This is a genomic window from Delftia sp. ASV31 (genome assembly GCF_016428765.1).
GTDB lineage: Bacteria > Pseudomonadota > Gammaproteobacteria > Burkholderiales > Burkholderiaceae_C > Comamonas > Comamonas acidovorans.
The window spans coordinates 1-54,689 of sequence record NZ_JAELTK010000023.1 but is presented as its reverse complement, the minus strand read 5'-3'; the positions used below and the strand labels follow the sequence as shown (position 1 = coordinate 54,689).

The following is a 54,689-nucleotide window of genomic DNA, read 5'->3' as shown; positions in this document are numbered from 1 at the left end:
TGCAACGCCACGCGACATACCGAAGCCGAATCCCTGGCCAGCGCTGAAATTTGTGGGGATGGTGAGCGTGATGCCTGCAGTGGCCAGCACGTAATACACCCCCGGCACGGCTGCAGCGGATGCAGTCAGAACCTGCGTGGTCATGGAGTCAGCAGCGCCCGGCGCAGCAACACCGATCACCCAGTCCGCCTTTGCCGAACTTCCGGCGTACATATCCACGCCGATTACCAGGGCGCCCGTGCTCAGGTTGTAGCTCTGCACGTAGCCGCTCATCGATGTGGCCGGGTCACTGGTGGACGTGGCCACGACATACATGCCAGTCACAAACGAGCGGCTCGCTTCAATCGTGAAGCTCTTTGCCCCGGCGCCTGGCGTCACGCTCGTCGTGCTGCTGCCCTTGATCTGCTGGGTCGCAAACACTGCCGCCTGGTCACGGAAGCCTTGCGCCGCGTCGCGCGCAGCCTCCGCCCCGGTCTTCGCGGTATTCGCTGCCGTGGCAAACCCCGCAGCCCCCGTGGCACTGCCAGCCGCTGCCGTCGCAGAGCCAGAAGCTGACGTTGCCGAGCCTGCAGCATTGCCTTCCGACGTGGATGCAGCAGTTGCAGAGCCGGCCGAAGCCGCAGCGCTAGCGGCTGCTTCGCCGGCCTTTGCCACGGAGGTGCCCGCAGCGGCTTGGGCTTGGTCGCGAAGATCTGTCGATGCCATTGCCCACTCGTACGAGGCAGTCGCGTTAATCTCGCTGGACCTGCCGATCTCCCAAATGCGCAGCGACACAGAGGGCATTGCAGTGCCATATGCGTAAGCTTCCTGGTTGAAAGCAGCGCTACCCAGCGCTGGATATATCGGCACTGTCGGAGCCGCTGGGGTTGGAACAATAGACGTCATACGTTTCCTTTGATTTGCAGATCGACCTGCGCCGAAGTCCAATCTGTCGAGCGCACAGCGCCCGTTACCTTGCCAACGGTGGCCAGGTGCCCATAGCGAGGCAGCTGATCAACCTCGATAGCGACTGCTTTGCCCAGGATCTGGTCCAGCAGCGTCTTGGCCGCCGGCGCCTGGTCCGCGTCGATGACGCAGCTCAAATTGATGTTGGTGGCCTTGCGCCCTTCGACCTCGGTGTAGGTGCCGTCCTTGCGCTCATCGAGGTAGGAGTAATCGCGAGTGCTGGCCTCGACGCCAAACTGCGTGCCCCCCATGTCTGTACGGCCCGGGAACAGCAGGCGCTTCCAATTGCCGACGCTGATGTAGCCCACGGCGGCAATGGCCTGCGCACTGCTGCGCGAGACAGTGATGCTGATCTCCAGATCTGGATGAATGGGCAGATCCTTGAGCGTGAAATACGTGCCCCGCTGCAGATCGCCGAAGAGGTATTCCCACTCACCGAAGGCCTGCTGCCACAGCTCCACATGGACTGGCTCGATCAGGTCCTCACCCGCTGCCCGCACAGTGATGTCGAGCGTGTCAGCCTCCAGCCCATAGATCGCAAGGCCGTTGATGAAACCGGGCTTGAGAACGAATGTGAAAGAACCAGGCCGGCGGGTTTTCGTGAAGAGGTATTTATCGAAAGGCGCCATGCGATTACTCGGCGCGCCCTCGTCGCGCTCCCAAAGCCCGGCGGCATTGGTTGTGTCTGGTTCATAGGTGTTTGCCGGCGCACCAGACACAGCCCCCACACACTCATAGGTTGAGCCTTTCCACACACGCCGAGCACCCACAACGGCATCGACGCCGCTGACCCAGGCCTGCTCGCCCATGACGGCATCGACTTCGGGCACGGTGGTGCCGGGGCCGAACATCTCGGCCACGATGGTCTTTGGCAGAAGGATGTTCATGTCGTCACCTTCCCTGCAGCAGGTGCGCTCACGCGCAGGCGCTGGCCGCCCCCACTTACCTGGTCGAACTGCTCGACCAGTTGCGGCGCACCCGCCGTGTTCCGCGCCGTCTGGGCAGATGACTGCCGCAGGTCCGACAGCTCAGCACGCATGGCCCTGATCTCTGCCAGCAGCGCCTGTGTCAGCTCATCGCTGCCTGAGCCGGTGGCGGCATACACACCAAGCCTGCCGCCGACATTGGCCAAAGGCAGGATGCCTTCCGGCCCAGCCTCACCCATCAGGCCCATGTCAAAGACGGTGGGCCGCGATACCACGCCGCTGGAAAATGCTGCCCCTGTGGCAAACACCGGCCCCTTCCAGTCATCCCCGCGAATCAGCTTGTGCCAATACACCTCGTCCGGCGTCAAGTGCGCCACGCTGCCGTCCGGATAGGTCAGCGTGCCCGCATCAGGATCGAAGACTGGAGTGCCTACGGTGCTGGGGCCACCACCGCCCAATTGAGCGCCACCGCTGCCACCACCGCCAGCAGCCGGCTGATCGGGCTTGGCCGGATTCAAGAAAGCCATGAGCTTGTTGAAATGCTCGTCCACCGTGCCAGTGAGCGCCGCAGTGCCGTTGACCAGGTCATCAGCTCGCTTGGCCAGCGTATCCAGGGATTCGAGCTGGGACTGCAGCGCCTTGAGCGAGCGCTCCTCCACGCTCAACTGGATCTCGCCCAGGTCACCCAGCTCGGAGAACTTGCCAGCCCACACCAGCGCATCGCGGCGGCGCTCGAAGTCCGTGGCATACACGCCCGACGCCAGGCCAGCACGGGTGGCTTGCACGGCCCCGCCGATGTCGGTGTATTCGGAGAGCTTGCGCCCCGCCCTCACCCCATCCAGAGCCTGCTCGATGTAGACCATCCCGCGGACTGCCGCGAGCTGGGCCGTTGAATCGACGGTGCCATACAGCTCCTGAGCAGCGCCCTTGAGAACGTCCACCGACGAGGCGATGGCGTTGATGGTCTCCTGGACCACGGATACGCGCTGCTGCAGTTCCTCCCGGTCGCGGTCCACCGCACGCCGGAACATGTCATAGGCAGCAGCCTGCGCGGCCTTCTCGTCCTCGATGGCCCAGATGCGCTCCTGCAGCGCCCGATTGCTGGGGTCCAGCGCAGCCAGCTCGCGCTTGCGCAGCTCAGCAGTGTTGCCCTGTAGTTCCAGCAGTCTGCGCTCCAGATCCGTGCGCTGGTCCAGGCGCGCGATCTCCTCGCGCAGGGCCTGGTTGTAGTCCCATGCAGCCTTCTCCGCTTCGCTCATGCCTTCGGTGGCCAGCTTGCGCAGTGCCTCGCGGTACTTGTCGGTTTGGCCCGTGGCGCGCAGGTATTCGGCTTCCAACTGCCGGCGCTCATTCTTGAGCGTGTCCAGCACCTGGCCAGCGGCATCGGCCACGGCGCCAAATTCCTTGGCCAGCGGGATGAGTTTGGCCAGCAGCTCCACGTCGCCGGCCGCCATGGCGTCCTCGATGAGCTTGCGAAACTTGGCCTTGGCGTCCTGGCCCATGCGGGGATCGATGTCGATCTTGAGATCCTTCAGCGCCTTGTCCACGGCCTTGGCCGCGTTCTCGATGCGCTCCCGCTCACTGTAGAAGCTGGTGTAGAACGCATCCATGCCCGCGATCAGGTCCTGGATGCCGCCCGCGCTCTTGATGAGCTTGGCAATGGCTTCGTCACCCAGCTTGCCGAAATTGGTGATGTTGCGGGTCCAGCCCTCAATGGCCGCGCCCGTCAGCTCCACGGTCTGCATAGCAGCGTTGAAGCTCTCCAGCGTGATGTCTTCGCCCATGTCATCGAAGACATTGCGCATCCAGCTGGGGATATCAGCCTTTTTCAACTGCTCGATCAGGGCACCGCCCATGTCCGCAATGAACTGGGCATAGGCCTTGGTGGGGTCCGTGCCAAGCGCGCCATCGCGCTTGGTATAGCTGTTCAGGACCTCGCCGGTCACCTTGTCGATCAGCTTGAAATAGCCGTAGGAATCCTCGTCGTCGTACTTGGGATTCGACGCAAAGCCCGCGACGATATCAATCTGCTTGGCGCTGTCACCGGCATATCGCGCGAGACGCTTATAGACGTCGGACAGCGAATCCACGGTCTTGCCAAGTTGCTTCTCAAGATCAGCGTTATGGCGCTTGGTCAGGTCGTCATACCAGTCACCGCCCGCACGATCGAACAGCATCTCGGCAGCCTTGTCATTGCCCGCACCCGTTGTGCTGTAGGCCGCGCCAACGTGGTTGGCACCGCGCGAACCAAACAATCCGCCCTTGAGCAGCGAGAAAATGGCGATGGCACCCGCAATCCAGGGCATCGCAGCGCCAATGCCAGACATCAGCGAGCCGAAGCTGCTGCCGACACCGGCCCAGCTGCCATTGCCTGCGATCAAGGCACCGAGGGCATCACCGCCAACCATGCCAACGGCATTGGCACCAGCAAGGCTGGCAGCCGAGGCGCCCGGCAGGAAGCCCCACATTGCCTGGGCACCTGCACCCAGCGCGCCGAGGTTGTTGAGCATGCCCATGCCTGCACCACCACTCTGGCCAGCAGCAGCGGGGGCGCCAAACAAACTGCCCAGGGCACCGCCAGCGATCTGGACCGTGGCCTGGATCAACGGCTTGAACACCAGCGTGCGCGCCAGATTCTTCAGGTATTGACCGAATGATTGACCGCCCTGCATCAACTGGTCAGCCAGGCTCTGCCCGATCTGGTCCACACCCTTCTGCCACTCCGAGGTGCTGGCCTTTGCCGCGTCGGCTGAGGCTTCGCGCGAAGCCTTCACCGAGGTCAGACCCAGGCGCTCGCGCAGCAGCTCGATTTCCTGCTGGAGCAGCGCGTGCTCCATGGTCATGGTGCCGGTGAGCGCAGCCGAGCGCTCCATCTCGGCCAGCTGCTGCTCCTTGCTCAGGATGATGGCCATCTGCCGCTGCTCGATGACCACGCGCTGCTGCTCGGCGCTCAGGCCGATCAGCTCGATCTCGTCGCGCAGCGCCTGGTTGCTGGCCGTCAGCTCCTCGACTGTCTTGCCCTGTGTGGTCATCCACTCCTGGCGGTACTTGCGTTCCTCCTCGGCCAGCTTCAGGGCCTTCTGCCGGGCCTCGTTTTCCTTCTCCAGCGTCTTGAGGGTCTTGAGCTTGGCTTCGATGTTGGCGCGCTCTCCAGCATTGAGCCCCTTGAGCGAGCCCAGCAGATCCTGCGAATACTTGATGCGCAGCTTGTCGGCTTCGCCCAGCTTCTCCCCGCCGGATATCTCCAGGCGCTGGGAGGCAATCTTTTCCTCGATGGAATCGACCAGGTTGCCATAGGCCGTGTGCAGCTGCTTGGCCGAGCTGGCACGGGCCTTGGCCGATTCGTCTTCCTTGTAATTTTCCTTGGCCAGCTTGCTGACCAGCTCGACATAGGCAGTCTCTGTGATGCGGCCGGCCTGGCGCAGCTCGTTGAGTTTTTGCAGTTGAGGCAGGTAGTCCTTGTTGACGCCGTAGAGCTTCTGGCGGATCTCCAGCAGAGCCTGCTCCGCGTCCGCATCCTCCTGGGCCTTCTTCGCGGCAGCCTCTGCAGCGGTGGGCGGATTGACGGAGCCACGCCCGCCGCCAGCGCCCTTGCTGCTGGCGTTGAGCATGTCCAGCTCGGCCCGGAGCTTGGCAATCTGGTCCTTGCGTGCCTCGATGGTTTTGGCGATGTTGTCCGCGCCAGCCGTGCGGCCACCCGCCACGGCGCGCGCCATGGCAGCCTCGGAACGCTCGTTCTCGACGCGCAAGGTGGCAATCGCGTCCTCGATACCCGCAGCCGTCTTGGCGTACATGCTGACCGCCGCCACGCCGGCACCAGCCACCACGCCAACACCCAGCAGCGCAAGCGTCACAGGATTCGCGGCCAGCACAGCCGCCAGCGTGACGATGGCCCCCTTGACCACGCCGATGGCCCCGCCCACGGCTACCAGGCCCGCCGCTGCGGCCGCGCCGCCAGCAGCCCCCAGGAAGGTCATCACCACACCCTGGTGGTTCTCGACCATCTTGCCGAGCCCATCGATGGCGTCCGTGACCAGGCGCACGCCGCCGGCAGCCTTCTCCGAAAAACCCGTGCTCTCGTTGATGGTACGGAACAGCTCGTCCCAGGAGTCACCCAAGGCAGCAATGGCGCCGTCCAGAGTCTTGGCACGCTGCTCCATGGCACCACCGAACGCGGTGTTGCCGATGTTCTCAAGATAGTCGGTGATGTCCTTGGCCGAATTCTTCACGCGGGTGGTGACGCCCTGGAACGTGAACGCCACCATGTCGCCCTGCTTGGACGCCTTGATGCCGAATTCCTTCAGGCGCTCGAATTCGCCCGTGGCCGCATCCGCCACGGCCTCGATCATCTGCATGAGGCTCTTGCCCATGCCAGCGGCCGTATTGCCGAAGCTGGTGAGCTTGGCCTGGGTGGGATCAAGGCCCAAGGCCTTCATCTTCACGAAAGCCTCGGTGGCCTGGGCCAGCCCATAGGGCGTGTCCTTGGCAAAGGTCTTGATCCAGGCCATCTCCCGGCCAGCCGCCTGGGCACTGCCCGTGACCGTGACCAGCGAGCTGTTGAGCACGTCGAATTCGCGCTGCACCGATACCAGCTTGCCGACGAACGCCGTGACGGACACGCCGGCAAAAACGCCACCGAGCAGCGTGCCCAGGCGCCCGAGCGAGCCGGCCATGCCATCGACCATGCCCGTGACGGTGCGCTTGGACTTCTCGACCTCGGCCTGCAGCTGCGAGCTGTCGCCCGTAATCAGGAACCGCAGGTAGTTGATGTTGCCGGAGCCGATCATGCAGCCCCCTGCAGGTCACTTCGGCGCGCGCCGGAACGAGCGCAGCATGTCGCCCAGGCCGCTGGAGACACGCTTGCGCCGCTCCTCGGCTTGCTCAGGCGATTCATCGACGCTGCCCGGCCGAGGGGCAGCGGGGTCCTTGGCTGCGTCCTTGGCAACCAGCCATGCGATGGACAGGTCGCAAAGCGTTTTGCCCTCCCAGGGCGTGAGCTGCACGCCATGAATGGACTGCCATGCCACCAGCTGCTCGTAGCCGATAGGCGTTTCGCCCATGGGCGACTGCAGCGATGGCCCCAGGTCGAAGAACACTTCGAGGAGATAGCCGGCCGGGCCAGGGTCGGGCATGTCGGGCTCACGGCCTTCTGCCCTGAATTCCTCGATGCGTGTGATCCCGGGTTCATCATCTTGCTGCTGGGTCTTTTTTCCGTTCTTGGGCTTGAGCGGGGCGTTGAGCCACGCCCATGTGCGCACGTAGAGGCTCAGTCCTTCGGCGCACTCTTGGAAAAATTTGCCCAGTCCGCCGCAAAGGCGTTGACCTGGTCAGCCACCCAGCCGGCTGCAGGGTCCGCGTACAGGGCCTGCATCCCCTCGCGCACGGGGCGGCCTTCCAGGTCCAGGCCTTCGACGGAATGCGTGATGTCGGCCAGCAGCGCTGCCGTGTCGGCAGTGCGCTCCTCGGGCGTGCGCTCTTCCAGCGCGCGGCGGTTTTTCTTGACCAGCGCCATGACGCGGCGCTGGGCGCCCAGCTGGGCCTTGCGGTAGGGCTCCGAACCGGGGCCGTACACATGGATCAGCACGGGCTGCTCCACCGCCCCAGCGTCTTTGGTGGGGTCCTTGAAGTACAGGAGTTCGCCGGTGGCATCCTTCAGGTGCAGGGCAGCGGTGTCGGCAACGCGGAGTTGGGAAAGCTTGAGCATGGTGGTGGCGATGAAAGAGAGACTGAGGGGCATGCCACCCGGCCGCAGCCGGGCATGGCAGCGGCGAATTACTCGGGGATGAAGCTGGCCTGCACCGCCAGATTGGCGAGCACGTTGGCATCGGAGCGCGGGTTCTCCGTGCTGTCGTCGCTCCACTTCTCGAAGTCGAAGCCGGCGGCGGCCTGCGCGAACACAGGCTTGCCCGTGGCGCCCTGCAGCACGGTCTGGCTTGCGACGCCCACGATGGAGCCATTGGCGCCGGCCGTGTAGGCCAGGGTGAACGAGATGGCGGGGACTTCGATGATGTCGTTGTCGATTTCCAGCTGTGCCGTATGCGCCGTGATGGAATCGACGCCGCCCACGTTGAGCTTGAAGCTCATGCACTGCGCCGTGAAATAGTGGCTCGAACCGTCCTGCAGCCGGATGCAGTAGCTGTAGCTGTCGTCGGACATGGAGGCGGCCTTCAGCAGAACCTGGCCCTCGTCGTTCATGTCGCGTGCCATGGGCACGGACAGGCTGCCATCGTTGAAGCTGCCTTTGCGCTTCACGATGCGGCGGGTTGCCAGCGGCGAATGCGTGGCTTGGTTGTATTCCCGGCCCAGTTCGGCCAAGTCGGTGATCTCCGCAATCTCTTTGAAGGCCAGGGCCTGGAAGCCGGCCGCATCGTAGGTTGCAGGGCGGGCGGCGCAGATCAGCAGCTTGCTGCCGGCCGAGGTACGAACGTTTTGGACTGCCATGGTCGTTTCCTTTCAGGGATGGGAAGCCGGGCCGCGCGGAGCGCCCTCGGCGGTGAGGTATCGGCACAGCCACATGCCGCGCACGATGTAGATGGGCTGGGTAGCGGCGTCGTCCCACTGCCCACGGATGCCGCGCAGGCGCGGTGGCGCGATCAGCAGGCCGGCCAGCACGCCGCCAGCAGCGGGCCCCATGCGCTCCTCGATCTGCGCATGCAGCTCCATGGCCTGCTCGCGTGCCTGGTCTCCCGTGGCGATGCTGGTGACATCGACCAGGAATTCCCGGTGCAGCGTGGCCAGGCCACCGCGCCCACCCGAGAGGGGTTCGATGCCCTCGTCTGCCGCGCTGATATCAATGGCTGGCAGGGCACTTACCGGGTATGCGTTGCGACCTTCGACGCGGACCTTGTCGCCAGCCAGGGTGGCCGCGAGCGCAAGATCTACGCGCCAGGCGGCCAGGATCTGCTGCTGCATGTGCTGCGCCATGTCAGGCCTCCTCCAGCTGCAGCAGCAGCCAGCCGGACTCGTCGGGCTGGGGCGGCTCGGCGATCCGGTAGGTGACCTGGTCGATCTCGATGGGCTCGCCCTGTGCGATGCCCGGCACCATGTCTGCGGGCAGCCGGCAGGCCAGGACGTAGGCACCCACCATCCCCAAGGCCTCGCGCGGGCCGCGCCGCAGGATGACGCCGAAGGGCTCGCCGCCCTGCCAGACAGCCACCGCATTGGCGTGGTGCCGCTGCTGGGCCGAGCGCACGCGCCCTGCCCGCTCGGCGCCGGGGATGAGGAGGAAAGTCATGCCCTGCCCTGCTCCGCTCAGGCCGCGACCGTGCCGATGACGCCGGGCAGGCAGACGGCGCCCTGCGTGGCCGCGCTGTCAGCCGCCTCGAAGGCGAACGCCGCCCCCGTCACGTCGCCGGCCGTGGCCGCGCCGCCAACTGCGAATGCGCCGGTTTCGACATCCCAGCGCAGGGGCTGGCCCTGCGTCCACGCGGTGCCTGCCGCCTTGGGCAGGACAAAGACGCCCACGCGCTCGGCGTTGTAGGGCTCGCCGACCTGGGCCGGGCTATTGGCCACGGCAAGGATGGCACCGATGGCCACAGCCTGGCCTGCTGCCACTGCGGCGGCAGCTGCCGGGACCTCGATGACGTGGCCGCGCTGTTGGTAGTTTTTCATGGGTTGCACTCCTGAAAGCGTGTGAGTGGATGGCGGCGCGTTCAGGCGCCGTTGCTCTTGGCCAGGCCGTGCCAGTCCAGGCACTTGGCGGCAAAGTCCAGGCTGGCGCGCAGCTTCACGCCGTCCACGTCTTCGCTGGAGAAGGTCTCGGTGCGCAGACCCTCGTAGCCGTCCACGTAGGCGTACTCGACGGTGTCGATCTGGCCAGCGCGGGCCGCCAGGTAGAACGCAGTGGTAGACACGTCATCCAGCAGCGGCTCCACGATGGGCTCCAGCGCCGTGCGGCCGCCCGTACGGAACTCGTTGATGTCGCCAGCCTTGGTGGGCTGGTAGTTGGGGCTGGTGTACTGGTAGGCCAGGGTTTCCAGGTCGGAGGGGACCAGCAGGTAGGCTGGAGCGATGTTCAGCGCCTCCTCGTCCCGGCCCTTTTGCTTGCGCATCAGCGTGCGCAGGCTGGACAGTGCTTCCAGCGAGAACTTGGACCCTGCGCCGGTCAGCAGGTTTTTGTGCTCGGCATCGAACAGCGGCTCGCCATCGGACATGTCCGGGTTATTGAGGATCTGGCCATAGACCAGACGGTTTTCCAGGCTCCGCGCTGCGGCGGCAAACTTGGTCCCTGTACGTGTCAGGGAGTCCAGATCGTCATTGACGATCATCTGGCGGGTGATCGCCAGCGAGCGGCCGAACGTGAAGGCGCGATAACCCATGACATCCTCGGAAAGGCTGCCGTAGGTGTACTCGCCGTGCTCGTTGAGCTTCTTGAGCTCGACATCACCGCCCACGCCGATGGCCTGGCGGATACGGAAGTCCGGCAGGTTGGAGGCGCGGCGCGCCCACAGTTGGTAGGTGCTGGGCGCCTCGTCATAGGCCGCACGCAGCACGCGCTGGCCCACGCCACCGAGCAGCGCAGGAAAGTCGCCCGTGCCCAACATGCCGGAGCGCACGCGCAGCGCCACGTTGACGATCTCGGCACGGCTCATGCCACGTGTCCTGTGGCCCAAGCCCTCGACCACCTCGCGCGCCATCTCCACCATGGTCATGGCGCGGTACTGGCGGCCGTTGTCATCCAGCTGGGCGCCGGGGTTCAGGCGATGCATGAGCGCGTTTTCAATGCCGCGCATGCGGTTCTCGTGCTCATCGCCCACGGTGCGAATCGATGTTGTGGGGCCGGTGGCTTGCTCCTGGCTGCGCTGGTCCAGCGCGGTCAGCACAGCGGCGCGGGCCTGGTCCATGGTGGAATGGTTGCGCAGCAGGTCGGCCTGCAGATCGGCCAGGTTGTGGCGCTGGCACAGCGCAACGATGTCGGCGGCGCGCTGGCCATCGAACGCACCAGCAGGCGCGGGCTGCGGGGCACCCTCGCCCTGGCGGTTCTGCGGGACCTGAGAGACGTTGGTGGGCGCGGCGCCCGGGGTGGTGTTGGCGGTCTGGCCGCCTTCACCGGCTTGGTTTGCTTGGGGCATACGTTGGTGCTCCTGGGTGGTAGGTTGGGCGGCTGCCCGTTGAAAGAACTCGCACGGCATACCGCCCTGGGGCGCTGCACCTGACGGGGCCTGAGAAGTGGGTGCGCTGCGCGTGCCGGCGTTGGGGTCGGCAGGCACAGTGACGAAAGAGATTTCCTGCGGTGTCCAGGCCACAGCGCGGTAGAGATCGACGTTGATGCCGTCCGTGCGGTCCTGGGCGCGGGTGATTTCGTAGCGCTGGACGCTGTAGCCGAAGCTGATGGCGCGGATGATCCCGGCGCGGATGTCGGCCACGATGCCGGCCAGCTCGGGACGCTGGCTCAGCCGGATCACGGCCCGGCCTTCACCACCTTCGATCCAGCCGCGCTCGGCAATTCCGAGGATGGCAGCCACGCCACCATAGGCGCGGTGACCGTCCAGCACCTGGACAGTGCCGGCGTCAAAACGGGCCATGTCCACGGCCTCGGGAGTGATCTGCAGGTCCTCGTCGTAGGGACGATCGTTCCACCAGTCGTAGCGGCGCACCATGGCTCCCGTGGTCCAGACCACCTCGACCGTACCGTCGGCCTCGTTGTAGGTGTCGGGGACCAGGCTTGCGGCGCGCGTCTGCACCGGCAAATCGTGGACCTGGGGCGCGGAAGATTGGGCGTTGGCTTGTGGCATGGCGCTCAGTTTTCCGGTTTGACTGTCTCAAATCCCGGAAAACTGAGACGATTTCACTTCTGCCCCGGCCCCTCCATCTGGGCCACCAGATCGATGGGGTTCTGCGCACCCCACAGCGCGGCCAGCAGCGGCAGGATGCCGCGATCACGCAGCTGCACCAGGTCGTCCTCCAGCTCGCTGAAAACGGCCTCAGGGTCATAGCCCCGGCGCCGGATGACTTCGCTGATGCTCTGCATGCCGCCCTTGACGGCGCTCAGGTCGCTGGCCACGTCCTGCACGGGGTTCGGGCTGGCCCAGCGGGGCGTGCTCCAGTCCGGCGCCTGCACATTGGCCGGCACCGTGGCCACCAGATCCACCGCCGCCACGAACCACCGCGCAATGGGCGCGCACAGGCGCGGCACGGTGACGCGCCACTGCTCGGATTCGACCTCGGCCCGGAACTGGTTCATGGACATGCGTGAGGTTGAGAAATTGACCTCGGTCAGGTCGCCGGTCATGAGCTCGTAGGGGCACCGGTAGCCTGCAGCCACTTCCTTCCAGCCCCCTTTCATGTAGTCGCCAAAGCCCGGCACAGCCTTGGGCTCGATGAAGGTGGGATTGCTCATGCCCGGCGGCAGGCCCACGATGCCGCCGCCAGCGAGGTCGCCCAGGTCCATCAGGCCGGGCTTTTGCCCTGCGGCCTCCTCGGGCAGCGGCGGCGGCATGCCTCCGGCCCCTTCCATCTCGGCCAGCACCCCCATGCGAGATTCAAGCTGCTTGCGCTGCAGCTCGGAGTCACCGTAGGTATGCAGGTCGCGCACCTTGGCGATGATGGGCGCCAGGCGCGAGATGCCGTCCTGCTGGCCGGGGCGCTCGGAGTCGAAGAAGTGGATGATTTCATCGGCCGGCACACGCTGGCTGGTGCCGCTGCGGCCCAGGGTCCACATGCCGGCATCACCGGGGTGGCGGTCGAACAGGTAGTAGGCCAGGCGCTGGCCGCGCTTGTCGTACTCGATGCCCCGAATGATCTCGCGCCCGCCGGCCAGCACGCCATTGCGCTCCACGTCCAGAAAATCGATCTCCAGCAGCTGCAGTTTGAGCGGCACTGTGGAGCCCATGCGCTGGATGTGCTTGCGGATGAGCACCGCGCCGTCCACGTCGCGCGTGCGCTCGGCCTTGTACTGCAGGCCATAGAAGTCCAGCAGACCGTCGTAGTCGGCATGGGGCACCCATTCGCGCCAGCGCTTGGCCAGGCCATCGTCGGCCCACACAGGCACGATGCCCTGGCCCACGCGCATGGCGAGCACGGCATTGACGGCGCGCACGATGTTCGGCACGTTCTGCGCGAGTGAGCGCGCACGCATGCGCAGCTCGCGCGCATCGGCGGCGTGGTCTGCCGTAGGGCTGGCCCCCGAGCGCTTGACGCGCCATCCATCGGCGCGGCTGGCGCCCTCGTAGGCGCGCACCAGCATTTCCCGGGCAACCTGGCGGCGCACGCCCTGCGCGGGCGAGAAATAGCCGACAACACGGTCAACCAGCGTGGGGGAGGCCCTGCGGGGCACGGTACGGCGCTGCATGATCAGCGGTCCCGCAGGCCGGCGAATCGAAACCGTGCCACCAGGGCGCGCGGCTGGCCGGTGCCGGCCACGGCCGAAATCTGCGTGTGCAGATCGCGGCGCGCGCCCATCATCTCGTCCAGGCTGCGATAGGTGACCGAGGCGCCATCCTCGGTCGAAATGGTGCGCTCACCACTGTGGATGGCAGCATTGAGGCGCGCGAGGCGCATCTGAAGGTCTTGGAGCGTGCTCATATGCCGCACGCTACCGGGGCAACTGTCTCATTTCCCGGAAACCTGAGACGGATTCAGCCGACTCGCTTCTAGGTACCGGTACACCGTGGCCCGACTGATGCCCAGCGTGCGCGCCACAGCCTTTGCGTTGCGCCCGTTCCACAGCCGCAGCACCTGCCGGCGTTCCTCTGCCTTGCCCACGGAAGACCGGGCGGGAATGTAGGCATCCTGGCCGGCGAACTCGCTGCGCAGTTGCTGCTGGACACGCTCAACAATGGCGGGGCTGCCACGCAGCTCGGGCAACAGTTCGACCAGATAGTCGAACATGCGGTCCACGAGGTCTGGTGCGAAATCCGCTTCTGGCGTGGCGGGCGACTTGGCCGCGTCCGGTTGCATGAGGGGCAGAGTGGTGTTGGTTTTGGAGGTCATGAGGGCTACCAGGAACGGGAGAAGCCGCCGTTTCGGCGAATGGGAGCTGCACGGCGCGGCGCTGGGTCCGGAGCACGGGCAGGGGATGAGGTAGGAGCAGGCGACGGTGCTGAAGCGGTGGCAGTCGCAGCGGCCGGAAGTGCGCCAGCGGGTGGCAGTTCAGGCGGGCTGAAGAGGTCGCGGGCTGGCTGCACCATCTGCTCGACCTGCGACCAGCGCGCATCGGTGTACTTGTGCAGGCCCTGGGCCATGGCCGCGTGGATGGCGTAGTTGCGGCAGTCCAGGTCCTCATTGCGCTGGCGGCGCTTGACCCAGCGGTAGGCCTCGCGGCCCTGGACCTTGGCCAGGATGCGCTGCTCGGCGGTCAGCTGCTCGAAGAACTCGCGCGGCAGGTCCTCACTGAAGTGCACGCACCCCGGGCCTGCGTCGGTGATGGCCAACTGGCCCAGCAGCAGATCCTTGGCGTTGTCCACGCCAACCAGCCAGAGCTTGATGCCCTGCTTGATCTTCTGGCCGCGCCAGTCCAGGTCCTGCATGCTGGCCGGCCCCACGATGGGCCGGTTGTCGTTGTTGTCGCCCTTGATGGCGCGCAGGTTGGGCAGCATGTGCTGGTGCGTGCGGACATAGTTGTAGACGGCCTGCGTCTGGTCGGACGAATCGATGCTGATGGCGCTCAGGCCCAGGCTGCCGCCGTGCCAGGCCTGGCGGTAGCGGCGCTGCAGGTAGGCCGTCACGGGCGCCCAGTCGCCTTCGCTGGAAGGATTCCCCTCGATGATGTGGCGGTCCACGATCCAGCTTTCCATGCCACGGCCCCAGGCCCAGACGTTGATCTGCCACCAGGTGCGCTGCACGTCCACGCCAGCCGTCAGCACCAGGCCGCCCACGGGCACCGTGCCGATGGCATAGGGTTCGGCACGGGCCTGCAGCACATGGTCGTCAGTGCCCTCCCCCTTCAGTTCCCAGGCCTGGCCCAGCGTCTCGTTCGTGAACGAGGTCATGGGGCCTGCATCGCCCTCCTGCAGCGCGCGGTGGGCCTTCTCGAACTCGTCCACGATGGACGCCCAGGTGCGCTGCGGGCTGTACGCGGCCCAGATGTGCACGCCCAGCGTGCGCGGGGGCCTGCATGGCGTGCCATCGGCAGCGCGCCAAATCCGGTCTGCACCGAAGCGGCGGCCAGACGTCCGGCACACCCAGGCGCCCGTCAGCGGCCAGCCGCCGGGCAGGTACTCGGCCTGGCTGATCGACTCCCGGCAGTGGGGGCAGATGTGGCGCACGGTCTGGGGCTTGCCGGCCTCCCATTTGAAGCCGTGCATGGCTTCCTTGCCGCCCCAGGTGAGCGGGTGCTCTGCTTCGCAGCGCGGGCACTCGATCAGGTAATCGACCTCGTCCTCGGAATCCTCGCAGGCTCGGCTGACGTGGCACAGGCCCTTGATGCCGGGCGTGCTGCCGCCGATGAACTTGGGGTATGGAGCGCCTTCCAGCCGGCCTTTGGCCAGGGTGCCGGGCGAGCCCGCGGACTTGTCCTTGCTGCCCCCGATGGTCTGGTCGAATGCCGTCCATTCGTCCAGGATGGCCACGGCCACCGTGATCCGGCGATAGGCCCGCGCAGCCTTGCCGCCCAGCAGGTGCAGCACGCTGTCGCGGAAAGGCTTGTACTTGATGGTCTCTTCGACCCGGCTGCCCTGCTTGCGGGCAGCAATCACCGAAGGCACGCCGTCCTTGCTGTCCAGCAGCGGCTCGATCTCGGTCTTGACGAAGCTGTCACGGTCGTCGTCCGTGGGCTGCCACAGCGCCTGCTTGCGGCGGCGGTGCGCGATGTTGTAGCAGACGAAGGCGGTGATCATCTTCGAGTAGCCGACGCGCTTGGACTTCTTGACGGCCAGTTCCTCGATCCGGTCGTCGCTCATGAAGTCCAGAATGCCCACCTGGAACGGCCAGGCCACCCAACCGCCCTTCTGGTGGCTGGATTCGCCGGCCAGCAGGAAGTGGTCGGCTGCCCATTCGGACAGTGTTTGCGGCGCGTCGGCCCGCAGGCTGGACAGGCCCAGCTGCGCGGCGGCCTGGATGGCGGAAATCGCCTCTCTCGACAGGGGTGCGCTCAAAATGCGGCCTCCTCGTCCAGCTCATCCTCGTCCGGCGCCTCGGCCATGGCCGCCACGCGCTCGCCGATCAGCTTGGACGTGACCCGAATCCACTCATTGCGGGCATCGGCCAGCACGCGCAGCACCGTGACGCGGGCATCCTCGGGCAGATCCGGGCAGGCCTTGCGCAGCTGGCCCTCGATCTGGTCCATGCGGTCCACCACGGCCGAGCTGGCCAGGCCCAGCACGTCCGCCAGGGCGCCGATGGGTGCGAATTCGCCACGGGCGACGGCGTTTTTCAGGTCCTGGGCCTCGCGCTGCGAGCGTGCCAGCGCCGCACGTTCCTGGACCAGGTCCAGCCCGCCCAAACCGGCCGATGCGCGGCCCGCAGCCTGGTCGCGCAGGCGCTCGCAGTAGCCCAGCAGCCATTCGTGGCCCGTATCGCCACGGACGATCACGCCTTCGCTCACCAGCTGGCTCACGCGGGCCTCGCTGACACCGACCAAAGCCGCAAATTCTGCTTGCGAAATAGGAGCATCAAAGTAAGGCAGGACCTTCACTTAACCCCCTTAGGAAGGTTGCGCAACAGTCCGAGAGCGCGGCTCGAATTACCCGCTTCCAAGGGGGCCAAAAAGGACCCGCGATCCTGCCTATTTTTTGAGCACATCGAGAGGGGCGCCGCCGCGCCGATGAGGGCGCGCACCGTCATGCCGACACCCCCTGACGCTCGGCCAGCAGCGCATGCACTGCCGCCTCGTAGTCCGCGAACGCTCGCCGCAGGCCCTGCCCGGCTCGCGCATCGCACCAGTCGTCGTAGCCCGGCATGCCCAGGCTGGCCGCCATGCCCTCGACGCCGCTGCGCGTGTCCGCCCAGTTGTCGGGCTGCTGCCCCTCGCCCGCCGAAGATGCCAGCATCACCACGTCCTTCCAGCGCTGCTCACGCACCCAGCGCAGCAGACTCGGGCAGGCCTTGCCATCCTTCGCCGCCAGCAGTCCACGCTGCTGCTCAGCGGCAGCCAGCAGCTCCTCGGCCGTCACGTCGCCACGGGCGATGGCATCGGCCACGGCGTCGGCCACGTCCACCAACCGGGTGCGCCGATGCTCCGGGAAGCTGCCTGCAAGCGCTGTGGCGATAGCCAATCCACCGTTCGCCCCCCCTGCAGGGGGGTTGGGGGGTATGTATTGGTTTTGGTTCTGGTTCTGGTTACCCGTGTCATCGCCGTGACGAGGCGTGACACCACCCGTGACATCACCGTGACGTGGCGTGACATTGCCCGTATCACCACCAAGCCAGTCCGTGCCATTCAACGTGACACTGGTATCTGTCACGACGATTCCATGCTGACGACACAGAGCCATCAGATCTGCAGCCTTCGCCTTGGCAGCAGGCACGACACCCAGGGCACGCAACGCAGAAAAGATAGCACTACGCCTAGCCCTGCTGCGCTTCTGCCGCAGGTGCTCATTGCTCTTGACCTCGTTGCGCCCCTCCTGCTGCTGGCGGAACTGGGCCACGATCTGCTCACATTCGTCGTTCTGATATCGGCCATCGGGCAGCTGCGTAAAGAACTCGGCCAGCACGAACTGCAGGGCATCGATCTCTTCCGGCGACCGGCACAGCAGGCGCCGCGCCAGAAGATCGAAGCAGGAACCGTCCAGCGCTGCCTCGGTGTCACAGTACATGTCACGCATGTCACGGTAGATGGCACGCTCCAGCCGTGACAAGTGCCGTGTCGCGGTGTTGAAGTCGCCGATGTGGTGGGGGTAGTGATTCATGCCTGCTCAACCTTCGATATCAATTCAGTCCGTCAACGTGGCCTGCTGCAGGCGGCAGCGCACAGGCTTGACCAGGCGATGCGGCGGCAGGGAGCAGGCCCGCGCCGCCACCTCCTCCACGCGCTTGGCCGCAACCAGCGCATTGACCGTGCTGGCCACGCTGGAGATCTCCAGCCATTCGCCCGTGCACTCGTTGTGAAAGTCCCGCAGCTCGCGCCGGCTCAGGGCGGGCTGCCCCCGGCGGTGGGCCTCGGCCAGGCTGCTGTACAGCCGCTCGTTGAGGCGCACCCGTGTGGCATTGCCAATGGCGGAGAACGAATCCGCCTTGGTGTCATGCGAGGTCACCTGATGGGTGGTGTGTTGCATGTCTATCTCTCCTGATATCAGCCGGGCCGTCAGCCCTGACTGGCTTTCTTGAATGCGTCGTAGACGCGGCCACGGACCCAGCGGGGAATCAGCTCATCGATGCCCGAGCGCTTGCGCACCCCGTCCAGGCTGATGCGGGGCTTGTAGTTGCCACCGCGCACGAACATCAGCACCGGCCGCACATCCGCGCCGCCGGTGCCGGTCACCGCCCAGATGCCGGGCGGTAGGTTGGATGCGCGCTTGTCGTACTCGCCACGCGCTGTAGCCCGGGCACCGCCGCGCAGACGGCCATAGGCCACGATGTAGCGAATGCCTTTCACCGGCCCCATGAAGCGCGCGCCCTTGCCACCGCGCTGGTGCAAGGCCTGCATGCGCCCCTTGGTCATGTTGGCCCGGTAGCCCTGCTCGCCAAAGGCCTGGAAGTAGGCAATCAGCTGTACCAGGGTCGAGCCCTTGAGATTCCCGCGCCCGTCATCGCTTCCCGGGTAGGGAGTGGCGGGGATCGCGGTCTGGTAGCCAACGGGCAGGATGCCTGCCGTGCGCAGGGCCTTCTCACTGCGCTTGTCGCGGCGCCTGCCGCCATCCTCCTGCGCCGCCAGGATCTGCTGCGGGTCCACACCCTTGCCGCCCATGTAGGTAGGCGCCACCAGCGCATTGAGATCGCCGGCCGTGGCCTTCTTGACCACCTGCACGGACTGCAGCACGTAGCCTGTGGGTCTGTCAAAAACGCTCTGCATTTCAGAGCGCATGGAATTCTTGACGCGGCCCGCACCCATGTTGATGGCCTCGGCCGTGGCCTGAGCAATCTGCCCGCCATCCAGGCCGGCCAGGGCACGCTTGTACCGATCACCGCCCTCAGGCTTGATATCAATACGCATTGCCACCTCCAGGGGTGGCAGCCAGGCGCTGCTGTGCCGAGCGGGCCAGGTACTGCGCCATGACCGTGAGTTCCTGCACCTGGCGATCCAGGCGCCGCACAGCATTGCGCGACGGCTGCCGGTGCGCATCAGCTGCGGCGCGCGTGACCTCGGCCACGGCGGACTGGAAATGCATGAAGGCCTCCACCGGATCGCCCTCGGCCTGGTCTGGCAGGGTGCGCCGGCACTCGAAACCGAGTTCGCTGGCCATTGCATGCAGCACCGCTGCATTGCCCGTCACCACCTGCAGCCGCACGGATTCGCGCAGCGTCAGGTGGTGGGTGTCGTTGTTGGTGTTGAGCTTGTGCTGCAGCGTGCCGGCGTTGATGCCCATGCGCACCGCCAGGGCCTTGATGCCGCCCTGGCTGGTCTGCGCGATCAGATAAGCCGCGTCCAGCACGTCCATGCCGGCGGCAATGTCGGCTTGAGGCTCACTTTCGACATAGCCAGGGGCGATGCCAACTGAGAAAGTTGCACTCATCAGCACAACCCCTTTCGAGCCAACGACATGACCCACAGCACAGCACCCGCAACGCCCACAGCAGACAACATCGGCAGCCTCCAATGGGCGCAGGCCCTGGAGCTGTTCCTGGGCCAGATGATCGAAGTCTTGGAAGGCGAAGGCCGAGCCGGTTTCGGCGCGGCCGCGCTGGCCCGCTGGAGCGAGCTGTGCTGCCAGCGCATGCAGGAGACCCGGACAGCACATCCTGCAGTTATTTCCCATTTGCAGGCCATTGCTGCGAGGCTTGTGGCATGAGAGCGCAAAAGGGTGCCCGCCCCTGCCTTGGTTACGATGGAAGCTCTCACACAACCAATTACGCCAAGGAGGGCGGACATGAGCCAGCAGCAATACACCGAAAAAGATCGCTTCGACATACTCAAGAAGTGGCACGAATCGAATGGAAACTTGAACTACCTGCTGGAAGTTTTTGGTTTCCACCTTGCGGAGAAACATGGCTGGAAGACGATCGATGGCATGGAGGCAGTGCACTACCACCTGATTCGCAAATATCACTGGCTGCCTCGGGATGTCCGCTCAATGAGTCCAGAGGACATTCGCCTTGCGTTGCACGAAGAAATGCAAGACTGGACTCCGCCTGCAGCCGCGCGCTGAGAGGCGGATCAGACACCGCCAGCGAGCGCAGCCACAGCGCTCGCGCCTGGCATCGGAACAGTTGTCGGCGCAGTTCTTCAAGCATGGGCACCTCCTTGCAGCAGCAAACCCAGAGCCCAGCCAGCCATCGCCAAATCAAAAATCAGGTCCACTACGGCTTGGCCAGCCGTGCGCCGAGGGAACTCTCCGCGTGCCAGCCAAATAGCCCGACCGCATACACAAAGAGCGCAGATCACCAAAGAAAACCAAAGGTAGGCACGCATCAAAGCCTCTCCATCAAATCGGGGTTGCGGCAGGAGTGGCCCGACATCTGGGAAGCCAGCAGGCCAAAGAAGCCGACAAGAAAATCCACTGACGAGGAAACCGAAATTCATGACCAGTCTTTCCCATCAGAAAATTCACAAACTGTGTGACGAAATAGAGGCACTGCTTGCAGACGCCATGCCCAAGGCAGATGCAATGCGCTATCAGCGAATCGCATTTGTGGCGAATGAACTCAAAGGCCTTGATCCCTACATCACGAGGAATGCGGATCGACTGGTCAGCCGAGCGGGGATCTACCTGAGTGCCCGCAAACACCAAAGTGAGCAGGGAGGTGCCGAAGCTGTCATGCGGGAAATGCGCTACAGCCTGCTGCGAGCCATCCGCACCCAGGCAAACGTGCTCCAGACGGGTATGGAATGAGGGGTCAGCCATGCTGCTTCATGCCGTAACCGTAACGGCCGATCTCGCGCAGAACTGCCTGTTTAGCAATCTCTGGCGCGCGTTCTTGATCAAAGTCCGCCAGCGCCGTAGCCAGCATGAACATCAGCAACTGGGCCTCTTCTGGCGTGAACGACCGCCGAACGGAGCGATGACCCTTGCGCAGCTCCATGCGCACACCGCCATTGGCACGGGAGAGCACCATGAACGCGGGACGGTAGGGGGGTTCAGCCATGGGCGACTTCCTGGTTGCTGAACGTTGGCAACCCTTCACTTACCGACTTTGAGATCCGCGCGGCAGCGCCCATCACACGATCGGCGGTCGCCTGTGGCAGTTCGTCGGGCCACAAGTAGATGGTTTGAACTGCGCGATAGCCCATCGCTTCAGCGGCCTTCCTGGCCGTACCGCCCAGCAGCGCTATAGCGTGATCTTTTTTCATACCTCATTGTAAACATGTTTACAAGAGTTGAGGCAACCAAATTTACATATTAGGGATTAAGGTGCGCCATGCTCTATGGGGAACGCCTACTACAAGCCATGCAGAAGCGATCAGAGGCGCTTGGGCGTGAGATCGAGCGCAAGGACGTTGCTGCCGCAGCAGGCACGTCCGTTCAGAACATTGGCATGATCCTGACGAACGCCAAGGGGCGGGACCAAAAGCTGCGCACCGAGGCGCATGAAAAAGTTGCCGCGTATCTCAAGGTGAATTCGAGATGGCTACTGACCGGTGAAGGCCAGATGGACCAGCCGCCAGCGATCAACGCACCCACAGAACTATCCCCGGCTGCCGTAGAGTTGGCGGTGCTCTTCGACATGATCTCGCAGTCCGACAAGCTGAGTCGCGCAAAAGCTTTCAACGCTGCCAGCACTGCCATCATGCAAGTGCTGCAAGACGCAGCCGCCAAGTCCTAAGCAGTTCCTCGTTGGGAAAAATTAGGGCCTTCACACCCTGGCGCGTCAGCTCGCTCAAACACACTTCGACCCCCACTTCGGCCTCGTTCGCGCCGCGTACTCTGACGAGCGTTTGCTCTTCAGCCTCGCTCGAGAGTACTGTGTTTCCATACATATCTGAATCATAGCCGCACCCCAACACGCTTCACAAGGGAATTTTTTTGGATGGGGAAAATTCAAATTTGTAAATTCATCTACAAATCATTTGCGCCGTTTATGTAAACGTGTTTACAATCATCCGGCGCCGCCCCAACCGGCTGCGCCGGGCACCACGGCATCGACCGGGCAAGCCCCGGTCTTTCAAAAGTTGCACGCCGATGATGTCTGCCCGACCTGCGGGGCAGACCGGCAAAAGCACCAGCGGGCATGGGCCGCTGCTCTGCGCGGGTAGTCCTGCCCGGCCCAGTCCTGCCTAAGCGCGGTAGACGGGCAACCAGGTGAGGCAAACAGGGTTGCCAAGAACAGAAAACCCCAGCCAGCGATGGCTGACGGCCCGGAAAGAACGGGCAACAAAAAGGCCCGGCACTTAAGGTGCTGGGCCTGTCAATGACGCTGTGAAATACGAAAAGATCACAAAGGACTGAGGACTATTAACTGCGCGTAGTACCGGATACCTTTTGGTCCTTACGCAGCAGCTGCACGATTTCTCCCGCAATTTCCTTGACAGCCTCGGAGCGGATGGCATCAAAGTTTATGCCGCTCTTCCTGTTACAGACGCCTTGGATGCTGGTTGGGATCAACCCAATTTCGCCTTCACCGCCAAACACATTTTTATATCGGATGTTGGAGCATTCAATTTTCTGCTCAGATTTCTTGCCAGATATGACTTTTGATCCCTTGCCAGCAGAATCGCTGACATTCATGCTCCAACTGATCTCATAGTTGGTTGTGGTGGTATCGTAAAGAACGCTGGCATTCTTCGGAATCAGCAGTCTCGTAGCAAAATCCAGATCGCTAACCGTCTGCGTTCTGACAAGAGGATTTCCAGGCCGCTCAGTAATGCGCAACCGCGCGATGGTCAGCTTTCGCTTCGCCTCGTCTTCAACAGTTATCCACTCATCAAAATCTTCAAGCGCCTTCGGAAGCTCATCTATGAACGGATCGTTGCTGTCGGAAACGATCTTCACTTGAAGCTCTCTCTCTGCCCTTGCCTTGGCGGCCAAGTCGGGAAGGACAGTCGCCACCTCTTCCTTGAGCTGCTTTTTCGAGAGGTCTGCGCGCGTGACGAACTGCAGAACATGTTGTTCAATCACTGGGTCACGCGTCGCTGTGTAGACGGCAAGAACTCCAGCAAGATCGCGCCACGCACCTGGCCCCATTGACTTGATCAGGTCAGCCATTTTTGTGCGCACAACCGGCAAAAGCGCAGCAGCCTTTGCATTGTCACTATTCTTCATGGCCGAGTAAACGGACGCATACGCCTCCAAATCCGGCAGTTCTCCATTGAGAGCTCGGCGATACTCAGACTCGTACGCTGCGCCCATGTACTTCGGCAAATCTGGATAATTCTCCTTCAGCTCAGCATTCAAAATCGTGGGTTTCAAGATCGATTGCTGCGCCAATTCCTTATAAAGAATTTTGTTGATATCTGCCGCTTGCGCCGCATCCAGCAATCCACCTCTTTGAGCATTGGCCATATACAAGACCATGTCCTTGAAGAAGGCGCGATTCTTTTCTTTATATTGAATGAATTTTTTGGTGTCTTCGTAGAACTGCAGTTGATACTGAGAACCGGCGGCATCCTTGATTCTTGCCACCAGCTTATCAACGTCGTCTCTGCCGGCCTTGGCCTCGTAGTAACTGACCGAGTACAGAGCACCAGAATAATTCTTATCCTTGATAGCCCTATCTTCATAAGTAGTAGCGCAAGCGGTGAGAAGAATGCTCAGGGCAATGGTGCTGCCAACCGTCCTCAAATTCATATCTGCTCCAAACTTTTGACACCCGAGTTTACAGGTTGTCACGCCATACAGCCATGCCCTCGCTGGAGCACCTCAGCTCTGAATGGCACATGTGGCCTTCTTTTTTCGCCTACTTCGGCGAGGCCTCTTGCAAGAACCGCAAGGGTGATAGCGCTGCAGCAAACGCAAAGACCACAACCATCCCCGCGCAAGTCAGGAACCAGATGGTTAGCAGCGAGAACTGGAGCAACGTGAAACGGGTGACAGGCGCTGCCTGCACGCTTGCATAGACCAACCATGCGACAGACAGGAGCCACATGAACGCGAAACCACCAGCACGTGATTTGAACCACTTCCATCTCTGGATCGTAGGCGTCTCCGCCGCTTGCTCTGCGGCCTTGGCGGCGCTGATCTGGGTTCGTTGCAGCTTGATTGAACTCACGCCAACCCAGGCCGTGGCAATCAACGATGCGAGCTGGATGCTTATCTCAATCCATTCCTTTGTGGTCATGACCCTTGTCGCCGTCGCGCGCGCTCAACCTCGATAGAGGCGATACCCACGACCAGCCCTCCCGCGTGTAGTTGGAACCGTAAGAAGTCCAAATGTAATGCAGCGCACGCACCAACTAGTTTTTGATCACCTCAAGCCATCTTTTCGCCGGGCCTGGGCTTCTCACTTCGCAACCACCAGCCATCTCGCCCACGCAGCCGCCACGCGGCACCGGCCTTTTTATTCGTCTCGCCCACCACTGGAGATCTGCCATGGCAAATGCCATCCCACCGCGCCGCCCACTTCGCAAACCGAAGGCCGAGCACCTGTGCATGGCCTTCCCCCGATTGCCAGGCCCGGACAATAAGAATTTCTGGCTCGCTGCCTACCTAATAGACCTTGCACACTGCGTTGCCTTGGAAGGCCTGGCAACCAAGCTGGAAGCGATCGGCGGCCTCAAGTCGGATCAGGTCACCCGATCAGCCACCTACATGGCGGCGACGCTCACACAGGAGAAGGCGCGCAAATCCGCGAAATACACGCAGGAAGACGGCATGCTGCTCTACGCCTGGCCGGGCACCACGTTTTTCGACGCGGCCACGCAGCACCAATGAGCCCGCCGTACCCCGAGACACCGCCGCCAACCCCTGCCGGGCCGTTCTGGCTGGCCACCTACTTCCGCGACCTGGCCGAAGGCGCCGTGATGGAGCGCGAGGGCGCCGGCCACACGCTGATCTGGAGCGCATGCGCGCTGCTGAGCAACGCGGGATATGCGGCGCTGGACGAGGCCAGGCACTGCGGAATGCTGCTCTACGCCTGGTGCGGCACCACCTTCTTTGACCAACCAACGGCCCGCCACTGAGCGGGCCGTATTCATTCAGGAGAGCCGCATGCAGCTTGCCCGCATCACTCGCCCCTCCACGCCGATCACCGATCAGGCCTTTGTCTACCGCCGCAGCGAACACACCAACGTGGCCCAGACCTTCGCCAGGGCGCGCGAGCAGCTGGCCAGCGCCGCGGCTGCTGCCACTCCACCCAAGCGCCGCAGCCGCAAGGCCAGCGCGGCCGATGCGCCCGGTGCAACCAAGCTCCAGCAGATCCCGCTGGAACTGCCATCCCTCTGATCACTGGAGCCACATGCGCACCTTCACCATCAAATGCGGCTGCACGCAGCAGCAATTCGTCGGCGCCTGCACGCAAGACGCATGCGCCTGGGCGCTGGAGCAATTTGGAGACCGGCCCTATGTCGTCATCTGCCACCGCTGACCGCGACCACCACTGGGCCAGCGATTGGCACTACGCGCTGCGCCACGCCCTCGCGCTGGCCGATGCCCACGCCCTGGCAGCACAGCACGCCAGCAGGCCACCCATCACCCAGCGTGCCGCGTGGGCTATCCAGTTCGACCGCTCGCGCGACCAGATCCACCGCCTTCTGCGCCTTGACGGCACCCCGTCTTAACCCCGCCACTTCACAGGAGACCACCATGGCCCGCCAGATCATCATTGCCATTTCCGCCGACGACGAGGGCCGTGTTGCCCTGACCACCAACCTGCCGCGCCCGGTGCCTGGGCGCGGCCTGCACACCGAGGACGCGGCAGCCCTGGAGCTGCTGCGCATGGCCCAGCACCTACCCAACCTCGAAACCACCACCTACGACGCCAACCACCTGGCGCCGGATGTGGCCGAGGCTTTCGACCTGATCCGCGAACTGATCAACCCTGATGGCTACGGCTACTCGGTCACAGCCGAAGTCGGCAACCACGCACGCCGCGTGCTGCAGATCAAGGGGCAGCAGGTCGGTCTCCCGCTATGAGCAAGAACACGCCATGGCGTGCCGAGGATGACGCCTACCTGCGGGCGCACTACCCAACCCAGCCCACGGCTGCCGTCGCTGCGCACCTGCAGCGCTCGGCCAGACATGTGCAGCAACGCGCGTATGACCTGGGCGTGAAGAAGGCACCCGGCGCCAAGACCGCACGCACCGGCCGCTGGACGGACCTCGATGACCTGCTGCAGCTGCTGTATGCCGACATGCTCAACGAGGACCTGGGTGAACTGCTGGGCATGCCCATGCAGGACATCGCCACAAGGGCCAGCCGCCTGGGCCTGCACAAGTCCCCTGCGGTGCTGACCCAGACCTACCGCGCTTCCATGCTGCGCCAGGGCCAGAGGCAGGGGCAGTTCACCGCAGGGTTCAAGCCGTGGAACAAGGGGAAGCACGGATACAGCGTGGAGCAGCGAAAAAGCCATTTCAAGGCCGGAAACAGGCCTCCGACCTGGGTGCCCGTGGGCACCGAGCGCTGGACCACGCCGCCACGCGCGCTGCCACATGCAGCCCGCTACCTCAAGCGCAAGGTGGCCGAGCCAAACCGCTGGGCGCTGGTGCACCGCATCGTCTGGGAGCAGCACCACGGCCCCATCCCGGAGGGACATGCCGTCATCTTCCATGACGGCGACACCTCCAATTTCGACATCAACAACCTGCGCTGCATCTCGCGCGCAGAGCTGTCCCGCAGCAACGGGGCCGCCATCCCCATCGACCTTCTGCCCGTGTGGCAACTCACACGCCAGTTGGACCAAGAGATCAAGGAAATTGAGAAAGCCGAGCATGACCACCACCACAACCGACACCCAGCCCACGCCGCCTGAAGCCAGCGGCATGGGCCAGCTGCAATCGCTGCTGCTCCAGACCATCAAGGATTTGCGCAACGGCTCCACCACGCCGCAGATCGCCCGCGCCATCACCGACATAGGCCAGACGTTGGTGGCCAGCTCCCGCGCAGAGATCGAGTTCGCGCGGATCACAAAGGCCTCGCGCGTCGGGTTTCTTGACTCGCCAGCGCTGCAGGCTGCGCTCCCAAGGCCCACAGCAGACGGGTCCGGCCACACCACCCCACTGCCGCCAGGCCAGCCCTGGCGAGGCCTGGTCCACCGTACCAGCGATGAGGAGCCCACGCGATGACTCAGCATCAGCCCAAAGGCTCCATGTGCCAGACCTGCAGCGGCGGCAGCCGCGCCTGCGCCGCGCTGCCCTTTGCCTCCATGCCCGTCATCAAGGCATATCCGGACGGCATCAAGGCAGTGAAGTGCAGCGCCCACCAGCCGGCAGTCCGAGCGACTACGCGGCGCTGCCTGAGCTGCGGGGCGGCGGTTCCTGCCGAGCTTGCCGAAGGCCAAGTCCTACCCTGCGGTCATTGAGTCGATTGCTGCAACGCCCCGCACCACTGGACCGGCCGGGGCAAGCCCCCGAAATGGATCAATGGCAAAGATCGAGAAATTTATCTCATAGGAAAATATAACCAGTAAATAGGTAACAGCGCAACTACAGCCGCTGGTCTGGCTTTACCATCTCTTTCCACTTTATGAAAGAGAGAAAAAGCATGGGCACCAATATGCTCGAATGCTTTCTGTACCAGAGCAAACTCGCTCCTGGTGTCGATGCAACCTGTGTCGCGCAGATCGTCAAAACAGCCCGAGCCTTCAACGAAAAAGCCCAGATCACAGGCATCTTGGTGTTCGACGGCGAGTTCTTCTGTCAGTACATCGAAGGGCCCAGCCATCAAGTCCAAAACTTGATCTCGTTGCTGGCCAGTGATCCCCGGCATATCGACTTCACTCCACTGCTGCATCTCAAGCGAGAGGCGTACCGAAGATTCAGCAAATGGACCATGGCCTACCACCTGGTAGACGACGCGGAGGTGCTGGAAGGGATAGGCACCCGCCCTGGAGAGCTTGCCCTGCAAAAGCTCCAGGACCTGATACCGCAACTCGACACTGACTGATCAGAACCGGCCCCAGCCGGTTTTTTTACGCCCACATCCAAGAGGCATGAGCACAGCGCATGGGCGCTGTCCTGATACCTTCCCTTAACCAATCAAACGCCAAATTGAGTGCAAGGGCCGCGCTGCATCTGGCATATAGAACCGGCTTGCAGCGCGAAAATTTTTCTCATCGATTGAATTACTCGACAAACCACTGTGCAGGGTAGTTATATGTGCCGCTTGAAACTATTGCACTATTCGACTTCTGCACTTTAGTTTGGGCATACTGCCCCAGCGTATTTATAGCGAAATGGGACGAATGAATTGGAGAAGGAGGCACGCCGAAATTGGTTCCTGCAGTTATATCCATCACAAGATCCACCGGAGCGCCAACGCAGACCACCGTTTGGGACGGATCAGGGCGCACAGCTACCTGACTACACGTCACCGACAGATTGTGTATGCCTGGAGGCATGCTCAAGACTTTGACAGAGGCACCCGCATTGACCGCCGCGCGAAGGGCTTGCAAAGAACCCGCTGTCGCAGTGCCGTTTGCGTCATGCGCATAAATCAACGTCCATGCAGAGGCGTTGCCTGTACAGAAAATTGCTGCGGCAAGAGAGGCGGCTTTCAAGAACTTCATGTCTTCGATTCAATGAGTGGTTGAAGATCGGAACGATTAACGATCCATTTGGTTTCGCAAGCTACTTCGGCCGGATAGGCAAAACATTTAGCGTCCATCGACACACGCGTCAAAAATCGATAGCAAAAGCCTGCCCAGCGCGGGCTTTTTTGCCCCCCGAAGCCGCCCGGCCCTGCCGCGAGCGGCTTTTTTTGGCCCAAATTTCAAGGAGCCGCATGCTCACCCCTCAATTTCTCCTCCCCCTCGCAGCCAAGCTGGTGATCGACCTGTTTGCCGGTGGCGGCGGCGCATCGACCGGCATTGAACAGGCCATCGGCCGGCCCGTCGATGTCGCAATCAACCACGACGCCGATGCCATCGGCATGCACGAGGTCAACCACCCGCAGACCAGGCACTACCGTTCCGACATCCGCGAAGTGGATCCACTGGCCGTGACCAAGCGCGAGTTGGTAGGCCTGCTGCATGCATCGCCCGACTGCACGCATCACAGCCAGGCCCTGGGCGGCCAGCCCCGCAACGGGGAAATCCGGTCGCTCGCGTGGATCGTCATCCGCTGGGCCGGCAAGACCCAGCCCGATGTCATCACGCTGGAGAACGTCGAACAGATGATGCAGTGGTCCCCGCTGATTGCGAAGCGCGACCCAGCCACCGGCCGCGTCGTCACGCTGGATCGCATCACGGACCCCGCCACGGGCAAAGCCACCTTCCGCGTAGCCGAACCCGGCGAGGTGGTGCCGCGAGGCAATCAGTTCCTGGTGCCGGACCCCAAGCACAAGGGCCGCAACTGGCGCCACTTCATCCAGGCGCTGCGCGACCTGGGCTACAAGGTGGAATGGCGGGTGATCTGCAACGCCACCCTGGGCTCTCGCAGCACCCGCACACGGCTGTACCTGATCGCCCGCCGCGACGGCCTGCCTATCGTGTGGCCAGCGCAGACGCACTGGAAGAATCCGAAGGCGGGCCAAAAGCCATTCCGCGAGGCAGCCGAGTGCATCGACTGGAGCATCCCCGGGCAGAGCATCTTCGGTCGCAAGAAGGAACTGGCGCCGGCCACCATGCGGCGGATCGCGCATGGCCTGGACAAGTTCGTGCTGAACAGCCCCCAGCCATTCATCGTGAACATGGCCCACGGCGGGAAGATCGAAATGCTCGACCGGCCCATGAGCACCATCGCCACGGAAAAAGGTGGCTGCCGCGCCCTGGTGTCGCCCACCCTGATCCAGATAGGCTACGGCGAAGCCAAGGGCCAGGCGCCGCGCGTGCTCGACCTGTCCCAGCCCCTGGGCACGGCCGTGGCCGGCGGCATCAAGCACGCCATCAGCTCTGCATACCTGGTGCAGGCCGGGCACGGCGAGGGCAAGGACGGCGGCAAGCGCTGGAGCCACGGGGCAAATGACATCAAGGGACCCCTGGGCACCGTGACGGCCAGCGGCGGTGGGCAGAGCCTGGCATCCGCGTTCATGGTCCAGGCCAACGGCGGGTTCAACAGCACGCCGGCCCGCGACCTGCGCGACCCTGTATCGACCGTGACCACCAGCGGCAGCCAGCAGCAGTTGATCGCCGCACACCTGTGCACGCTGCGCCGGAACAGCCTGGGCCGCGACATGCGCCAACCTGTGCCCACGGTCACCGCCGGGGCCGAGCACCACGCCCTGATCCAGTACCACCTGTCGCCCGAACAGGAAGCCGGCGCCCTGCGCTGCGCTGCCTTCCTCATGCGCTACCACGCCAGCGGCGGCCAGTGGGCGGACCTGCGCGACCCCATGACCACGATCACCACGCGCGACCGCCTGGCGCTCGTGACCGTGTGGCTCAAAGGCGAGCCCTGGGTGATCGTGGACATCACGCTGCGCATGCTGGTGCCGCGTGAGCTCTACAACGCTCAGGACTTCCCCCCTGGCTACGTCATCGACCGGACCGCCTCCGGCAAGCCCCTGACGAAAACCGCCCAGGTGCGGATGGTGGGCAACTCCGTGAGCCCCGTGCCCATGCAGCAGATCGTCTCGCTCAACTCGCCCGAGTCCACGGCCTGGCAGCTACGCCGCGCGGCATGACCAAACGTTTCCACCCACAACCCAGGCTCGCCTCCCGCGGGCCGCTTCATTTCCAGATCGCCATGACCAACCACGACTCCAAACTCCCCCCTCCCGCCTACTTCGAAGAACTGGCTGCGATGCAGCTGCTGATGCCCCGCGCCAAGGTGCTCGCGGCCCTGGCCGATGCCTACGACCAACCCGGTGCAGCCGTACCCCTGACCCAGATCGAGGAGCCGGCTGCCCTGGCCAACGTGAGCAAGGAGCAGTACGCACGCATGTTCGGTGCGGCTTGCGAGGCCCTAGCCCAAGTCAGCGACTGCCTGGGCATCAATTCAGACATCGACCCCGGCGCCGAGCCGATCATTGCCGCCATCGAGCAGCTGCGCGTCGGAAAGACTCATCCTGTGCTGGACGATCGCTGGAAGGTCCGCATGCTCGACGGCCGCGCTATCGAGCGCGACGAGATGGGCCTGGGCGATCACCCCGAACTGCCGCTGCTGGACGAAGGCATGATGCCCCGCAGCTTCTTCGCAGCACTCGGCCTGGAGCTGACCCACACGATGGCCGAGGACCAACTCGACGGCAATGCTCTCGAAGCCATGGGCGAGGCAGTCAACTGGACCGACTGGGCGCCCACGCCGCCCCAGGGCGACGGCTGGAAGCTGGTTTCTATCTTCGACACCGAAGAAGGTCCCGTCGCGTGGTGGCTGCGCGAGTTGCCCGAAGCCGAGGACAGCACAACGACCATCCGCACTCTGAAAGCCGAGAACGAGCGGCTGCAGAAGGCACTCAACGAGCTGGCCGGCATCTTCCATGACCAGATCGTCGCTCAGCAAGCCGCCTACATCGAATGGCAGCACGGCGCGGGCGCGGAGGCTGCGATGGGATGGATCGAGAACGGTCTCTGCGGCCCTGGCCACATTCCTGACGAGGACGCCCCCTATGGCAAGGAGGCGCAGGCCTGGTTCGACGCCAACAAGCATGAGCCATTCCCGGCATGCCCATGCGGACGCCCCTCAAACATTCTTTGGATGGGCAAGGGCTTCTGCTGCAACGCGCACTACGACGAGGCCTTCACAGCCCACCAAGCCACCAAGGCCGCTGAATCCGCCAGCGTGCACATGCCACCGCACAAGGAAAGCTGACATGCAAGAACCCATCGAAATCACAGTGCGCAACGAAACCGAGAGCGGCTGGTGGGTGGACCAGGATCAATGGTTCGCCCAGAAGATCTGGCCGCTCACCGGCGTCTGGCAAGCCGTGCGCCTCAAAAACGGCCACATCACCAGCGGCGTGGTTCTCGCCGGCTACAGCGGCTGGCGCGACGGCAATTACAGGCCGATCAACGTCGTGCAGTGGCTGAAGCCCGCGCGATGGTTTGCCTCACCAGAAGACATCGAAGGCAAGGTCGATGAGTACGCGGCATACCGCCACGCCGTGCTCTACGACCGCAAATCGCCGATGCGTGCTCATGCGCAGCAGAAAGGGCCTGCATAGCCATGGCCTGCCAGAAGCGACACAACTGGCACGACAAGCGCGCACCGCACCCCGACGACGAACCAATCACCTGGCCCGCACCCGCGGGCCTTTGTTTTTGAAAGGTGCCCACCATGAGCATCAGCCTAACCCTCTCTGAAGACGAAATCAGGGAGCTCACCCACTACCAATGGCCCTCCATGCAGCTCAAGGCGCTGCACAAGCGCGGATTCTTCCGTGCACGGCTCAGCGAGCGCACGGGCAAAGTGCTGCTGGAGCGCGACCACTATCTGGCCGTCTGCGCTGGGCCAGCTCCGTCCACCGCGCCGCGCGTGCGGCCGCCGCAGATGCGGAGGCCGGCATGAGCAAGCGCCGCAGCGACCTGCCAAAGCGTGTCTACGAGAAGGGCGGCGCCTATTGGCATGTCCGCGCCGAAGGGAAAAAGCGGATCTGGATGCGCCTGTCCACCATCCGCGACGGCCTGCCCGCTCTGTACCGCGCCCTGGCCGATATGGAGCAGGCAGACCAGGCCCGGGACAGCATGGCCGCACTGATCGCGGACTGGCTTGCGGAGGTCGGCAGCCGACACAGCGTGAAAACGCAGGCCAACGATGCCTACCAAACGCGCACCATCTCCGAATCGTTCCAGGAGTTTCGCGCGCAGGAGGTCACCGCGCCGGCCATCGTGGAGTTCCTGAAACACTTCAGCGACAAGCCGCGCACCTACAACGCCTACCGCTCCATGCTGCGAGAGCTGATGCGGTTCGCCGAAGAAAAAGGCTACCGGCCGCCCGGCACGAACCCTGTGGACAGCCTCAAGACCATGTCCGTGAAGGCGCGCACGCGGTACATCACGGATTCCGAGGTGCGCCGCATCAAGGTGGCCGTGATGTACGGGGACGATGGCAAGCGCACGCGCTCCGGCCACACGATCTGTGCGTTGATCGACATGGCGTACCTGACCGGGCAGCGCATTGGCGACCTGCTGACCTTGCGGTGGAGCGATGTGGGCAAGCAGGGCATTGCGTTCCAGCCGGCCAAAACCGAGGGCTCGACCGGCGCCCAGGTCCTGATCGCATGGACGCAGCGCCTGCGTGACGTTGTGGACCGCTTGCGAGCGCTCCCCAACCAAAGCCCTGATTTCGTGTTCTGCACGCTGCAGGGCCAGCCCTACACCTACTCGGGCGCGTCCACCGCCTGGAAACGGGCAGTGAAGCGGGCCGGCGTCAAGGACTGCCATTTCCACGACCTCCGCGGCAAGGCCCTTACCGATGTGGACCGTGGGCGCGGAATCATGGAGGCGCAGCGCATGGGCGCCCACTCCACCCAGTCCCAGACCGCCGACTATGTGCGTCACAAACGTGCGCTGAAGGTGGACGCGACACGCTGAATTTCTTCTAACGCGCCTCTGCGCTGCCTATGGCGGGCAGCACCATTTGCAGATGCGCGCGTTAGAAGAAAACGGTGCAAGCCGTTGATTTCAATAGTTCGACCGGCTGCTTTGGGAGCAGAGGGTCGCGAGTTCGAATCCCGCCGCTCCGACCAAATGATTCAAGCCCCTGGTTCGAAAGAGCCAGGGGCTTTTGTCTGTCCAGATCGCAATTGCCCAACCGAGCGTCGCCAGCGCAGCGCCCGCAGCACGAGCACAAACCTTTCACACCCTTGCCTCCAAGACTGGCAACCAGCCAGCAGATCGGCCCATGCGACTTTGGGAAATGGCAGCAGCTTGCGTTGAGCCTGCTCCTACAGCCCCGCAAGCCACGCCAGGCCAGACTGGGACTCCCAAATCAAGAAGGAGCCCCAATGAATTCCAACAGCCTTCAGCGCCGCACAGCCTTGGCCCTCGTGATGTCCGCAGCACTGTTGGGTGCATGCGCCCAGACCCAGCCGGCGCCCAATGCGCCCGTCACTGCGGTCATGGGAACGGTTGACCTGAGGGAGCCCGCTCCGCTTGCGCCCGACGCCGTGCTGGTCGTCGAATTGCAGGACACCTCGCGCGCCGATGCTCCCGCCCCGGTGATATCCCAGCAGTCCATGCGGCTCGAAGGCCTCAAGCCGCCCTACAGCTTCAAGCTGCCCGTCGAGCCCAGCCGCCTGAATCCTGCCTCGCAGTACACAGTCACCTCACGCATTACCCAGGGCAACCAACTCATCTTCATCAATGACACCGTCCACCCGGTGCTGACCCGTGGTGCAGGCTCGAAGGCCGACATGATGCTGGTGCGCGTCGCTCCCTGACCCCAGTCCTTCAACAACCAAAGCCCTCAGGAAACCTGGCGGGCTTTGTCACGCAGGGCGCCAGACCGCCGTCAAGGCATGCCGTTGGCGCCATGCAGGCGAAAGCCCGGCCGCTCGCAAAGCCGTTCGTAGTAGGCGCGGACTGCAGGCAATTCAGGGCGCTCCATGGGCGCCGACATCCAGCGGTGCGTGGACAGGCCCAGCACGATATCGGCCAGGCTCAATTGCGCGCCAGCAGCAAAGGCGCCGGTGCGCGACAACTGGTCCTCCAGAATGCGCATGTGGCGATGCCAGTTCGCCATGCTGCCGGCCAGTTGCACGGGGTCCTGGTGCTCGGGGCTGTTTCTCACCAACCCCATGAATGCATAGCGCCAGGCATTGTTCAGCTCGGTGGCCTGCCAATCCATCCACTGCTCGACAAGCGCGCGCTCGGCGGGTGCTGCCGGCAGCAGGTCCTGCCGGTCATGGCGGGCCGCCAAGTAGCGGCAGATGGTATTGGACTCCCACAGCACCAGCGGCCCATCAAGCAGCACCGGAACCATCGCATTCGGATTGAGCGCCAGAAATCCCGGCTCCTGCGTCGATCGATGGCCTGAACCCCATTCCTCCTGGTGGAAAGAAATTCCCAGCTCCACGCAAAGCCACAGCACCTTGCGCACATTGATGGACGATGACTTGCCCAGAATCCTGATCATTCGCTGCCTTCTTCGGTTTCGGTGATTTGCAGACCTGCATTGTCCCGCGCCATCCGACAAGAAATGCGACCGAACCTCTACCGCTGCCGCATGATGCAGGCATGCCTCTGGAAAAGCCCTCATCACGCCCAAGCGCCTGCGCCCCCTCGCCCTCAGATGCCGACCTCTGGACTGCCTACATTGATGCAAGCGCCGTACCCAACCCCGGACGCATGGCCATGGGCGCCGTCATCACCGCACCCGACGGACGCCGCCACCTTCTGTCCGAGCCCTGCCACGAGCGAGGCTGCAATAACGAAGCCGAACTGCGCGCCCTGATGGCCGCGCTGCAGGCCCTGCAAGGCCTGCAGGCGCGCCGCCTGACCATCTTCACGGACAGCAGCATCCTGGTGGAGCAGCTGACTCCATCGCTACGCCCCATCAAGCCCATCGCGCGCCTGGCAGACCTCTTTGATGAGGCCCGCACCATGCTGACCGGGTTCGAGCACGTGCAACTGCGCTGGATACCCCGCCACCGCAACACCGAGGCCGACGCCCTGGCCAGGGAAGCTCTTTTGCAGGCGTGAATCCCGCTCCGCACCAAAACACACACACCCGCACCCACACCCTTTCGCAGGGCCTCGACTCAGCCCGCCTGCTGCCTGTCCAGGCGCTTGAGGAACACACCAATCTCCTTTACGACCTGGGCATCCCCCTTCTGCTGCGCGCAGGCCAATCCCGTATTCCACGCCCGCCGCGCTCCAGCAGCGTCGCCCAGCGCCAGCAATGCCCGGCCCAGCAGCTTCCACGCCACCGAATAGCCGGGATCGAGTTCAGTGGCCCGCTCCAGGTGTGAATGAGCCACCTCAGGCGCCTCGTTTTCAAGATAGGTCTTGCCCAAGGTACAGCGCAGCAGGGCCGAGTCCTTGCCGGATGCGAGCAGGCCCTCAAGCCTTTGCGTCATTTCATTCATCTTCAAACCGCTTCTGCGGCAACACAGGCCCATGGCTCCAGCGGCAAATTCTGCCTCTGCTATAATCCCGTGGTTGTCTGCGCAGGCAATGCTGTATCTCACGCCGGCGCGTCGTGCACTACGACGAAAAAAACAACGGTGACAGCCGCAGAGACGTTCTGCCGTAAAACGATGGTCGCGTAAGAGCCATCGTCCACATTCCCAGAAAAAAGCCCGCTCCACAGCGGGCTTTTTGCATTGCACGGCGCATTTGGCTTGAGGCGGTCGCATCGGAATACAAAAAAACAGCTTTACGGCTCAGATGCATGCAACTTCGGCTGCTTTGACCCCATCAAGCACCTTGTTTCAATTTACACTTGACAACCAGGAAGGACCGGAGACGCAGACGCAAGCGCTCTCATTCAAAACCCCTAGCATGTGTCCTTCCTGGATTGATCGCATGGAACGCTCCATTCAGCGCCCCGGCCGCCTCCGCAGCCGGGGCGTTTTTTCTTGAGCGGCACCACGCCAGATACCAGCCCAGCAGGCGAAAACCGCAAAACACAAGCTTTTTCTAATTCCAGAGAAAGTTCTGGGTTTATTTGAGAATGATTCTTGTTTGCGTATATCATTCAATCCACGCTGCATCATTCATGGTGTTGCAGCAGTTCAGTTTCATCGTGGGGCGACTCGTCAGGCCAGTTCAGCCTGCAGTCGTTTTTGCCAGCCAGCGGTATGCCGGTTAGCCAGGCTCTTTTTCAAGCACGATCGTTTCTGGATCTCTCTCTCATTGCTTGCACCGAGACGGCGCCCGCAGCAGCAGACGCGCCACTTTCGCACCCAACCCGGCCATCATCAAGCATCGGCCTGCGGTTGCACACCAAGATCCTCTCCCACCCATACCTGTTGCACGCAGTCGGGCAAATGCCTGTCCGCAGTGTCCCCGGCCCCAATGCAAAAGGCCCGGCCTGCACGTGGTGCAGACCGGGCCTTTTCACGGCAGCATCAAGGTTTGCGGCGGCGCAGGCGGATGGCCAGTCCACCAATCATCAGGCTCAGTAGCGCGATCGCCCACTCGCTCAGTGACGGAATCGCCGCCGGCGTACCGCCACCTACCGCGGCAGGCAGCACCAGGGCCGAAGGGTCTTCCACACGGCCATTGGCCAGAAGATCGTCATCGCCCAGGCCGCCATCGCGCAGCACGAAGGAGACTACGCGCCCCTGCAGCGTTGCAGGTATGCGGTACCAGTGCTGCGTGGTGTTATCTGCCGTGCGGCCCCACTTCCAGTATTCAGCACCACTGGGCAAATCGTTCGGATAGGTCAGCCTGACCGTCACGAGCGCACCCGCATCACAGCCATCCGTATTGAGCTTCAACAGCCCGTGTGGCACCACCGCCCCAGGACGTGGTGTACCCGGTGCCGCCATGACCTGCGGCGGCTCGGCCAGGCGGCAGTTGGCACCACCGCCCACGACTTCGCCCGCAACCGCAATCTGGCTTGCTCCGGTGATGTTGAATCGATTGGCCGGGTCCACTGCGCCCGCTGCGGTCGCCAGCAGCGGATAGCTGGCCGTCACAGCCGCATGGACACCATCGCTCACGCTCAGTTGAAGGCTGGCCGGACCGGCCACCGAAGCCATGTACATGGCGGCGCGCAATTGCTGCGATACCTGTTCGGGGCTGCCGCGCAGTTGTATGCCGGGCTGTGCAGCATCTGCATCCTCCAGGCCCAGCACCTGTCCGCCGCTGGCGACGATGGACAGTGTGACGACGGGGCTGTCGGCATCGGCCACCACCACGTCCGCCAGATCGGCCGCCTGCCCCACCACCACGGCCTGCGCATTGGCAGGCACGCCACTGAACGAGGGCGCCTGGCCACCGAAATTCAGCCCCAGGAGGATGGGGTTGTGATCACTGGAACGATAGGCAGTGGGCGCATAGAAGCTGGCCTGCTGATCGAGCGACTTGAACTCGACGTTGTAGTCGAGCACCTCGGGCTCCTCGGCATTGATGGCCCACTTGACCGCACGCCCCACGCTGGGCTGCAGGCTGGTGCTCACCAGCACATGGTCCAGCGAACCCCACATTCCGTCGAATGCATAGGACAGCCCCTGGGAGACCTTGACATAGCCGCCGGTCTCCAACGTGGTGATGGGGTCTTCCTTCGCATAGGCGTTGAAATCACCCACCAGCACCACGTGGGGGCTGGTCGCGCCTGTGGGCCGGGTTGCCAGCCAGTTGCTCAGTTGCTGGGCCGTCTTCACGCGCGCCGCGTTGTTGGCGCCCTGGCCGTCGAGCACGTCCGCATTGCCCGCGCCACCGAGCACGCTGCCCTTGGATTTGAAATGGTTCACCACCAGCGTGAACTGCTCCGTGCTGCCGCCCACGGCAAAGGTCTGCGCAATCGGCACCCGGGCTCCGCCGATGCTTCCGTTGAAGGCATCGTAGGTAGAGACATTGGGTGCCGCTGCGCTGCCCACCGGCGTGACGCGGTCGCTGCGATAGACGATGGCCACGGTAATGGCATCCGTGCCCGCGCCTGGCACCGTGCCTGCAGCCTCAGTGAAGGGTGCCTTGACTACCGCATACACGGCGCCGGCAGGCTTGTCGGCACTCGCGTTCAGGGCGTCGGCCAGATCCTGGATGGCGCTGCCCGGACCAAAGCCATTGTTCTGCACCTCCATCAGGCCATACACATCGGCGCCCAGCCCCAGCAGATTGGCCACGATCTTGGCGCGCTGCCTGTCCAGCTCGGCAATGCTGTTGGCACCGCGAATGCCCTGCTGGTTGCCCAGCGGCGTGTTGAACATCACCTGAGAAGAGCCGCTTGTGGCACCGGTCAGGTTGAAGAAATTGAGAACGTTGGCAGACGCGATCTTGAGCGTGGCCGCTCCCACGGCCTGCTGCAATTCAGCAGCAGAAGGGCGCGCGGCTCCCGTGAACTGCGGCGTCTGCGTGGGCTGCACGCGGTAGCTGGTCAGATAGGGCTCGCTGGCGGCAGCATCAAAAAACTGGTCGAGCACGCCGATGACGCGATCCACGCCATCGCCAGCGCGCAGCGTGTTGGACGCCGACAGCGGCAGGCCGCCACGACCCGGCACGAACTCGGGATTCTGGGCCCCCGAGCGATCATCGAGAATGATCTGGCTGCGCTGCAGCGTCTGCACGTAGGCTGCATAGCCCGCCACGCTGGGAGCGTTGACTTCGGTGTACTGCGCCAACGGCGTATCGGCAGACAGCGTGACATTGCCGTAGCGGCCCAGCGTGCGGTTGTCGCTCACCACCAGCTTGCCGCCTGCGGTGGCGGACGCCACCTCCACACGCATGCCTTCCAGACGCTCCCATTGCCCCATGTCGCTGACAGGCAGTGCGATGCGCACCGGCTCCGGCAAGGCCGCCGCGCCGCGGACGACGAAGTCCGTGATGGCGCTGAGCTGGGTCTGATTGCGGAACTCGCTCACCGAGGCGGAAATCTGCACCAGCTTGCCCACCGTGCTCTCATCCACGCCAGGATTGGCGTTGCCGTAGTAGACAAAGATGCCCTCCGAGGTAGCAGCGTCCCCATCGGAGTCTGCCGCCTCTTCCTGCATGAAGAAACCGCTCAGTCCAGGCATATAGGCCGTCACCACGGCACTCACCGTCACCTTCTGCCCCACCAGCGGAGACTGATCGCCAGAGCCCTGGACCGCAGAAATCCTGGTGACCGGCGGCTCGTCTCCTGTCGTGAAGCCCAGCGTCGTGCCGGTCCACACATTGCCCGAGGTATCCAACACCGGCTCGCCCACGGAAACCAGGCTGTAGGGCGTATTGACCGCCAGCCGCACACCCGCGTTGAGCGTGATGGTCGAGCCACTGAATTTCACCTGCGCCGCATCGCCAGCCTGCAGCGTTGCCACCACCGTGGCGCCCTGGCGCAGTTCGAAGCTGCCGCTACCGGGCTTCACCGCCTCATCGAAACTCAGCTTGATTTCGGGATTCAGCGCCACCCCGGTTGCCGCCTCCGCGGGAATGCTTGCCTGCAGCGTGGGCGCCGTGGTGTCGGGCAGCGCCAGGGTGATGGAGACGTCATCAATGGCCAGGCCGTGGTCGTTGCCCACATCATTGAGTTCCACCCAACGCAGCCACAGCGTGGCACCTGGCGCCCAGCCCAGGCCGCGCAGATCCCCGCCCACATTGTTCACCCGCCCGGCCGCATTGCCGTCCACGGCGGCGGCAGTTCCGGTGGCAACAGGCGATTGCCAATTGAAGTTCGCGCCGGCAGGCAGCCATTCAGGCACGTCGGCAAAGGTGGCTCCCATGCCGTACTCCAGCACCATGGGCTGCGGTTCCGTATTGCCACCGTTGCGCCATTGCTCGCCGTTGAATCGCAAGGTGATGCCATCGACCGAGCCGCCCGTGTCATTGCGCACCGCCAGCGCAATCCAACCCGCTACAGCGCCCTGGGCCGGGCTGCCAAAGTAGGCCCCGCCTGATGCCACTCCCCCCAAGGCACGGTCCGTGCTCAGCCCCAGGCTGTAGAAGCTGCCGGTGTTGGAGGCACCATTGCCAGCCACATAAGAGGTGATGGATGCCAGGTTCTTGTTGAAGAGAAACCAGCCCGGCAAGGTGCTGTTATTGACCCAGGCCAGCCCCGCCCCGGACGCGGCCAGGGTGTCGAAATTCTGCGTGTAGGTGCCGTTGAAGGGAACCTGCGCCCATACCCCGGCAGATGCCGACAGAAGCAGGCCCGCACCATACAGGCGCCAACGATGGCGCTGCAATGGCGCACTCATCGGATTGGCCGGGTTGAAAACAAATGGAATCAGCGTGGCAGCAATGGACATGGATGCGCAATAAAAAAACAATGCGCTCCCCCCCATGGTTGCGCAACTCCCGGTTTATCGCGCATGGAGATGACCAGCCTGTGACTCGGCAGATGCTCCCCCGTCCTACGTGCAGACTCGCCTCTCACCCATCGGCCGGCCTGCGCACGGCAGGCATCATCGCCATCAGTTTCTGCACCGTTTCATTGCCGGGTCTGGGGCATTTCCTCCTCCCTCCCTCTCATTCCCCCAGGAAGCTTTCAAAAAGCACCGGCTCTTTCTTCCCAGGCCAGCGCAAGCCGCTGGCCTTTTTCTTGGGCGCACCTCATCGCCCCAACCATCCCCATCACCTGTTCTGAACGCGCCACGTCGCTGGTGACCGTTCCCGCATCCGCACCCTCTTTTTCTTACTCATAACTTACAAAATATTCATGCCCGTGATATACACGCGCATCTCCCACTGAAAATCATCATTGCCATGACATCCGACTACAAGGCCCTGCTGCAACAAAAAGCCGAGCTTGAGAAAAAAATCGACGCACTCATCCAGCACGCGAAAACCGATGCGATCGCTGAAGCAAAGGCGATGGTGCAGCAATATGGCCTGACGAAGGAAGACGTCTTCCCCTCCGCCAAGAGCAAATCCGGCAAGCCCGGCACGCGCAGCATGGGAGAGCCCAAATTCCGCAACCCTGAAACCGGCGCCACCTGGACAGGCCGCGGCAAGCCGCCCAAATGGATAGAAGGCAAGGACCGCGCAAGCCTCGCCATCTGAGGGTCGACACCGGGCGCCGGCCATGCCTCCAGTCGGCACCCCCTATTCCGCCGCGATGCCATACCATGCGATTTCCACCACAAGGAGGAAACGCACATGAGCAAACAGAGCACAGACACCCTGTTGGCAGCAGAACTGGCTGACCACTTCATAGAAGTCATCCTGTCCAACAAACCGGAGCTGCTGGTCTCGGGCATCGGCGGGGTGGCAGACCTGCACCACATACAGCATGGCGCCAAGGCCCTGGCGCATTTCCGCCTCACGCTGATCCAGGAACTGTCGCAACAGCCCATGCCCGACATGGGCAGCAACTGAATCAACCCTGGGCCAGCCTCCTTGCCGAGCCCGCTCCCGCAGCCCGTGCGAAATCCGTGCGATTCCGACGACACCGCAGAACACTTGCAGGCAAAAAAACCGCCACACGCTGAGGTCATCAGTGTGTGGCGGTGTCTTGGATGGTGGAGCTGGCGGGAATTGAACCCGCGTCCGCAAGCCTTCGCCGGGCAGATCTACATGTTTAGCGTTCTGTTTTGAGTCTCGCTTCCCAAGTCGCGCAGGCGCACGCTACCCGGGATGCCAGCTTCCTTGGATCTTGCCACGTACTAAGAAGCCCAGCACGCAGCCAGCTGATGTAAATTCCCTTGCAGCCGGGAGGTATTGCTACCCCCTTGCCCAGCCCATCAGCGTGCTGTTGCAAGGCTCACCGGATTTAAGCGGCGAGTGCGAAACGTTCGTCGTTTGCAGTTAGTTTTTTGAATGGAGATTTACGAGCGTCACTCAAGCTCGACATGCACCACACCGGTCCCGAACCCACGTCGAAACCAGGACAGCCCCAAGGCTCCTATCTTAGCCTCTTTCCAGCAGTTTCAAGAGCTCCAGTGGAGAATAGATTTGCGCATCCGCCTGCCACTGCAGCGTATCGCCCGCTGCGCCAAGGTAGCCGTAGCAGGCCGCCACGGTCTTCATGCCTGCGGCCTTGCCTGCAACGATGTCGCGCTCATCATCACCCACATAGACAAAACTCTGCGGCGGCAGGCCGATACGCGCGGCAGCTTCCAGCAACGGCGCTGGATGGGGCTTTGCGTGGGGCGTGGTATCACCGCTGACGATGGCACCAGCGCTCGCGAAAAGCGGCATCTGCTGCGTCAGCGGATCGGTGAAACGCATGGATTTATTGGTGACCACACCCCAGGGCATGGATGCCGCCTGGAGCTGTGCAATGAGCTCCGGGACACCATCGAACGCATAGGTGCGCTCGGTCATGCACTGCTCGTAGTTGCGGAAAAACTCCTCGCGCATCTCCGGAAACTCCGGCGAGTCAGGCGTGAGCCCGAAGCCCACTCCCAGCATCCCCCGTGCCCCGGCGCCCGCCATGGGCCGATACCGCTCATAGGGAAGCGACTGCAGGCCACGGTCAATGCGCATCCTGTCTGCGGCCGCACCCAGGTCGGGTGCACTGTCGATCAAGGTGCCGTCCAGGTCAAACAGAACAGCTCGGACTTCTTGCCACATGCGGCTCACCCTTCTGCCCGGCGCGTTGCCAGCATGTAGTTCACCGATGTGTCCGCGCTGAGCCAGTAGCGCCCGGTGATGGGGTTGTGCTGCAGGCCCTTGCTGGCCTGCAGGTCAAGGCCAGCCTGACGGGCAAACATCGCGAGTTCGCTGGGCTGGATCAGCTTGGCGTACTCATGCGTCCCCTTGGGAATCATCTTGAGCAGGTACTCAGCCGCCACAATGGCCAGACCAAAGGCCTTGGCACTGCGGTTGATCGTGGAGAAGAACACCCACCCCCCAGGCTTGACCAGCTCGGCGCAGGCCGCGACCACGGAAGCGGGATCGGGCACATGCTCGAGCATCTCCATGCAGGTCACCACGTCAAAGGAGCCCGGCTGCTCCTCGGCCAGACGTTCCACGCTGACTTCGTGGTAGTGGATGTTCGGAGTGCCCGTTTCCAGCGCATGCAACTGGGCCACGCGCAATGCCTTGGTGGCCAGGTCGATGCCCACCACCTCTCTCGCCCCCTTGCGGGCCATGGAATCGGCGAGGATGCCGCCACCGCAGCCGACATCAAGGACCCTGCGGCCCTTCAAGGGAGCTTGCGCATCAATCCAGTCCAGGCGCAACGGATTGATCTGATGCAAAGGTTTGAACTCACTTTCCGGGTCCCACCAGCGATGGGCCAGGCTGGAGAATTTCTCCAGCTCCGCCGGGTCGGCATTGACGTTGATTGCGTTGCTCATGGCTCGATTGTCGGTGATTGCGACGACCGTTCGGCCATAAAAAAAGCCCCGTTGCCGGGGCTTTTGCGGGAAGCAATCGAAAGATTACTGAGCGGCGCGGGTGCCGACCACTTCGATTTCCACGCGACGGTTCTTTGCGCGGCCTTCCTTGGTCTTGTTGTCGGCGATGGGCTGCTTTTCGCCCTTGCCTTCAGTGTAGACGCGGTTCTTTTCGATGCCCTTGGACACCAGGTAAGCCTTCACAGCTTCAGCGCGGCGAACCGACAGCTTCTGGTTGTAGGCGTCAGAGCCAACGGAGTCGGTGTGACCGACGGCGATGACCACTTCCAGGTTGATGCCCTTGACCTTGGAGGCCAGGTCATCCAGCTTGGCCTTGCCTTCGGGCTTCAGAACCGACTTGTCGAAGTCGAAGAAAGCGTCAGCAGAGAAGGTCACCTTGGAAGCCACGGCCGGAGCGGGAGCCGGTGCCGGAGCGGGAGCTGCCGGAGTGGGCGTTGCGGCAGGAGCCACAGCGGCTGCCACAGGCTTCAGGGCACCGTCGCAGTCAGCTGCTGCAGTGGCGGGCGTCCAGTTGGCATCGCGCCAGCACAGTTCGTTCGTGCCGTTCTTCCACACCAGTTCGCTGGTGCCGTTTTGCCAGTTGTCGATGGTCTTGCCACCGTCAGCAGCCTTCACTTGTGCGCCAGCAGCCGTTGCGAGGGCGGCAGAGGCAAACAACATCGCCACTTTGTTCAGTTTCTTCATGGTTCTCCTCTTGGGGAAAAAGCCGCAGCAGGGCTGCGAATCTGTGGACGTTATCAGTGACCATCACCAAAAACGTTGAATTGATTGTGCCATACGTCACAAGCAGACGGACCGCCAAGCGGGCGCCAACAAGTAGGACAGCGGCGGAATTCCAGGGTTATGTTGCTCGGCTGCTACACGTCATTCGACCTAAAATGGGCCTTTTCCCGCCGTCAGAGTATCGCCACACATGACCCAGTTTGCTAAAGAAACCCTGCCCATCAGCCTCGAAGAGGAGATGCGTCGCAGCTATCTCGATTACGCAATGAGCGTGATCGTGGGCCGGGCGCTGCCCGATGCGCGAGATGGTCTCAAGCCTGTGCATCGGCGCGTGCTGTTCGCCATGCACGAGCTCAACAACGACTGGAACCGGCCGTACAAGAAGTCGGCGCGTATCGTCGGCGACGTGATCGGCAAGTACCACCCGCACGGAGACAGCGCGGTGTACGACACCATCGTGCGCATGGCACAGGACTTCTCGCTGCGCCACATGCTGGTCGACGGGCAGGGCAACTTCGGTTCGGTGGACGGGGACAGCGCGGCGGCGATGCGTTACACCGAAATCCGCCTGTCCAAGATCTCCCACGAGATGCTGGGCGACATCGACAAGGAGACGGTGGACTACGGCCCGAACTACGACGGCAGCGAGCGCGAGCCGCTGGTGCTGCCCGCGCGGCTGCCCAACCTGCTGGTCAATGGTTCCTCGGGCATTGCCGTGGGCATGGCCACCAACATTCCTCCGCACAACCTCAACGAGGTGGTGGATGCCTGCCTGCACCTGCTGCAGACGCCTCAGGCCACCATCGACGAGCTGATGGAGATCATTCCCGCGCCTGACTTCCCCACGGCCGGCATCATCTATGGCATCAACGGTGTCAAGGAAGGCTATCGCACGGGTCGCGGACGCGTGGTGATGCGCGCCAAGTGCCACTTCGAGGACATCGATCGCGGCCAGCGCCAGGCCATCATCGTTGACGAGCTGCCCTACCAGGTCAACAAGAAGACGCTGCAGGAGCGCATGGCCGAGCTGGTGCACGAAAAGAAGATCGAAGGCATCAGCCACATCCAGGACGAGTCCGACAAGTCGGGCATGCGCCTGGTGATCGAGCTCAAGCGCGGCGAAGTGCCCGAGGTCGTGCTCAACAACCTGTACAAGCTGACCCAGCTGCAAGACACCTTCGGCATGAACATGGTGGCGCTGGTCGATGGCCAGCCCAAGCTGTGCAACCTGAAGGATCTGGTCGAGGTCTTCCTGCAGCACCGCCGCGAAGTGGTCACGCGCCGCACGGTGTACGAGCTGCGCAAGGCGCGCGAGCGCGGCCATGTGCTGGAAGGCCTGGCGGTCGCGCTGGCCAATATCGACGACTTCATCGCCATCATCCGCAACGCGCCGACGCCGCCTGTGGCCAAGGCCGAGCTGATGACGCGCAACTGGGACAGCAAGCTGGTGCGCGAGATGCTCACGCGCACCCGCACCGATGGCGGCGTGGTCAACGCCGACGACTACCGCCCCGACGGGCTGGAGCGCGAATTCGGCATGCAGGCCGATGGCCTGTACCGCCTGTCCGAAACCCAGGCCCAGGAAATCCTGCAGATGCGCCTGCAGCGCCTGACCGGCCTGGAGCAGGACAAGATCGTCGCCGAGTACAAGGACGTGATGTCCGTCATCGAGGACCTGCTGGACATCCTGTCCAAGCCCGAGCGCGTGTCGGCCATCATTGGCGACGAGCTCAAGCAGATCAAGGCCGAGTTCGGACAGAGCAAGGTCGGCGCCCGCCGCAGCACAGTCGAGTACAGCGCGCAGGACCTGTCCACCGAGGACCTGATCACGCCCACCGACATGGTGGTCACGCTCAGCCACACGGGCTACATCAAGAGCCAGCCGCTGTCCGAGTACCGCTCGCAAAAGCGCGGCGGACGCGGCAAGCAGGCCACGGCCACCAAGGAAGACGACTGGATCGACCAGCTGTTCATCGCCAACACGCACGACTATCTGCTGTGCTTCTCCAACCGCGGCCGCCTGTACTGGCTCAAGGTCTGGGAAGTGCCCGCAGGTTCGCGCGGCTCGCGCGGACGCCCCATCGTCAACATGTTCCCGCTGCAGGATGGCGAGAAGATCAACGTGGTGCTGCCGCTGACGGGCGAGTACCGCAGCTTCCCGGCCGACCACTATGTGTTCATGTCCACCAGCATGGGCACCGTGAAGAAGACGGCGCTGGACGAGTTCTCCAACCCGCGCAAGGCCGGCATCATCGCCGTGGGCCTGGACGAGGGCGACTTCCTGATCGGCGCTGCTCTGACCGACGGCAAGCATGACGTGATGCTGTTCAGCGACGGCGGCAAGGCCGTGCGCTTCGACGAGAACGACGTGCGCCCCATGGGCCGCAACGCGCGCGGCGTCAAGGGCATGAACCTGGAAGAAGGCCAGAGCGTGATCGCCATGCTGGTGGCCGAGGACGAGTCGCAAAGCGTGCTCACGGCCACCGAGAACGGCTACGGCAAGCGCACCTCCATCGTGGAGTACACGCGCCATGGCCGCGGCACCAAGGGCATGATTGCCATCCAGCAGTCCGAGCGCAACGGCAAGGTCGTCGCCGCCACCCTGGTGCATGCCGATGACGAAATCATGCTGATCACCGACACTGGCGTGCTGGTGCGCACCCGGGTCTCGGAAATCCGCGAACTGGGCCGCGCCACCCAGGGCGTGACGCTGATCTCCCTGGACGAAGGCGCCAAGCTCGGCGGCCTGCAGCGCATCGTTGAAAACGATGCCAACGAAGTCGAGGACGAGGCCACGGGCGAGGAGGCCACGGGCGGCGACGAAGCCGCTGCCGAAGGCACGGGCGAGCCCGCCTGATGACCCAGCCGCCGCTAGGGCTGCCTCCCGCCCCGGGAGCACAGCCCCAGCGGCGGCCCAGATTTTTGACAGTTGCAGGCACCGCCCGAACTGGCGCCTGCGCGTGACTTGACAGTGAACTCCATGAACCGCCCTTACAACTTCTCCGCCGGCCCCGCCGCCATTCCCGCCGAAGTGCTGCAGCAGGCAGCCGCCGAAATGCTCGACTGGCACGGGTCCGGCATGAGCGTGATGGAGATGAGCCACCGCGGCAAGGAGTTCATCTCCATCTATGAACAGGCCGAGGCCGACCTGCGCGAGCTGCTGGCCGTACCGCCCGAGTTCAAGATCCTGTTCATGCAGGGCGGCGGCCTGGCCGAGAACGCCATCGTTCCCCTGAACCTGTCGCGCGCCGGCACGGTGGACTTCGTGCTCAGCGGCAGCTGGAGCCAGAAGTCGGCCAAGGAAGCACGCAAGTACGTGGCCGACGCGCACATCGCGGCCAGCGGCGAGGACGGCAAGTTCACCGCCCTGCCCGCCCCCGAGAGCTGGCAACTGAGCCGCGGCGCCAGCTACGTGCACATCTGCAGCAACGAAACCATCCATGGCGTGGAGTTCCAGGAGCTGCCCGACCTGAAGGCGCTGGGCTGCGATGCTCCGCTGGTGGTTGATTTCTCCTCGCACGTGGCCTCGCGCCCCGTCGATTGGAGCCGCGTGGGCCTGGCATTCGGCGGCGCACAGAAGAACCTGGGCCCGGCCGGCCTGACCCTGGTCATCGTGCGCGAGGATCTGCTGGGCCACGCCCTGCCGGCCTGCCCTTCGGCCTTCGACTACAAGACCGTGGCCGACAACCAGTCGATGTACAACACGCCTCCGACCTGGGGCATCTACATCGCGGGCCTCACGTTCCAATGGATCAAGCGCCAGACCGAAGGCGGCCTGACCGGCGTGGCAGCCCTGGAGGCGCGCAACATCGCCAAGGCCGACCTGTTCTACCAGTACGTGGATCAGTCCTCGTTCTACGTGAACAAGGTCGCTGCCAATTGCCGCTCGCGCATGAACATCCCCTTCTTCCTGCGCGACGAATCGCGCAATGACGCCTTCCTGGCCGGAGCCCGGGAACGCGGCCTGCTGCAGCTCAAGGGCCACAAGTCCGTCGGCGGCATGCGTGCCAGCATCTACAACGCCATGCCCATCGCTGGCGTGCAGGCGCTGGTGGAGTACATGCGCGAATTCGAACAGCGCAACGCCTGACCGACCCACACTCCCGCCCATGAGCACCACACCCCAAGCCTCTCCCGATCTGGCGCATCTGCGCGTGCAGATCGACGATATCGACCAGCAACTGCTGGACCTGCTGAACCGACGCGCCCGCGTGGCAGAGCAGGTCGGCGAGGTCAAGAAGCGTGAAGGCACGCCCTTCTTCCGCCCGGACCGCGTGGCCCAGGTCATCCAGAAGATCGAGTCCGCCAACCCCGGTCCGCTCAAGAACGGCCATGTCTCGGCCATCTGGCGCGAGATCATGTCGGCCTGCCTGGCGCTGGAGTCGCCCCAGCGCGTGGCCGTGCTGGGCCCGGCGGGCACTTTCTGCGAGGAAGCCGCCATCCAGTACTTCGGCGGCGCGGCCGATCTGATGTACTGCAACAGCTTCGACGAGGTGTTCCACGCCACGGCCGCAGGCAGCGCGCAGTACGGCGTGGTGGGCGTGGAGAACTCCAACGAAGGCGTGGTCACGCGCTCGCTGGACATGTTCCTGCACACGCCCTGCCACGTGGTGGGCGAGGTCAGCCTGCTGGTGCGCCACAACCTGCTTCGCAGCAGCAACACGACCGAGGGCATCGAGGTCGTGGCAGCCCATCCCCAGGCCCTGGCACAGTGCCAGGGCTGGCTGGCCAAGCACCTGCCGCATGCCGAGCGCCGCCCGGTGTCCAGCAATGCCGAAGGCGCTCGCCTGGCAGCGCTGCACCCCAACATCGCCGGCCTGGCCAGCGAACGCGCGGCCCAGCAATTCGGCCTGCATGTGGTGGCGCATGCCATCCAGGACGATGCCTACAACCGCACGCGCTTCGCCGTCATCTGCCTGCCGCACACGCTGGCCACGCCCTCGCCCAGCGGCCAGGATTGCACCAGCATCATCATCTCCGTGCCCAACCGCCCCGGCGCCGTGCATGACCTGCTGGTGCCGCTGAAGAAGCACGGCGTGTCGATGACGCGCTTCGAGTCACGCCCCGCGCGCACCGGCCAGTGGGAGTACTACTTCTACATCGACCTCGAAGGCCACCCGGCACAGCCCAACGTGGCCAGCGCGCTGGAAGAGTTGCGCGGCCTGTGCGCCTTCTACAAGGTGCTGGGCACCTACCCGGTATCCAAGTGATGCAGCCCTTTGAACAACTGGGCCTGATCGGCTGCGGCCTCATGGGCGGCTCGTTCGCCCTGGCGCTCAAGCAGGCAGGGCTGGTCAAGCGCGTCGTGGGCTACAGCAAGTCGCCTTCGACGACCGAACGCGCTCGCCAGATGGGCGTCATCGATGTGGAGGCCCCCTCCGCCCTGCTGGCCGCCGCCGGTGCCGACCTGGTGCTGCTGGCCGTGCCCGTGGCGGCGACCGAGGCCACGCTCAAGTCCATCAAGCACCTGGTCACGCCCGAGATGATGATCATGGACGTGGGCTCCACCAAGGTCGATGTGGTGCATGCCGCCCGCTCGGCCCTGCGCGACCAGCTCGGCTCCTTCGTGCCGGCCCACCCCATTGCAGGCAAGGAAGTCTCGGGCGTCGAGCACTCCGACCCCCAGCTGTACAAGGGCGCACAGGTCATCCTGACGCCCACCGAACGCACGCTGACCGACCACCTGCAAAAGGCCCGCTCCCTGTGGGAACTGCTGGGCTGCCGCGTGCGCGCCATGTCGCCCGAAGCCCACGACAGCGCCTTTGCCACGGTCAGCCACCTGCCGCATCTGCTGGCCTTCGCCATGATGCAAAGCGTGATCACCCAGCCCGACTCCGACGACGTGCTGTCCCTGGCCGGCCCCGGCTTCCGCGACTTCACGCGCATTGCCGCAGGCGATCCCAAGATGTGGCGTGATGTGCTGCTGGCCAACAGCGAGCAGGTTCTGGCACAGTCGCGCCAGTTCCAGCAGGCGCTGCAGCAACTCGAATCCCTGATCCAGGCCGGTGACGGACAAGGTCTTGAAGACCGCCTGACCCTGGCCAGCGCCGCGCGCGCCCATTGGCGCATGGGCGCTCCGCGCCGCTGACGCGCAACGCAGGGCAAGCGCCAGACGCAAGCCCGGCGCACCCAAAGCGCTCCTGTGCATTGCGGCCGGCGCGGCCGCAATGCCTCCCGACAGCCTGTTTGCATCCGAATCGCCATGTTCAGTACCGCCTTTCTCGACATCCCCCCTCTTTCCCGCGCGCAGGGCACGGTGAGCCTGCCGGGCTCCAAGAGCATCTCGAACCGCGTGCTGCTGCTCGCGGCACTGAGCCAGGGCACGACCGTGGTCCACGACCTGCTCGACTCGGACGACACGCGCGTCATGCTCCGGGCCCTGCAGCAACTGGGCTGCACGGTGGAGCCCGCGACCATCACCCTTGGCCAGCCCGTGCGCATCACCGGCCTGGGCGGCGTCCTGCCCTCCGGCGCCAGCGCCGAACTGTTCATGGGCAACGCCGGCACGGCCATGCGGCCGCTGACGGCAGCCCTGTCCGTGCTGGGCGGCGACTTCAAGCTCAGCGGCGTGCCGCGCATGCATGAGCGCCCCATCGGCGATCTGGTCGATGCGCTGCGCCAGCTCGGCTGCCGCATCGACTATCTGGGCAACGAGGGCTTTCCTCCGCTGCATATCCGCCAGCCCGATTTCTCGCAGTTGCCGCACAGCCCCATCCAGGTGCGTGGCGATGTCTCCAGCCAGTTCCTGACCTCGCTGCTGATGGCGCTGCCGCTGCTGGCCAACACGCGCGACATCACCATCGAAGTCGTGGGCGAGCTGATCTCCAAGCCCTACATCCACATCACGCTGGAATTGCTGGCCCGCTTCGGCATTGCCGTGCACAACGAGAACTGGCAGCGCTTCACCATCCCGGCCGGCAGCCGCTACAGCTCGCCGGGCGAGATCCATGTCGAGGCAGACGCCTCGTCGGCCAGCTACTTCATCGCACTGGGCGCCATCGCCTCGGACAGCGCCGAAGGCATCCGCATCCTCGGCGTGGGACGGGACTCCATCCAGGGCGATATCCGCTTTGTCGAGGCCGCGCGCGCCATGGGCGCCGAGGTGGAAGGCGGCCCCAACTGGCTGTGCATCCGCCGTGGCGCATGGCCGCTCAAGGCCATCGACCTGGACTGCAACCACATCCCCGATGCCGCCATGACGCTGGCCGTCATGGCCCTGTATGCCGATGGCACGACCACGCTGCGCAATATCGCAAGCTGGCGCGTCAAGGAAACCGACCGCATCGCGGCCATGACCAAGGAGCTGCGCAAGCTGGGCGCCGACGTCGAGGAGGGTGCGGACTACATCCGCATCACGCCGCCCGCGTCCACCGCCGCATGGCGTGCGGCCAGCATCCACACCTATGACGACCACCGCGTGGCCATGTGCTTCTCGCTGGCGGCCTTCAACCCGGCCGCCCTGCCCGTGCGCATCGAAGACCCCAAGTGCGTCGCCAAGACCTTCCCCGACTACTTCGAGGCCCTGTTCTCGGTCTGCGAAACGGCCCGCGCGCGCATTCCCGTGATCTGCATCGATGGCCCCACGGCCTCGGGCAAGGGCACGATTGCCGCCGAGGTCGCCCAGGCTCTTGGCTACCACCTGCTGGACTCGGGCGCGCTGTACCGGCTCACGGGGCTGGCGGCATCGCGCGCCGGCCTGGTGCTGGACGAACCGCACGCCCAGCAGATCGCCGTGCTGGCGCGCGAGTTGCCCGTGCGCTTTGACGCCGAGCAGCGCATCTGGCTGGGTGACGAGGATGTCACCCTCATCCTGCGCAGCGAGGAGTCGGGCATGAACGCCTCGCGCGTCTCGGCCCTGCCTGCCGTGCGCGACGCGCTGGTGGACCTGCAGCTGTCCTTCCAGCAGCTTCCGGGGCTGGTTGCCGACGGCCGCGACATGGGCACGGTGATCTTTCCCCATGCTCCCCTCAAGGTCTATTTGTCGGCCTCCGCCGCCTGTCGCGCCGAGCGCCGGCATAAGCAGTTGATTTCCAAAGGAATTGCCGCTAACATAAGCGCCCTTCGGGCTGACCTTGAAGCACGCGATGCGCGGGACATGAACCGCAGCGTTGCGCCGCTCAAGCCCGCCCAGGATTCCATGCTGCTTGACAGCTCCGAGCTCTCCATCGAAGAGGTGGCAGAACAGGTGCTTTCGTGGTGGCAGGAACGCCAGCCGTTCGGCCGCGACTGATTGCCAGTTGCGCCGCACGTCGGCAAACCCGCCCTCCGGGCCCAGACATGGCGGCACCGCCCCATGTACGGCCCGAGGTCCATAGACTCCAACACAGTGGTTGAACCCACAACACCTCCGCAAACAGTCCTAGAAACGCCTGGCAATAGTGCCGGCGGAAACCTGTTTGCGGGCAAGGAAATACATGTCTGAATCTTTTGCCTCCCTGTTTGAAGAATCGCTGCAACGCACGGAAATGCGTCCTGGCGAGGTCATCACCGCTGAAGTCGTGCGCGTCGAGCACAACTTCGTCGTCGTGAACGCTGGCCTGAAGTCGGAAGCCTACGTGCCAATCGACGAATTCAAGAACGACCAGGGAGAAATCGAAGTCCAGGTGGGCGACTTTGTGTCGGTCGCCATCGGCTCGATCGAAAACGGCTACGGCGACACCATCCTGTCGCGCGACACCGCCAAGCGCCTGGCCTCGTGGCTGGCTCTGGAAAAGGCCCTGGAATCGGGCGAATTCGTGACCGGCACGACCTCCGGCAAGGTCAAGGGCGGCCTGACGGTGCTGGTCAACGGCATCCGCGCCTTCCTGCCCGGTTCGCTGATCGACACCCGTCCGATCAAGGACCTGACTCCGTACGAAAACAAGACGATGGAGTTCAAGGTCATCAAGCTGGACCGCAAGCGCAACAACGTGGTGCTGAGCCGCCGCGCCGTGGTCGAAGCCTCGATGGGCGAAGAGCGCGCCAAGCTGATGGAAACGCTGAAGGAAGGCGCCATCGTTCAAGGCGTGGTCAAGAACATCACCGAATACGGTGCGTTCGTGGACCTGGGCGGCATCGACGGACTGCTGCACATCACCGACATGGCATGGCGCCGCGTGCGTCATCCCTCGGAAGTCGTGCAGGCTGGCCAGGAAATCACCGCCAAGATCCTCAAGTTCGACACCGAGAAGAACCGTGTCTCGCTGGGTCTGAAGCAAATGGGCGACGACCCGTGGATGGGCGTTTCGCGCCGCTACCCCTCGAGCACCCGCCTGTTCGGCAAGGTCACGAACATTGCCGACTACGGCGCGTTCGTCGAGCTGGAACCCGGCATCGAAGGCCTGGTGCACGTCTCCGAAATGGACTGGACCAACAAGAACATTGCTCCGACCAAGCTCGTTACCCTGGGTGACGAAGTCGAAGTCATGGTGCTGGAGATCGACGAAGACAAGCGTCGCATCTCGCTGGGCATGAAGCAGTGCAAGGCCAACCCCTGGCAAGAGTTCGCCCAGAACACCAAGCGCGGCGACCGCGTCAAGGGCCCGATCAAGTCGATCACCGACTTCGGCGTCTTCGTGGGTCTGGCTGCCGGTATCGACGGCCTGGTGCACCTGTCCGACCTGTCCTGGAACGAGCCCGGCGAAGCTGCCGTGCGCAACTACAAGAAGGGCCAGGAAGTCGAAGCCATCGTGCTGGCCGTGGACGTCGAGCGCGAGCGCATCTCCCTGGGCATCAAGCAGCTGGACAGCGATCCCTTCACGACCTTCGTGACCGTGAACGACAAGGGCCAGATCGTGTCGGGCAAGGTCAAGACGGTGGACGCACGTGGTGCTGAAATCGACCTGGGCGAAGACATCATCGGTTACCTGCGTGCTTCGGAAATCGCCGTGGACCGCGTGGAAGATGCCCGCTCGGTGCTGAAGGAAGGCGACGAGATCACCGCCGTGGTGGTCAATGTGGATCGCAAGACCCGCAACATCCAGCTGTCGATCAAGGCCAAGGACCAGGTCGACCAGCAAGAAGCCATGGCTTCCCTGTCCGCTCAGTCGGCCAAGGAAAACGCCGGCACGACCAGCCTGGGCGCTCTGCTGCGCGCCAAGCTGGACAACTCCGACAAGTAATCAGCAGCCAGTCTGCTGACCGCTGAAGGTCGGATGCGACGGGCGCCTCCGGGCGCCCGTCGCCATTTCAACCCCTGATTCCTATCCCTGTCTCTTATACACATCT

The 54,689-nt window shown here is 63.8% G+C and carries 58 protein-coding genes, 1 other RNA gene and 1 pseudogene (1 of these 60 running past the window's edge); 29 read left to right on the top strand and 31 right to left on the bottom strand.

Going from position 1 to position 54,689, the window contains the following annotated elements:
- From JHD82_RS10865 to JHD82_RS10775, 19 genes are all read right to left on the bottom strand, one after another.
- On the bottom strand, window positions 1-885 hold the 5' portion of the coding sequence (locus JHD82_RS10865; RefSeq protein ID WP_199136458.1) for a hypothetical protein. The gene continues 132 nt to the left of window position 1, outside the view; 885 of the gene's 1,017 nt are visible here — the first part of the coding sequence; it begins with the start codon at window positions 883-885; its stop codon lies beyond the left edge, outside the window.
- Window positions 882-1,832, bottom strand: a complete 951-nt coding sequence (locus JHD82_RS10860) for a hypothetical protein (protein WP_199136457.1) — start codon at window positions 1,830-1,832, stop codon at window positions 882-884. Before JHD82_RS10860 ends, JHD82_RS10865 begins: the two co-directional genes overlap by 4 nt.
- Window positions 1,829-6,658, bottom strand: coding sequence for a tape measure protein (locus tag JHD82_RS10855; RefSeq protein WP_199136456.1), 4,830 nt, complete (start codon window positions 6,656-6,658; stop codon window positions 1,829-1,831). Before JHD82_RS10855 ends, JHD82_RS10860 begins: the two co-directional genes overlap by 4 nt.
- 15 nt (window positions 6,659-6,673) lie before the next feature.
- A complete protein-coding gene (locus tag JHD82_RS10850) occupies window positions 6,674-7,129 on the bottom strand; it encodes a hypothetical protein (RefSeq protein WP_307838093.1) in 456 nt (151 codons plus the stop codon).
- Between the two features lie 8 nt (window positions 7,130-7,137).
- A complete protein-coding gene (locus JHD82_RS10845) occupies window positions 7,138-7,575 on the bottom strand; it encodes a hypothetical protein (RefSeq protein ID WP_233174692.1) in 438 nt (145 codons plus the stop codon).
- A gap of 68 nt (window positions 7,576-7,643) precedes the next feature.
- Window positions 7,644-8,312 carry a hypothetical protein gene (locus JHD82_RS10840; protein WP_199136453.1) on the bottom strand — a complete coding sequence of 223 codons (669 nt, stop codon included), beginning with the start codon at window positions 8,310-8,312 and terminating at the stop codon, window positions 7,644-7,646.
- Between the two features lie 12 nt (window positions 8,313-8,324).
- Window positions 8,325-8,795: a hypothetical protein gene (locus JHD82_RS10835; protein ID WP_199136451.1), complete on the bottom strand. Its 471-nt coding sequence runs from the start codon at window positions 8,793-8,795 to the stop codon at window positions 8,325-8,327.
- Between the two features lies 1 nt (window position 8,796).
- Complete coding sequence (locus JHD82_RS10830; protein ID WP_199136449.1) at window positions 8,797-9,105, bottom strand: hypothetical protein; 309 nt, start codon at window positions 9,103-9,105, stop codon at window positions 8,797-8,799.
- 17 nt (window positions 9,106-9,122) lie between these two features.
- Window positions 9,123-9,482, bottom strand: coding sequence for a DUF2190 family protein (locus JHD82_RS10825; protein WP_199136447.1), 360 nt, complete (start codon window positions 9,480-9,482; stop codon window positions 9,123-9,125).
- A 41-nt stretch (window positions 9,483-9,523) separates the two neighbouring features.
- Complete coding sequence (locus JHD82_RS10820) at window positions 9,524-11,605, bottom strand: prohead protease/major capsid protein fusion protein (RefSeq protein WP_199136445.1); 2,082 nt, start codon at window positions 11,603-11,605, stop codon at window positions 9,524-9,526.
- Window positions 11,606-11,658: 53 nt separating this feature from the next.
- Window positions 11,659-13,161 (bottom strand): phage portal protein, encoded by a 1,503-nt coding sequence (locus JHD82_RS10815; RefSeq protein ID WP_199136442.1) that lies wholly within the window; start codon window positions 13,159-13,161, stop codon window positions 11,659-11,661.
- 2 nt (window positions 13,162-13,163) lie between these two features.
- Window positions 13,164-13,394, bottom strand: a complete 231-nt coding sequence (locus tag JHD82_RS10810) for a phage head-tail joining protein (RefSeq protein WP_199136440.1) — start codon at window positions 13,392-13,394, stop codon at window positions 13,164-13,166.
- 27 nt (window positions 13,395-13,421) lie between these two features.
- Complete coding sequence (locus JHD82_RS10805) at window positions 13,422-13,802, bottom strand: Mor transcription activator family protein (protein ID WP_012206485.1); 381 nt, start codon at window positions 13,800-13,802, stop codon at window positions 13,422-13,424.
- 5 nt (window positions 13,803-13,807) lie between these two features.
- Window positions 13,808-15,904, bottom strand: coding sequence for a phage terminase large subunit family protein (locus JHD82_RS10800; protein ID WP_199136438.1), 2,097 nt, complete (start codon window positions 15,902-15,904; stop codon window positions 13,808-13,810).
- Window positions 15,901-16,365: a hypothetical protein gene (locus JHD82_RS10795; RefSeq protein ID WP_307838092.1), complete on the bottom strand. Its 465-nt coding sequence runs from the start codon at window positions 16,363-16,365 to the stop codon at window positions 15,901-15,903. The genes JHD82_RS10800 and JHD82_RS10795 overlap by 4 nt, the downstream gene beginning before the upstream one ends.
- A 223-nt stretch (window positions 16,366-16,588) precedes the next feature.
- Window positions 16,589-17,659, bottom strand: a complete 1,071-nt coding sequence (locus JHD82_RS10790) for a YdaU family protein (RefSeq protein WP_199136434.1) — start codon at window positions 17,657-17,659, stop codon at window positions 16,589-16,591.
- Between the two features lie 24 nt (window positions 17,660-17,683).
- Complete coding sequence (locus JHD82_RS10785) at window positions 17,684-18,025, bottom strand: hypothetical protein (protein WP_034395242.1); 342 nt, start codon at window positions 18,023-18,025, stop codon at window positions 17,684-17,686.
- 29 nt (window positions 18,026-18,054) lie between these two features.
- Window positions 18,055-18,903: a hypothetical protein gene (locus tag JHD82_RS10780; protein ID WP_199136433.1), complete on the bottom strand. Its 849-nt coding sequence runs from the start codon at window positions 18,901-18,903 to the stop codon at window positions 18,055-18,057.
- The gene (locus JHD82_RS10775) at window positions 18,893-19,423 is read right to left on the bottom strand and encodes a phage regulatory CII family protein (RefSeq protein WP_199136431.1); all 531 of its coding nucleotides are present in this window, start codon (window positions 19,421-19,423) and stop codon (window positions 18,893-18,895) included. The genes JHD82_RS10780 and JHD82_RS10775 overlap by 11 nt, the downstream gene beginning before the upstream one ends.
- 27 nt (window positions 19,424-19,450) lie before the next feature.
- Here JHD82_RS10775 and JHD82_RS10770 point away from each other — a divergent pair, with 27 nt between their 5' ends.
- From JHD82_RS10770 to JHD82_RS10760, 3 genes are all read left to right on the top strand, one after another.
- The gene (locus tag JHD82_RS10770; protein ID WP_199136429.1) at window positions 19,451-19,699 is read left to right on the top strand and encodes a hypothetical protein; all 249 of its coding nucleotides are present in this window, start codon (window positions 19,451-19,453) and stop codon (window positions 19,697-19,699) included.
- 78 nt (window positions 19,700-19,777) lie between these two features.
- A complete protein-coding gene (locus JHD82_RS10765; protein WP_043782392.1) occupies window positions 19,778-20,056 on the top strand; it encodes a hypothetical protein in 279 nt (92 codons plus the stop codon).
- 372 nt (window positions 20,057-20,428) lie between these two features.
- Window positions 20,429-20,740, top strand: a complete 312-nt coding sequence (locus JHD82_RS10760; protein ID WP_199136427.1) for a hypothetical protein — start codon at window positions 20,429-20,431, stop codon at window positions 20,738-20,740.
- A gap of 4 nt (window positions 20,741-20,744) precedes the next feature.
- On the opposite strand, the gene JHD82_RS10755 is transcribed toward JHD82_RS10760, so the two are convergent.
- Window positions 20,745-20,993, bottom strand: a complete 249-nt coding sequence (locus JHD82_RS10755) for a hypothetical protein (RefSeq protein ID WP_199136425.1) — start codon at window positions 20,991-20,993, stop codon at window positions 20,745-20,747.
- Window positions 20,986-21,198, bottom strand: coding sequence for a hypothetical protein (locus JHD82_RS10750; protein WP_034395226.1), 213 nt, complete (start codon window positions 21,196-21,198; stop codon window positions 20,986-20,988). Before JHD82_RS10750 ends, JHD82_RS10755 begins: the two co-directional genes overlap by 8 nt.
- Before the next feature lie 68 nt (window positions 21,199-21,266).
- Between JHD82_RS10750 and JHD82_RS10745 the strand changes: the two genes are divergently transcribed.
- Window positions 21,267-21,671, top strand: a complete 405-nt coding sequence (locus JHD82_RS10745) for a hypothetical protein (protein WP_016452987.1) — start codon at window positions 21,267-21,269, stop codon at window positions 21,669-21,671.
- 629 nt (window positions 21,672-22,300) lie between these two features.
- On the opposite strand, the gene JHD82_RS10740 is transcribed toward JHD82_RS10745, so the two are convergent.
- The gene (locus tag JHD82_RS10740; RefSeq protein WP_199136423.1) at window positions 22,301-23,632 is read right to left on the bottom strand and encodes a hypothetical protein; all 1,332 of its coding nucleotides are present in this window, start codon (window positions 23,630-23,632) and stop codon (window positions 22,301-22,303) included.
- 109 nt (window positions 23,633-23,741) lie between these two features.
- A complete protein-coding gene (locus JHD82_RS10735; RefSeq protein ID WP_199136421.1) occupies window positions 23,742-24,122 on the bottom strand; it encodes a hypothetical protein in 381 nt (126 codons plus the stop codon).
- Between the two features lie 251 nt (window positions 24,123-24,373).
- Here JHD82_RS10735 and JHD82_RS10730 point away from each other — a divergent pair, with 251 nt between their 5' ends.
- The 10 genes and pseudogenes from JHD82_RS10730 (at window position 24,374) to JHD82_RS10695 (ending at window position 27,884) form a co-directional block, all read left to right on the top strand.
- The gene (locus tag JHD82_RS10730; RefSeq protein ID WP_199136419.1) at window positions 24,374-24,715 is read left to right on the top strand and encodes a hypothetical protein; all 342 of its coding nucleotides are present in this window, start codon (window positions 24,374-24,376) and stop codon (window positions 24,713-24,715) included.
- Window positions 24,712-24,963, top strand: a complete 252-nt coding sequence (locus JHD82_RS10725; protein ID WP_199136417.1) for a hypothetical protein — start codon at window positions 24,712-24,714, stop codon at window positions 24,961-24,963. The genes JHD82_RS10730 and JHD82_RS10725 overlap by 4 nt, the downstream gene beginning before the upstream one ends.
- A 28-nt stretch (window positions 24,964-24,991) precedes the next feature.
- On the top strand, window positions 24,992-25,225 hold the full coding sequence (locus tag JHD82_RS10720) for a hypothetical protein (RefSeq protein WP_097202171.1): 234 nt from the start codon (window positions 24,992-24,994) through the stop codon (window positions 25,223-25,225).
- Window positions 25,226-25,238: 13 nt separating this feature from the next.
- The gene (locus JHD82_RS30300) at window positions 25,239-25,367 is read left to right on the top strand and encodes a hypothetical protein (protein WP_255247323.1); all 129 of its coding nucleotides are present in this window, start codon (window positions 25,239-25,241) and stop codon (window positions 25,365-25,367) included.
- Window positions 25,345-25,560 (top strand): hypothetical protein, encoded by a 216-nt coding sequence (locus JHD82_RS10715; RefSeq protein ID WP_199136415.1) that lies wholly within the window; start codon window positions 25,345-25,347, stop codon window positions 25,558-25,560. The genes JHD82_RS30300 and JHD82_RS10715 overlap by 23 nt, the downstream gene beginning before the upstream one ends.
- Window positions 25,561-25,585: 25 nt before the next feature.
- Complete coding sequence (locus JHD82_RS10710) at window positions 25,586-25,915, top strand: hypothetical protein (protein WP_199136413.1); 330 nt, start codon at window positions 25,586-25,588, stop codon at window positions 25,913-25,915.
- Window positions 25,912-26,751 (top strand): HNH endonuclease signature motif containing protein, encoded by an 840-nt coding sequence (locus JHD82_RS10705; protein WP_199136411.1) that lies wholly within the window; start codon window positions 25,912-25,914, stop codon window positions 26,749-26,751. The genes JHD82_RS10710 and JHD82_RS10705 overlap by 4 nt, the downstream gene beginning before the upstream one ends.
- Complete coding sequence (locus tag JHD82_RS10700) at window positions 26,711-27,064, top strand: hypothetical protein (protein WP_199136409.1); 354 nt, start codon at window positions 26,711-26,713, stop codon at window positions 27,062-27,064. The genes JHD82_RS10705 and JHD82_RS10700 overlap by 41 nt, the downstream gene beginning before the upstream one ends.
- Window positions 27,065-27,330: 266 nt before the next feature.
- Window positions 27,331-27,408: pseudogene (locus JHD82_RS30460) on the top strand (H-NS family nucleoid-associated regulatory protein); the annotation flags it as partial.
- 74 nt (window positions 27,409-27,482) lie between these two features.
- Window positions 27,483-27,884, top strand: a complete 402-nt coding sequence (locus tag JHD82_RS10695; RefSeq protein ID WP_199136407.1) for a BLUF domain-containing protein — start codon at window positions 27,483-27,485, stop codon at window positions 27,882-27,884.
- A 178-nt stretch (window positions 27,885-28,062) separates the two neighbouring features.
- Here JHD82_RS10695 and JHD82_RS10690 read toward each other — a convergent pair whose 3' ends face one another.
- The gene (locus JHD82_RS10690) at window positions 28,063-28,506 is read right to left on the bottom strand and encodes a hypothetical protein (RefSeq protein ID WP_199136405.1); all 444 of its coding nucleotides are present in this window, start codon (window positions 28,504-28,506) and stop codon (window positions 28,063-28,065) included.
- Between the two features lie 215 nt (window positions 28,507-28,721).
- Here JHD82_RS10690 and JHD82_RS10685 point away from each other — a divergent pair, with 215 nt between their 5' ends.
- From JHD82_RS10685 to JHD82_RS10660, 6 genes are all read left to right on the top strand, one after another.
- Window positions 28,722-30,560, top strand: coding sequence for a DNA cytosine methyltransferase (locus tag JHD82_RS10685; protein WP_199136403.1), 1,839 nt, complete (start codon window positions 28,722-28,724; stop codon window positions 30,558-30,560).
- Window positions 30,561-30,622: 62 nt separating this feature from the next.
- Window positions 30,623-31,687: a hypothetical protein gene (locus JHD82_RS10680; RefSeq protein ID WP_199136401.1), complete on the top strand. Its 1,065-nt coding sequence runs from the start codon at window positions 30,623-30,625 to the stop codon at window positions 31,685-31,687.
- 1 nt (window position 31,688) lies between these two features.
- Entirely contained in the window at window positions 31,689-32,039 is a 351-nt protein-coding gene (locus JHD82_RS10675; RefSeq protein ID WP_199136399.1) for a hypothetical protein, read from the top strand.
- Window positions 32,040-32,152: 113 nt separating this feature from the next.
- Window positions 32,153-32,383 (top strand): DUF4224 domain-containing protein, encoded by a 231-nt coding sequence (locus JHD82_RS10670; protein WP_199136397.1) that lies wholly within the window; start codon window positions 32,153-32,155, stop codon window positions 32,381-32,383.
- Window positions 32,380-33,408, top strand: a complete 1,029-nt coding sequence (locus tag JHD82_RS10665) for a tyrosine-type recombinase/integrase (protein ID WP_199136395.1) — start codon at window positions 32,380-32,382, stop codon at window positions 33,406-33,408. Before JHD82_RS10670 ends, JHD82_RS10665 begins: the two co-directional genes overlap by 4 nt.
- A gap of 413 nt (window positions 33,409-33,821) precedes the next feature.
- The gene (locus JHD82_RS10660; protein ID WP_013801640.1) at window positions 33,822-34,256 is read left to right on the top strand and encodes a YbaY family lipoprotein; all 435 of its coding nucleotides are present in this window, start codon (window positions 33,822-33,824) and stop codon (window positions 34,254-34,256) included.
- 71 nt (window positions 34,257-34,327) lie between these two features.
- On the opposite strand, the gene JHD82_RS10655 is transcribed toward JHD82_RS10660, so the two are convergent.
- Window positions 34,328-34,951 carry a glutathione S-transferase family protein gene (locus JHD82_RS10655; RefSeq protein ID WP_199136393.1) on the bottom strand — a complete coding sequence of 208 codons (624 nt, stop codon included), beginning with the start codon at window positions 34,949-34,951 and terminating at the stop codon, window positions 34,328-34,330.
- 101 nt (window positions 34,952-35,052) lie between these two features.
- On the opposite strand from JHD82_RS10655, the gene JHD82_RS10650 reads away from it, so the two are divergent.
- Window positions 35,053-35,517: a ribonuclease HI family protein gene (locus JHD82_RS10650; RefSeq protein ID WP_199136391.1), complete on the top strand. Its 465-nt coding sequence runs from the start codon at window positions 35,053-35,055 to the stop codon at window positions 35,515-35,517.
- Window positions 35,518-35,576: 59 nt separating this feature from the next.
- Here the strand turns inward: JHD82_RS10650 and JHD82_RS10645 are convergent, their stop codons facing one another.
- Entirely contained in the window at window positions 35,577-35,903 is a 327-nt protein-coding gene (locus JHD82_RS10645; RefSeq protein WP_012206511.1) for a tetratricopeptide repeat protein, read from the bottom strand.
- 984 nt (window positions 35,904-36,887) lie between these two features.
- The gene (locus tag JHD82_RS10640) at window positions 36,888-40,655 is read right to left on the bottom strand and encodes an ExeM/NucH family extracellular endonuclease (RefSeq protein ID WP_233174691.1); all 3,768 of its coding nucleotides are present in this window, start codon (window positions 40,653-40,655) and stop codon (window positions 36,888-36,890) included.
- Window positions 40,656-41,163: 508 nt separating this feature from the next.
- On the opposite strand from JHD82_RS10640, the gene JHD82_RS10635 reads away from it, so the two are divergent.
- Window positions 41,164-41,460 (top strand): H-NS histone family protein, encoded by a 297-nt coding sequence (locus JHD82_RS10635; RefSeq protein WP_199136387.1) that lies wholly within the window; start codon window positions 41,164-41,166, stop codon window positions 41,458-41,460.
- A 96-nt stretch (window positions 41,461-41,556) separates the two neighbouring features.
- The gene (locus tag JHD82_RS10630; protein WP_199136385.1) at window positions 41,557-41,775 is read left to right on the top strand and encodes a hypothetical protein; all 219 of its coding nucleotides are present in this window, start codon (window positions 41,557-41,559) and stop codon (window positions 41,773-41,775) included.
- Window positions 41,776-41,916: 141 nt separating this feature from the next.
- Here the strand turns inward: JHD82_RS10630 and ssrA are convergent.
- The 4 genes from ssrA to ompA all read right to left on the bottom strand — a co-directional run bounded on the left by ssrA (window position 41,917) and on the right by ompA (window position 44,444).
- Window positions 41,917-42,294, bottom strand: a transfer-messenger RNA (tmRNA) gene (gene ssrA, locus JHD82_RS10625).
- A gap of 12 nt (window positions 42,295-42,306) precedes the next feature.
- Window positions 42,307-42,972, bottom strand: coding sequence for an HAD family hydrolase (locus JHD82_RS10620; RefSeq protein ID WP_043820616.1), 666 nt, complete (start codon window positions 42,970-42,972; stop codon window positions 42,307-42,309).
- A gap of 5 nt (window positions 42,973-42,977) precedes the next feature.
- Window positions 42,978-43,700, bottom strand: a complete 723-nt coding sequence (gene ubiG, locus JHD82_RS10615; protein WP_012206516.1) for a bifunctional 2-polyprenyl-6-hydroxyphenol methylase/3-demethylubiquinol 3-O-methyltransferase UbiG — start codon at window positions 43,698-43,700, stop codon at window positions 42,978-42,980.
- Between the two features lie 84 nt (window positions 43,701-43,784).
- The gene (gene ompA / locus JHD82_RS10610) at window positions 43,785-44,444 is read right to left on the bottom strand and encodes an outer membrane protein OmpA (protein WP_013801631.1); all 660 of its coding nucleotides are present in this window, start codon (window positions 44,442-44,444) and stop codon (window positions 43,785-43,787) included.
- A 229-nt stretch (window positions 44,445-44,673) separates the two neighbouring features.
- Here ompA and gyrA point away from each other — a divergent pair, with 229 nt between their 5' ends.
- The 6 genes from gyrA to rpsA all read left to right on the top strand — a co-directional run bounded on the left by gyrA (window position 44,674) and on the right by rpsA (window position 54,583).
- The gene (gyrA, locus tag JHD82_RS10605; RefSeq protein WP_034395021.1) at window positions 44,674-47,340 is read left to right on the top strand and encodes a DNA gyrase subunit A; all 2,667 of its coding nucleotides are present in this window, start codon (window positions 44,674-44,676) and stop codon (window positions 47,338-47,340) included.
- A 123-nt stretch (window positions 47,341-47,463) separates the two neighbouring features.
- Window positions 47,464-48,573, top strand: a complete 1,110-nt coding sequence (gene serC, locus JHD82_RS10600) for a 3-phosphoserine/phosphohydroxythreonine transaminase (RefSeq protein WP_012206519.1) — start codon at window positions 47,464-47,466, stop codon at window positions 48,571-48,573.
- Between the two features lie 19 nt (window positions 48,574-48,592).
- Entirely contained in the window at window positions 48,593-49,693 is a 1,101-nt protein-coding gene (pheA, locus tag JHD82_RS10595) for a prephenate dehydratase (protein WP_012206520.1), read from the top strand.
- Complete coding sequence (locus JHD82_RS10590; protein WP_012206521.1) at window positions 49,693-50,571, top strand: prephenate dehydrogenase/arogenate dehydrogenase family protein; 879 nt, start codon at window positions 49,693-49,695, stop codon at window positions 50,569-50,571. The genes pheA and JHD82_RS10590 overlap by 1 nt, the downstream gene beginning before the upstream one ends.
- Window positions 50,572-50,685: 114 nt before the next feature.
- A complete protein-coding gene (locus JHD82_RS10585) occupies window positions 50,686-52,713 on the top strand; it encodes a bifunctional 3-phosphoshikimate 1-carboxyvinyltransferase/cytidylate kinase (protein ID WP_199136383.1) in 2,028 nt (675 codons plus the stop codon).
- A gap of 166 nt (window positions 52,714-52,879) precedes the next feature.
- Window positions 52,880-54,583 carry a 30S ribosomal protein S1 gene (rpsA, locus tag JHD82_RS10580; RefSeq protein WP_288124655.1) on the top strand — a complete coding sequence of 568 codons (1,704 nt, stop codon included), beginning with the start codon at window positions 52,880-52,882 and terminating at the stop codon, window positions 54,581-54,583.
- Window positions 54,584-54,689 lie beyond the last annotated feature (106 nt).

Excerpts from the sequence above, each read along its gene's own strand:
- JHD82_RS10860 (WP_199136457.1), bottom strand. The coding sequence starts at position 1,832 with ATGAACATCCTTCTGCCAAAGACCATCGTGGCCGAGATGTTCGGCCCC.
- JHD82_RS10855 (WP_199136456.1), bottom strand. The coding sequence starts at position 6,658 with ATGATCGGCTCCGGCAACATCAACTACCTGCGGTTCCTGATTACGGGC.
- JHD82_RS10845 (WP_233174692.1), bottom strand. The coding sequence starts at position 7,575 with ATGCTCAAGCTTTCCCAACTCCGCGTTGCCGACACCGCTGCCCTGCAC.
- JHD82_RS10840 (WP_199136453.1), bottom strand. The coding sequence starts at position 8,312 with ATGGCAGTCCAAAACGTTCGTACCTCGGCCGGCAGCAAGCTGCTGATC.
- JHD82_RS10835 (WP_199136451.1), bottom strand. The coding sequence starts at position 8,795 with ATGGCGCAGCACATGCAGCAGCAGATCCTGGCCGCCTGGCGCGTAGAT.
- JHD82_RS10830 (WP_199136449.1), bottom strand. The coding sequence starts at position 9,105 with ATGACTTTCCTCCTCATCCCCGGCGCCGAGCGGGCAGGGCGCGTGCGC.
- JHD82_RS10825 (WP_199136447.1), bottom strand. The coding sequence starts at position 9,482 with ATGAAAAACTACCAACAGCGCGGCCACGTCATCGAGGTCCCGGCAGCT.
- JHD82_RS10820 (WP_199136445.1), bottom strand. The coding sequence starts at position 11,605 with ATGCCACAAGCCAACGCCCAATCTTCCGCGCCCCAGGTCCACGATTTG.
- JHD82_RS10815 (WP_199136442.1), bottom strand. The coding sequence starts at position 13,161 with ATGCAGCGCCGTACCGTGCCCCGCAGGGCCTCCCCCACGCTGGTTGAC.
- JHD82_RS10810 (WP_199136440.1), bottom strand. The coding sequence starts at position 13,394 with ATGAGCACGCTCCAAGACCTTCAGATGCGCCTCGCGCGCCTCAATGCT.
- JHD82_RS10805 (WP_012206485.1), bottom strand. The coding sequence starts at position 13,802 with ATGACCTCCAAAACCAACACCACTCTGCCCCTCATGCAACCGGACGCG.
- JHD82_RS10790 (WP_199136434.1), bottom strand. The coding sequence starts at position 17,659 with ATGAATCACTACCCCCACCACATCGGCGACTTCAACACCGCGACACGG.
- JHD82_RS10785 (WP_034395242.1), bottom strand. The coding sequence starts at position 18,025 with ATGCAACACACCACCCATCAGGTGACCTCGCATGACACCAAGGCGGAT.
- JHD82_RS10780 (WP_199136433.1), bottom strand. The coding sequence starts at position 18,903 with ATGCGTATTGATATCAAGCCTGAGGGCGGTGATCGGTACAAGCGTGCC.
- JHD82_RS10775 (WP_199136431.1), bottom strand. The coding sequence starts at position 19,423 with ATGAGTGCAACTTTCTCAGTTGGCATCGCCCCTGGCTATGTCGAAAGT.
- JHD82_RS10770 (WP_199136429.1), top strand. The coding sequence starts at position 19,451 with ATGACCCACAGCACAGCACCCGCAACGCCCACAGCAGACAACATCGGC.
- JHD82_RS10765 (WP_043782392.1), top strand. The coding sequence starts at position 19,778 with ATGAGCCAGCAGCAATACACCGAAAAAGATCGCTTCGACATACTCAAG.
- JHD82_RS10760 (WP_199136427.1), top strand. The coding sequence starts at position 20,429 with ATGACCAGTCTTTCCCATCAGAAAATTCACAAACTGTGTGACGAAATA.
- JHD82_RS10755 (WP_199136425.1), bottom strand. The coding sequence starts at position 20,993 with ATGGCTGAACCCCCCTACCGTCCCGCGTTCATGGTGCTCTCCCGTGCC.
- JHD82_RS10750 (WP_034395226.1), bottom strand. The coding sequence starts at position 21,198 with ATGAAAAAAGATCACGCTATAGCGCTGCTGGGCGGTACGGCCAGGAAG.
- JHD82_RS10745 (WP_016452987.1), top strand. The coding sequence starts at position 21,267 with ATGCTCTATGGGGAACGCCTACTACAAGCCATGCAGAAGCGATCAGAG.
- JHD82_RS10740 (WP_199136423.1), bottom strand. The coding sequence starts at position 23,632 with ATGAATTTGAGGACGGTTGGCAGCACCATTGCCCTGAGCATTCTTCTC.
- JHD82_RS10735 (WP_199136421.1), bottom strand. The coding sequence starts at position 24,122 with ATGACCACAAAGGAATGGATTGAGATAAGCATCCAGCTCGCATCGTTG.
- JHD82_RS10730 (WP_199136419.1), top strand. The coding sequence starts at position 24,374 with ATGGCAAATGCCATCCCACCGCGCCGCCCACTTCGCAAACCGAAGGCC.
- JHD82_RS10725 (WP_199136417.1), top strand. The coding sequence starts at position 24,712 with ATGAGCCCGCCGTACCCCGAGACACCGCCGCCAACCCCTGCCGGGCCG.
- JHD82_RS10720 (WP_097202171.1), top strand. The coding sequence starts at position 24,992 with ATGCAGCTTGCCCGCATCACTCGCCCCTCCACGCCGATCACCGATCAG.
- JHD82_RS30300 (WP_255247323.1), top strand. The coding sequence starts at position 25,239 with ATGCGCACCTTCACCATCAAATGCGGCTGCACGCAGCAGCAATTCGTC.
- JHD82_RS10715 (WP_199136415.1), top strand. The coding sequence starts at position 25,345 with ATGTCGTCATCTGCCACCGCTGACCGCGACCACCACTGGGCCAGCGAT.
- JHD82_RS10710 (WP_199136413.1), top strand. The coding sequence starts at position 25,586 with ATGGCCCGCCAGATCATCATTGCCATTTCCGCCGACGACGAGGGCCGT.
- JHD82_RS10705 (WP_199136411.1), top strand. The coding sequence starts at position 25,912 with ATGAGCAAGAACACGCCATGGCGTGCCGAGGATGACGCCTACCTGCGG.
- JHD82_RS10700 (WP_199136409.1), top strand. The coding sequence starts at position 26,711 with ATGACCACCACCACAACCGACACCCAGCCCACGCCGCCTGAAGCCAGC.
- JHD82_RS10695 (WP_199136407.1), top strand. The coding sequence starts at position 27,483 with ATGGGCACCAATATGCTCGAATGCTTTCTGTACCAGAGCAAACTCGCT.
- JHD82_RS10690 (WP_199136405.1), bottom strand. The coding sequence starts at position 28,506 with ATGAAGTTCTTGAAAGCCGCCTCTCTTGCCGCAGCAATTTTCTGTACA.
- JHD82_RS10685 (WP_199136403.1), top strand. The coding sequence starts at position 28,722 with ATGCTCACCCCTCAATTTCTCCTCCCCCTCGCAGCCAAGCTGGTGATC.
- JHD82_RS10680 (WP_199136401.1), top strand. The coding sequence starts at position 30,623 with ATGACCAACCACGACTCCAAACTCCCCCCTCCCGCCTACTTCGAAGAA.
- JHD82_RS10675 (WP_199136399.1), top strand. The coding sequence starts at position 31,689 with ATGCAAGAACCCATCGAAATCACAGTGCGCAACGAAACCGAGAGCGGC.
- JHD82_RS10670 (WP_199136397.1), top strand. The coding sequence starts at position 32,153 with ATGAGCATCAGCCTAACCCTCTCTGAAGACGAAATCAGGGAGCTCACC.
- JHD82_RS10665 (WP_199136395.1), top strand. The coding sequence starts at position 32,380 with ATGAGCAAGCGCCGCAGCGACCTGCCAAAGCGTGTCTACGAGAAGGGC.
- JHD82_RS10660 (WP_013801640.1), top strand. The coding sequence starts at position 33,822 with ATGAATTCCAACAGCCTTCAGCGCCGCACAGCCTTGGCCCTCGTGATG.
- JHD82_RS10655 (WP_199136393.1), bottom strand. The coding sequence starts at position 34,951 with ATGATCAGGATTCTGGGCAAGTCATCGTCCATCAATGTGCGCAAGGTG.
- JHD82_RS10650 (WP_199136391.1), top strand. The coding sequence starts at position 35,053 with ATGCCTCTGGAAAAGCCCTCATCACGCCCAAGCGCCTGCGCCCCCTCG.
- JHD82_RS10645 (WP_012206511.1), bottom strand. The coding sequence starts at position 35,903 with ATGAATGAAATGACGCAAAGGCTTGAGGGCCTGCTCGCATCCGGCAAG.
- JHD82_RS10640 (WP_233174691.1), bottom strand. The coding sequence starts at position 40,655 with ATGAGTGCGCCATTGCAGCGCCATCGTTGGCGCCTGTATGGTGCGGGC.
- JHD82_RS10635 (WP_199136387.1), top strand. The coding sequence starts at position 41,164 with ATGACATCCGACTACAAGGCCCTGCTGCAACAAAAAGCCGAGCTTGAG.
- JHD82_RS10630 (WP_199136385.1), top strand. The coding sequence starts at position 41,557 with ATGAGCAAACAGAGCACAGACACCCTGTTGGCAGCAGAACTGGCTGAC.
- JHD82_RS10620 (WP_043820616.1), bottom strand. The coding sequence starts at position 42,972 with ATGTGGCAAGAAGTCCGAGCTGTTCTGTTTGACCTGGACGGCACCTTG.
- ubiG (WP_012206516.1), bottom strand. The coding sequence starts at position 43,700 with ATGAGCAACGCAATCAACGTCAATGCCGACCCGGCGGAGCTGGAGAAA.
- ompA (WP_013801631.1), bottom strand. The coding sequence starts at position 44,444 with ATGAAGAAACTGAACAAAGTGGCGATGTTGTTTGCCTCTGCCGCCCTC.
- gyrA (WP_034395021.1), top strand. The coding sequence starts at position 44,674 with ATGACCCAGTTTGCTAAAGAAACCCTGCCCATCAGCCTCGAAGAGGAG.
- serC (WP_012206519.1), top strand. The coding sequence starts at position 47,464 with ATGAACCGCCCTTACAACTTCTCCGCCGGCCCCGCCGCCATTCCCGCC.
- pheA (WP_012206520.1), top strand. The coding sequence starts at position 48,593 with ATGAGCACCACACCCCAAGCCTCTCCCGATCTGGCGCATCTGCGCGTG.
- JHD82_RS10590 (WP_012206521.1), top strand. The coding sequence starts at position 49,693 with ATGCAGCCCTTTGAACAACTGGGCCTGATCGGCTGCGGCCTCATGGGC.
- JHD82_RS10585 (WP_199136383.1), top strand. The coding sequence starts at position 50,686 with ATGTTCAGTACCGCCTTTCTCGACATCCCCCCTCTTTCCCGCGCGCAG.